We start from the raw sequence: 57,671 nt of genomic DNA on the forward strand, positions 1-57,671 counted from the left end.
TCCGCATTTTTCTGAGGATTTTTGTCATATAACCCGTTCACATCCGTAAAGATCATAAGCATATCCGCCGAAACAAGCCCGCTTACTAAAGCTGACAGCATATCATTATCGCCGAACGTCAGCTCCTCTAAAGAGATGGAATCATTTTCATTAATAATTGGAAGAGCGGAGCGGTTTAATAATTCTCCTAACGTAGCGTAAGCATTACTATATTGTTCTTTTCTAGAAAAATCACTCCTCGTCAGCAAAAGTTGCGCAGTAACGATGCCATATTTACGGAATTCCTCCGTATACGCCTGCATTAACAAACTTTGTCCGACAGCTGCTGCAGCCTGTTTCCCTTTAATCGTTACAGGTCTGCTAGGATATCCTAGCGCTGAAAAACCTGCAGCGACGGCTCCAGATGTAATTAACACAACCTCGTGCCCATCTTCTTTCAACCGAGCCAATGCGGCAACGTGATCTGAAAGCTGTTCTGTAGAGATGCCTCCGTGACTATCTGCCAAGGAACTACTCCCAATCTTTACAACAACTCGTTGTTTTTTCACTTTTTTATCCCCCAAGTCTAAAATCAAAGTTTTTTATAAATTACACTTCATTCACTTTGTAACTATATCTATTCTCATCAATGCTGCAATGAGGTATTTAAGAGCAAAATAAAAATGACCGCTTCGCCCTTAATAAAATAAAAAGGACGAAACGGTCATTGTTCCGCGGTACCACCTTAATTGATATACATAGATATCCACTTGGTGCCTATAACGCAGGCGAACGCCTAAACTTTCATTTAAGACTCAGGGATAGGTTCGATATATTCTATACGAGGAATCTTTCAGCCGGTGAATTCCACTCTCTTTCGCAAGAAGACATATGTACTAATTCCCTTCAACGATTTTCAATCTAATTTTTTTATATTATGCGATATAGTTCGATTCGGTGTCAAGAGGTATTTTTAAAAATAAATAGAGCCGCAAGTTATTTGTATGAAATTATCGCCCTACTGAATGAAAATACAAAATGATATAAGTTTAACTCATATTCATAAACATAAAACCTTTCATTATAGTGTATATATTTACATAATGTCGAATATAATTAATTTTTATCTTTTAGTGTTGCAAAAAGGAATATATTCTCTTAGAATGTTTCTTTATATTGCACAGGGATGTTATTCTTATTCTAAGAAAATAATATCAAACCGATATAATTGATTATAAAAGGAGCAAGATTGAGTTATTATGGATAAACAAATTGGATTCATCGGTTGCGGAAATATGGGAATGGCTATGATTGGCGGAATGATAAACAAAAATATAGTGTCTTCAAATCAAATTATTTGTTCAGATTTAAACACTGCTAATTTAAAAAATGCTAGTGAAAAATATGGACTAACTACAACTACCGACAACAATGAAGTAGCTAAAAATGCTGATATTTTAATTTTATCAATCAAACCAGACCTATACGCGTCAATAATTAATGAAATAAAAGAAGTAATCAAAAACGATGCTATCATCGTAACGATCGCTGCTGGGAAAAGTATTGAAAGTACTGAAAATGCCTTTAATAAAAAAGTAAAGGTTGTAAGAGTAATGCCTAATACTCCTGCTCTTGTTGGAGAGGGAATGTCTGCATTATGCCCTAATGAAATGGTGACAGAAAAAGATTTAGAAGATGTACTAAACATTTTCAATAGTTTTGGTCAAACAGAGATCGTAAGTGAAAAATTAATGGATGTTGTAACATCTGTAAGTGGTTCTTCACCAGCTTATGTATATATGATTATAGAAGCGATGGCAGATGCTGCTGTACTAGATGGTATGCCAAGAAATCAAGCATATAAATTCGCTGCTCAAGCTGTGTTAGGCTCTGCAAAAATGGTACTAGAAACAGGAATACATCCAGGTGAATTGAAAGATATGGTTTGTTCTCCTGGCGGAACGACAATAGAAGCTGTAGCAACATTAGAGGAAAAAGGACTGAGAACAGCGATTATTTCAGCTATGCAGCGTTGTACGCAAAAATCTGTTGAACTATCTGGTCAAACTAAAAAGTAAAACTGTAAAAGAGATCGCGTTAGCTATGAATTCATATGAATTTAATTAGAAATTCACTACATGATAAACGGCCAAACTCATATATACTTGAGTTTGGCCGTTTCAGCTTTAATTATATTAAAATAATTTCATTCAAATCTTCTTTACAGGTTCTGTTTTATCCCTTACCTATTCCCTACTATGATTGTGTAATTTTATTAGAAACTAATAATTTTTCAATGCATTTCGGTAACATATCTAATAGCGTTTCAAATGCGTAGTTTACATCTAGACGTTCTGTCCATTGATGTGCATCTTTTCCTACCGGCCCCATATTTAATACTGGAACATCAAACTCTTCTAATTCCTGAAGCGGAATTGAATAACCTTTATCCCATAATGGCATATTGTCTACAAGCGAACTCATTGAATCCAGTGGATACTGCAAGCCTACATAACTTAAATCTGAAATCCCCCCAAAATAATTTTGGTTTTCAAATGTAATTTTATGATTGTAGTGTGCATACTTTTCCATTTCTACAACTACCTCTTTTATTAAAGGATTGTTACGTGAACTCACAGCTGGATAGTACGGCGGAGCGAAGAAAAGTACAATCATCGGTGCCTTTTCTTTACATAAAATCGCTAATTTATCTACTAAATCAATCGTTACCGCACGATCATCTTTATCTCCTCTATTTTTTATAATATTAGATTGAATATGATTTATTTTTTCTCGTCCATGTTGCTCAATTGCATATGTGATAAGCTCTTCATAAGTTAATACATTTACTTTGAGATTAGGTGGTATAAATGGATTATATTTAGAAAAACGATATGCATGTTTTTCATACGACTCTTCTATTTTCTCTGCTACTTTCGTTACTTTTTGACGTAACAATGAAACTACATCTGTCATTGATTTTTCTAATAAAAACAAATTAAATAATGTAACTGCACGATGCGGAATTTGTACAGAATAATCCTCTTTTAAGTCCCTTTGAAGTAAGTTAGTTGGCGGAGGACTCGCTTCCCCTTCTACAATATCACAAAGGTCTGTGTTTAACTCTAATTCTGCTGTTATTAATGAAGCCATATAACTCCCATTTAACCCTGCAAAAGGTTCACCTACATGTGTCTCTTTTCCGTAGCAAAGAAAACCAGGTAACACTTTACCAATAGAGCCAGTGTAAATATACTTATTTTGGTCACCAGGATGTCTTGAAAACATAGGCTCTGAGTTTAAGACCGTTTTATAATCTAAGTTATGCTCTCTTGCTAAATCTAACAGTCTCGGAACAGCGGCCCTCATCCCTACAGAATTTACTTCTTCATCTGGTACAGCCAATAAAAGAACATTCCCATCAAATCTTTCTTCGCAAGCTTGCTCAATCATTGCCATTTGTAATGCGAGGCCGCATTTCATATCCATTGTTCCTCTACCAAACAGCCATTCTCCATGTTCTATATCTTCACGTACATGGTCTGGAAGTTCATCTTTATGAGAATAAAACATAGATGTTAACTTTTTAGGATTAAATGCATCTTCTTTCCACATTCCGTAATCTTGTACATCTACAACATCAAAGTGACTTACTAGAATTACAGTATTTTTTGTACTATCGCTTTTCTTTACTAGTGCTGTAACAAAATATCGTCCGTCCCCTGTCGGATTTTTTTGCAAATGGTGCGGGTTTTGTTTGAAATACTGTAAGTCAGATAATTGTTCCACAACAAAGTCTGGCAATATTACTTCAGCTTCTGAACCGGTAATACTAGGAATTTCAACAAGACTGCTTAATAATTGAACCAATTGTTCTTTTGATTGCCACTTTGACATATAAATCCCCCTATTTTCCGCATTATGAAAACTAATTCCAGTATATGAATAAAAAATGACGACAGCTATCAAAATTATAGTTCTGATGTACTGCCGATTTTTATTGATATTTCATGAGCCGCTTGTTTTACCTTGCTAATAAGAAAAGATAGTCGATCATCATTAATACGATGACTAATTAACCCAACACTTAATGCTCCTACTACTTTATGATTAAATCCGATAATAGGTGCAGCTACTGAAGCTGTCCCTTCTGTTTTTTCACCATAACTGACAGCATATCCTTCGTTTCTTATTTGCTTTATTTGATCAAGAAGAATTTGCTTTTGTTCTGGTAAAGCAGAAAGTAGTTGCTCAACAATATATTCCGTTTCATTCTGTTTCATATTGGCAAGCATCGTTTTATTTGCAGCACCAATCGAAAGAGGAATCTGTTCCCCTAAGTTATCAATAACTCGAATTTTTAAAGGACTATCAATTCTTTCAATGATAATAGAATGTGTTCCGTTTGGAATATTCAAATAGACACTTTCTTCCACTTCAGAAGCCAAACGTTTCATCACTTCTCTTGCAACAGATCTATAGTCTACCTTCTCCAATTGACGCAACCCTATTTCCATCCACATTGGTCCAATTTTGTACTGTTTTGTCTCTGTAATTTGTGTAACTAACCCATGCTCCATTAGAGAGTTAAGTAATCTATGTACTGTACTAACCGGGAGATGTGTTCCATCAGCTATATCAGAAATAGCCCAATACTCTTTTTCATTTGTAGAATTCAATAATTTAATAATACTTATCGCTCGATCAATGGACTGTACCATAACTCGCCTCAACTTTACTCGTAATATGTTAGTACGCTTAATTAACTATCAATTTAGCAAACATTCGAAATGAAATCAATCTATTTATTTAATTTTCTAACAATAAAAACATATCACTAACAACGAATTGAAAACGCAAACAAAAAAATATTGACTTTTCTTTTTAATTATCTGAAAATTATAACAAGATTTCACATCACGGAATACATTCCATAATACGGAAAAACATCAAACATTCTTCTATCAACTACGAAAGTGAGGAAAACAATGGCGCAAGTAAGCAATACAAACAATGAATTAAAACGTACGATGAAAAGTAGACACTTATTCATGATTGCACTCGGTGGTGTGATTGGAACCGGGTTATTTAACGGATCTGGCTTTATTATAAGTCAGGCTGGACCTGGTGGATCCGTACTTGCCTTTATTGCTGGTGGATTATTAATGTATTTCGTTATGCTATGTCTTGGTGAACTTGCTGTAGCCATGCCTGTTTCAGGTTCTTTTCAGGAATATGCTACTAAATTCATCAATCCTGCAACTGGCTTTACAATCGGATGGTTGTATTGGTTAAGCTGGGCGAATACGACCGGTCTTGAATTTACAACTGCCGGTATTACAATGCAGCGCTGGTTTCCTGATATTCCTGTTTGGGTTTGGTGTTTAATATTTGGCGTTACCATCTTCACTATTAACGCATTATCTGCTCGTAGTTATGCAGAAACAGAATTTTGGTTTTCAAGTATAAAAGTATCTGCCATTATAGCTTTTATAATTCTTGGTGGCGCCGCTATGTTCGGTTTTATTGATTTAAAAGGCGATGAACCAGCTCCACTTCTTTCAAATTTCGTAAATCATGGTGGTTTATTTCCGAATGGACTTGCAGCTATTCTATTAACAATGGTTACAGTCAATTATTCCTTCCAAGGTACAGAGCTTGTCGGAATCGCAGCAGGTGAAAGTGAAGATCCAGCAAAAACTTTACCTCGCTCTATTAGAAATATTATATGGCGCACAATGTTTTTCTTCGTCTTAGCAATCTTTGTTCTTGTTGCTTTAATTCCTTGGGAAGAAGCTGGATTAACAAAGAGTCCATTCGTTGCTGTTTTTGATAATATCGGTATTCCATATGCAGCTGATATTATGAACTTTGTTATTCTTACTGCTGTTCTTTCTGTCGCAAACTCAGGACTATACGCTGCTACTCGAATGCTTTGGTCTTTATCAAAAAACGAAATGGCTCCAGCATTTTTAAAGAAATTATCATCACGTGGGATTCCTCTCAACGCTTTAATCATGACAATAGCTATTTCTGCTTTTTCTCTTTTGACAAGTGTAGTAGCTGCTGAAACTGTTTACTTGTGGCTCATTTCAATTTCCGGAGTCATTACCATTATTGTTTGGATGTCAATTTGTGTTTCTCAATTCTTTTTCCGCAAACATTATTTAGCAGACGGCGGAAAATTAGAAGACTTAAAATTTAAAACGCCACTTTATCCACTCGTACCAATTCTTGGTTTTGGATTGTATGGCATTATATTAATCAGTCTTATTTTTATCCCAGAACAACGACTTGGAATCTATTGCACTGTCCCATTTATCATCTTTTGCTACACTTACTATCACTTTAAAGTTAAGAAAAGAAATTCTACTAACACTCATAGTAAAACTAAAATTAGCGAGACTTCGTAATATTTGACTATACATAAAAGACCACACCTGGCGTTTCACTTCATGTGTGGTCTTTTTTCATTATTTTAATATGATTTCATCTGAATTTAATGAATATATCCCCTTTCCTACAAAAGTAGTAGAGTGTTCATTTAAACACTTACTACCTCAGTGGGATTTATCACATTCCAATTTCAATATAATAGTAAATAGGTATATCGGATATAGATGTACATTACTAGGCTTATACATATTTCAACTTTAGAATTATATTCACTATTCAATTGGTAGTTACCAATAAAGAAAGGAATGATCATAATAATACAGAACATATACGAAACTCATTTACATGTAAGAAATTTAGAGAAGGCAATAAATTTCTATCAAAACAAGCTAGGATTAACGTTAGCAAGAAAACTCTCCAAAAGAAGAGTGGCTTTCTTTTGGGTCGGAGAAAATAAACAACAAATGCTTGGACTATGGGAAGTACATAACATTGAAGACTTTGAGCCGAGACATTTTGCTTTTGGTGTAAATTTAGAGTTTTTAATGACTTCTAAAGCGTGGTTAGAGGAACGTGGAATAGCAGTGATAGGAAGTCAAGGAAAAGGAAATCAAGAGCCAATTGTCCAAAGGTGGATGCCTGCTGCAAGTGTATACTTTCTAGATTGTGATGGAAACAAATTAGAATTCATTTCTATGCTACATGAGAATCCAGATGAATTAGAATATGCGTCCTATTTAAGTGTATGGAATGCGGAACACCAAGAAAAATGAATGGAATTTTCGTTCAAGTCTTTTCTTATTTTTGGATATAATGTTGTACGATCCCCCCTTTTACTATGAATTTGTTAACATAATGCATTTACTGTCATCTTATATTTGTACTTACGTACGAGCAATTCCTAATCTGCTTCAATTACAATTTGAATTATGTAAATTTTCCTCTTATCTGGCATCTACTCTTTAAACACAAACTCCCCTTAAATCGAAAATGATTAAGGGGAGTTTTATATACGATGCAATTATAGTTCAGATTTCACTCGAACAGAAACATTATTTTTAATTATATTTTTGACATCTTTAAAGCTAACAAAATTGTTACTTTTCTCATCCCAAAGACGGAAACGTAGTGATTGTAAGCTTGTAGCAAGCGTAATCGTTGGTACATTTTTTAACGGAAGCGTATTATTGTGTGCCTCTTCTAGTTTATAGTTAGGTACCCTTGGGCTTAAATGGTGAACATGATGGAATCCAATATTACCAGTTAAGAATTGCAAAATTTTAGGAAGCTTATAAAAAGAACTTCCTTCCACTGCCGCTTTCACATATTCCCAATCTTTATCCTCTTCAAAATAAGAATCCTCAAATGTGTGCTGTACGTAAAACAGCCAAATCCCTACTGAACCTGCTATTAAGAATATAGTACCATGTACTAACAGAAACGATTGCCACCCAATTGCCCAGCAAAGTATAGCTACTACAGCAACAATTATAATATTCGTCAAATAAGTATTCATACGTTCTTTCTGCCTTGCACCTTTTCGGTTAAATCTATTTTTAAGCAAGAAAACATAAATCGGACCTAATCCAAACATAACGAATGGATTGCGATATAAGCGATATGCTAAACGAAGTCTAAATGGTGCAGCTACATATTCATCAACTGTAAGCGTCCAAATATCCCCTGTACCCCTCTTATCCAAATTACCACTCGTAGCGTGGTGAATAGAATGTTCATGCCCCCACTGATCAAATGGGAATAATGTTAAAACACCCATACACGTTCCAACTATTCTATTTGCACGTCGACTTTTAAAGAACGAATAATGGGTGCAATCATGAAAAATAATGAAAATTCTTGTCATAAATCCAGCGGCTAACAGTGCTGGAACTAATGTTAACCAATAAGAAACTGACAAACTTTTATAAGCAAGATACCATAAAATAATAAATGGCACGATTGTGTTGATCAGTTGCCAAACACTTTTTTTAATCGTTGATTTTTCAAAAGGAGCAACTTGTTTTTTTAAATTTTTAGTATTTTCTAAGGTCATTGTTCTAATTCCTTTCCTTTTTGTTGCTAATTCATATTATAGCACACTATTAGTATCAGGTGTTAAAAGTAGCTATAATAAATATTATATACTATGAAAATCTCTTTTTTCTTACTCATTACTTACAAATTACTTACGCCCAAAATAGCTTCTATAATTGGACAGGCGGAGTATTTTATTTATAAAAGAAACTTCGAATTTTTCCAATAAGTACATAAAAAAACAGCAAGTTTTTTCACAAGAAGAAAAAAGCTGCGATAAGTCAGTTTCACCGACTTATCGCAGCTCCTCTTCGTTTTACCTTATTTTATCGATGAAGCCACACTGCACCTGCAGACTTGTCTTCAGCTTGGCCTACCACTTCAAACTTCAGTCCTAGTTTCGGTAACTTACGTCCTGCATCAGGAATAATGCTGTTGATGTATTGCTTAGAATCATCAAATTTTGCCACTCCTGGTAATCCTTTATAATCGAAGATACCGCGAGTTGGTGAATTTACTTTCCATGCTGGTGTTTGATCAAATGAGAATGCCGCATCGGCAATTTGGTAACGCGTACTGCTCTTCACAGTAGGTTGTCCGTTTAATGTCCCTACAATTGCCTCTGGATGAGAATCTACTACTCCTAAGAACCCTTCACCTGGATGAACGCCTACCCAGTTATCTGTAAAGCTTTGATCCGCATACCATACAACCATTCCTGTATTAAATACTGGGCCACGTGCATGTTGTAACGCAGTGTCAGAACCAGCGTAATTTCTCCACTCTACATAGTAATTATGTTTTTTCTGTTCAAATCCGTTAGACACAGTAAAGCCTTTTAACGTCATTGCTGGCTGACCTTCTGCATCATCAGAGAAAACAACTTTTCCATCTACAGTTAATGCTGCATTATCTAATGCAAACCCTTTATAAGCTACTGCAATATCTGTTAAGTACTCAAATTGCAGTTTTACTTTTTTTCCTTTGAATTGGCTTAAATCGTATGATTTATCAACCCACTTACCATCAGTTGTATCCGCGCCGCCTTTTACATCTTTTTCGCCCATTCTATCAATGCGTGTCTTCGTTCCATCTTCTGCAATCGCATATACGTCAAGGAAATCATACTTCGCTTCAAGTTCGTAAAATGCCTTATAATCGAACTTAGCATCCTTTGCATTTGTTAAGTCAAATACTGGTGTCTCAAGTGTTGTATGAATGTCATTTCCTTTTGTACTGTAATAGAACTTCTTACCAAACGCTGATTCGATATTTTTTATATCTTTGTCCGGCAAGTTAACACGAACGATTCCAGGTCGTTTAGATTTTGTAGTACTTTGATCTACATATGTCGCAACACCGATTCCTTTGCTAAGTTTGTCATAATCTACTTCAAGGATATTCGCCCAGTTCCCCTTCATATTCTTTTGGAAAAATTCTTTATTTTGTGGTGAGAAACTCGTTGGCTCTGTTCCTGCAATTTTTCCAGCCCAGCTACCACCACTCATAATAGACCATGACTCAACAGGTTCACCTTGTCCTGAGTACTTTGTATCATATTCATCTGGTAAGCCTAAATCATGGCCATACTCATGTGCAAACACACCAACTGCCCCGTCTTCAGGCTCGATTGTATAATCATATGCAGCCATCTTTCCGCCCCAGTTCGAAACAGAAGATTTCGTGCCATCAATTGCATATGGTTTTGAACCTAGTTTTGAACGATGTGACCAAATCGCATCATCTTTCAATTTACCGCCGCCAGCTTCTTGACCAACGCCAGCATGTACAACCATTAAATGATCAATAATGCCATCTGGCTCATTTTTATTTCCATCACCATCTTGATCGTATTGATCAAATTGGTCATAGTCTGCTAAATTGATTCCTTTTGCTACCGCTGCTTTTAATGCTTCTTTCACAAAATCTTTTGGTCCTAAAGGCCCCTTGTTATCATGCCCAGTACCCGCATCAGCACCATAATCTGATGCTTTTCCTGGAACAGTAAGCCATTCTGTTACAGTCCCATCAACTGTGTAGCTACCACCAGATTGTTCTTCATAATATTGCTTAAATGTGTTAATCTTCGATCCATCAAATAAAGTAAATGGTTCATCACCAAATAACATTTTTTGATAATGTTCACGATTAAAGTCTTTAGAATACATGTATCCTGGCTCTTGATCAATATTGTTATGCTTAAAATCGCTAAATTCTACAAGTAAAACAAGTACTTTATCTTTTCGAACAGCTCCATTGTATTCTTCTTGCTTCGCTGATGTAGTAGGTACTTTTCCATTTAATTTCCCAGGGTTCAATGCTGCACCTTGTCCAGCTACTGGGCCTACTTCAGGCTGCTGCGCCTGTTCATTTTCCTTCATTTTTGCATCTTTTACTTTTTTCATAAAATCAGAAGCTTCTTGCGTAAGACTATCTCCTGTTAAAATTTCTTTCCCAGGGTTTTCCCCTTTCTTTTTCTCAACATATTTTTCGACAGCCTTTGACGTCTCAGCTTGCGATGCAGATTGATCAATTACCCCCCGTTGTTTTAGCGCTTCAGCCAAGCGCTCCTCCGGTATTAAGTGCTCATCTATTGGTAGAGATGATGTTGGTGTCTCAGCATGCGCTGCGTGACCTCCAAAAGCAAACGTACTACTTAGTACTGCTGCTGTTGTTAATACCGCTAATGGTTTTAATTTCTTTTTCTTTTTCAATGTATTTCCTCCCCAGTGTCTGCAAATTATCGTTTTTTGCCGATAACAACATAATATTCGTTATAATACGAATATTCAATCTTTTTCAACAAATAAAATGTTGAGAAATATTTTTTATGCAGGGTGAAATACATACGATAGAAAAACAAACTCACCTATAAATAACAGTGAACTTTTTTAGTAAAAATAAGAATTAAATATTCTCTATACTATTTAATCTATGGGTTACCATATTACTCACTAATCTCATTATTACAAGCTAATAGTGGTTCGTACATCATTATAGCGTGATTCTCTGTTACATATTGATCTTCTATTAACTGTTTCTGTAGATTATATACTTTACGTTGAATCACATTATGTCGTATATAACCGCCCCAGTATGCAGGTTGAATTGAGTGTTCTTTCTCATACACTTCATATTGATAAAGTTGCGGATAGACTGTTCTCCATTCACCAACTAAATGTTCATCTGTCATATAAAGGTGAAGTTGATACGGTTGATCCGTTTCATTTTTAATTTGTAAATCCAAATAGTTATAGGAACAAGTTGCCCCACTCCCAAACGGTTGAGTTCGCCTAGAATCAGGAAAGACATCAAAGCTATGACGATATCGTTCGGTTACTGTCAGTGGTGTATGTAGAGTCATCCAATATATTAAATTTGAAAGCTGACAAAGACCTCCTCCAATACCTGATTGAAAAGATCCGTAGTGTAATACCATACCTTCTACATACCCTTTTTTCCTCGTTGGCTTACCTATTAAACGCCAGTAAGAAAATGTTTCTCCCGGTCTAATGACGATACCATTTAGTTTTTTAACAGCAATTTTCAAATTAACAACCTTATTCTGTTGATACCACATATCTACATCTTTGAGCTTACGAAGTAATATTGTTTGGTGCTGAATTGCTGTACAAGGTAGCTTTTCTTGTTGGAACCTTTTTGCATATGTTTTTCCGTCTGCTAACCACTGAATGTGCCTCTTTGTAGAGTAATACCACTTACCTAGCATAATGCGATACTTAGACCGCTGTTTAGGACGTAAGTGCACTATATTCATTTTATTCCCTCTCTCTTTCTTCAACTAAATTCTAATATATTTCTAATTCAATAAATTACAGTTTTCTTAACTGCATAATAATTTCCGCAAAAAAATAATAAATTTACTCTAGTGGAGATTTTATTTTGATGATTGCTTTATAATTATATAAAACTGAGCTTCAATACAATAAATTGAAATAAACACATTATAAATATAACGGATAACCTTAAATAAAAAATAATGAACATTAAAGAAATTCTAAAGTATTAATATATTTTTCGTAAATATTAATTGATAACCCATTAGACTTTACTATATGTATAACTTCTTATTCTACAAAACGAAATTTTTTAATGTAAGAAAAAACTATACTTTCCCTTTAACATTTATACCAGTCTCATATGGAAAACTTTACAAAACAATCCGAACCCTTATATTTAGAATAAACACAAAAAATTGCCACCAGTTAGCTTAACTGGTTGGCAATTTTTTAACGAGAATGCTTTACAAATAGTTGAATTGCTTCTTCTGGTACATAGCACTTTCCATTACTCTCTACAATAATACTTCCTAATTCATACCCTTTACCATTGATACGAATTATATTTTTGTTACCAAATAATTGTGCTTCTACTTTATTACGTTTTACTACGAGTAACGGGTTTGCTCCTTCGGTTTTGTCGGCTGTTACAGTTGCACCGATTTTCTTAAAGGCTTGTTCACTCTCTAAAAATATTTTATTCGTTACTTCTTCTAAGTTAAAGCCCATCGCTTTCGCCATCGTCTTCGCAATGTATGTATTTTGGATTAAGCCTTCTGGTTTTTGAGGTCCATAAGAATGTAAAAATACATCCTCACCTGTATGTCCTCCTGTCGTAAAGCCGATATTTGCACGATTAGCCAATAATGTAGTAAGAATTCGTCCTACATCCATTTTCTTTTTTGCCGCTTTTAATTTTTCTTTTTCATCATGAGTTAGATTATCCAAACCGTATAGTTTAGCTACATCTTCTACATTTGATAAATCAGATTTCAGTTTATTTATAGTTCCTTCAAGTGTCATTTTCGCCTTTTTCAATGAATCAATGTATGCAGAAACCGGTGTAGTATTGTATCCTTTTGTCGTATTTCTATTCCCTATAGAGATACCGCTGTTACCATGATCAGTTAAAGCTATGAGCATCGTATCCCCATCTTTCTTTGCAAATTGTAACGCCTTTGCTACCGCTTCATCAAATGCCAATACATCACTAATCATCCCAATTGGATCATTAGCATGGGCTGCCCAATCAGGCTTACTACCTTCTATGAATAAAAAGAAGCCACCTTTATCTTTTGATAATGTTTGAATTGCTTTTTCTGTCATTTGAGAAAGTGTTGGTTGTTCTGGGTTTGTTGCTATACGATCCATATCAAACGCAAGAGCATGATGTGAGAAAGAGCCCCAAATTTTATTAGATTTGGAGTTCAATAACGCATCTTTCGTTTCAACGAAATCGTATCCTTTGTCTTGAATCACCTTCACTAAATTTTCACCATCTTTTCGGATTCCATTACTTTGCATAGGTAGCAGCGCTGCTTTTCCCCCGCCTAATACGACATCTATATTTTGATATACTTGCTGCTTCGCAATTACGTCAAATTGCTTGCGATTGACATGGTGAGCCGAGAATCCCGCCGGAGTAGCATGCTGAATTTCAGATGTAGCAACAATTCCAGTTGCACGACCAGTACGTTTTGCACCTTCTAATACGTTTGCGACCGGCCGTAACTTGTCCTCTTCTTTTATTGGCTCTAAGCTAGGCGAACTTACAATAGAAGGTAATACACCTACATATCCTGAATTTGATTTATTTCCAGTTGCTAATGCTGTTGCTGCTGGCGCTGAGTCTGTAATAGCTGATTCCGCCGAAAACGTACGAACTCCTCCTGTTACAATTTGATCTAACGTAAGCGGTGCCCCTTTATACCAGCGAGCCAATGTTGTCGCCGTTGAACTCGTTCCGTCCATAACCATCATAATTATATTTTTAGGCTGATGTTCTACTTTTTTCACCTTAGCTTTGGCCGCATGATAATTCATCATACTTTCCGTACTTAATACGCTTACTATTATAGCTGCCACTAATAGCAACTTTTTCATCTTCACACCATAATTCAACATGATTGTTCCTCCATAAACTTTGCATTCATTTAAATACACACTATTTCCTTTTCCATACCAAAACCTACATATGTTTTATTAGTTCCCAATTCTCATAAAGCTAACAATAGTTACTTTCCCTTTCTTTCCTTTATTAAATATCGGTATGTATCATCTATCTTATAAAAAAGATTTAACATCCTTTTCATTAATTACTTGTTTAACAATAAATCCTCGATCAAAAGAAATAAAAATTTATTGTTAAACAATAAATTTCGTGTTAAATTAATAAGATATTAAATAAATGAGGTGCTTTTTATGAAACAAGGATCCACACTCTTTTTAAAGACCGTTGTGATTCTGATTGGAATCCCCGTTCTTGCTATGTGCATTTTTTTAGTCCCTAAAATAGGAGCTTTCGCTGCAGAATTATATCCAGATATTGCATATATTAAATATCTTGTATTTATCAATTTATATGCAACAGCAATACCTTATTACTTCGCACTGTACCAAACATTTAAGCTTTTAAACTATATTGATAAAAATAACGCATTCTCAGAGTTATCTGTTCAAGCGTTAAAAAATATTAAGTACAGCGCATTGGCAATTAGTGTATTATATGTATTAGGTATGCCACTTTTCTATCTCGTGGCAGAGAGAGATGACGCCCCTGGCATTATTATTATCGGAATGATTATGATTTTTGCTTCAATGGTAATCGCGGTCTTTGCTGCCGTTCTCCAAAGACTATTAAAAGATGCTATAGATATAAAATCAGAAAATGATTTAACGGTCTGAGGTGAATAATATGGCAATTATTATTAATATTGATGTAATGTTAGCGAAAAGAAAAATGAGTGTAACAGAGCTTTCGGAGAAGGTTGGAATTACAATGGCTAACCTTTCTATCTTGAAAAATGGAAAAGCAAAAGCAGTCCGTTTTTCAACTTTAGAAGCAATATGTAAAGCATTAGAATGCCAACCGGGGGATATTTTAGAATATCAACCTGAAGATACCGAGTAAAAAGAGTCCTTCATACGAGAAGGACTCTTTTTATTACACATTACGGTGCAAAACTAATTTGACCAGTAAACAATAGGATAATTGCTATGATCCAAAATATAAAAAATGATGAGGACAGTATTAATGAAAGAATAGCAATTCCCTTCTTCTCTGTTCTTTTCGTCATTGTGATTATTGAAAGTATGATACCTACACCTGTCAGGGCAATTGTAATATAATCTCCAACTATATTACCTGCATTGGCTATCCTTGTTGGCGTTATAAAAACGAATAGAAAACACAAAATGCCGATGAGTAAAGATACATAGCTTATTATACTGTACTTCTTTTTAGGAACTATTTCAGTTTTCATACTAACCCCACCCCTTCTATATAGCTATGAATTCATATTAACATGAATAACCATAATTTGGTTAAAATATAAAAAAGATAAAGTAGACGCTATCACTTTATCTTTCGGTTTATTTCTATCTAACAATTAACCTGGCTACTTCCTTAATAAAGATGGACGATCATTCTTTACCCTCTAGTAATTATTATATACAGAAAATAAAGTGAAACTTTAATCAGTGGAGGTTTTGTTCACCCTTCACTGATTATTAGTTGAACCAATCAGGCTACCCGTTAATGCGGAATAAAATGAAAGAGTTCTAAAAAATAAAGACTGTACCTTTAAAATGAAAGATTCAGTCTTTATTAATAACTTTTTTTATAAAGAAAACTCTCTATCACTCACTATCTTAAAAAACTCCGAGTAATGTGATAAAGAATAATCCGCTACATCACAATCACCTTGAAACATACATGTTGAAATACCTAATTCTTTTGCAGGTAATAAATCTAATTCTCTATCTCCAATAGCTAAATCAATATTATGTTTTTTATGTAAATGATTATAAGCTAAAGAGTTGGGCTTTCGTGGAAAGCCATCGTCAATTGTAACCATATCTACAAAGTACTTTTCCCAGCCGTAATATTTAAAAATGTCCATAACCCCTGCCCTATGTTTATGGGTCATAATCACATTTTTATCTGCAAATTTCAAAACCTCTTCGACACCTGCAAAAGGTTTCATATCTTTTGGCGTGAATTTCCCCTTCAAAACTTTAATCTTTTCTTCCTGCTCACATGAAATATTATAATACTGAATTGCATGAGAGTATGATATTTTTAAGTTTTTGTATATTTCTTGTTTTTCTACTGAATCACCTAATATTTCAGAAAGCATCATTGTATATGCAGGATACGTATCAAATAACGTCCCATCAAAATCCCATAAAATATTCATTCTATTCACCTTCTATTTTCAAATCATTCAATGACTAAATCCGCCCTATCCCTCGGCAATTCCGTTTTTAAGTAATAATCCTCTGCTTTCCAATACCTATTTTCAAACTTTGAAAGGTTTTTCTGCGTTTTTTCACTCTCACGTAGAAACCTTGTCTCTCTTGGACAGTCCAAATAGACCATATAATGAAAAAAATCTCTCCATTCTTTTCGCTGCAGAAAAACTCCTTCAATAACAATTACGCCTACAATAGGAATCTGTACTTTTTCCATTTCACATATATCTGTTTCTTCATGAAAGAAAGGTAATTTCAATTTTGTTTCATGTTGTAGCTTTTGAAAAAATTTCCGCCTTAGCCATTCAATGTCCCATTGTAAATAATAATACTCATACCATTCTTCATATCCAGTATGATATCGTTTATTACGCTCCACTATATGATCATCAATATGGAAAATACGAAACGGAATGCCTTCTTGTTTCATATTTTCTTTTAAATTGGCTACGAATGTTGTTTTTCCAGATCGACTTAAACCATCTATACCTAAAATGAATCTATTTTCCCTATGCTTCTTCATAATCGTTATAAGTTCGTTTGTACTCATTACTTCTTCCACTCTTCTTTTAATAAAGAATATAAAATGGTATCATGAGCAACTCCATTTTGAATCATATGTTTTCGAAGTAATCCTTCTTCTTGAAATCCTGCTTTTATTAATAATTTTTGAGAAGCTTTATTTTCTACATATACAACCGCTGCGATTCTTATTAGTTGCAGTATTTCAAATCCGTAAGCTAAAATTGCTTGTAATGCTTCCAATGCATATCCTTGTCCCCAATATGTATCATCTAATTCATAACCAATTTCAGCTCGTTTATGATGATTATTAATTAAATGAAATCCGCACGTTCCGATTAATTGGCCCGTCCCTTTTTTCTCGATTCCCCAGCGAAATACACTGCCCTCTTCATAACGATTTTTGAACGTTTGAATCATTGTTTTCGCTTGCTCAATATTTTGGAAAGAATCCATTCCGAAATAACGTATAACTGATTCTTTCGAAAAATATTGGAACATCGTTTCTGCATCTAATAGTGTAAGTTCTCTTAAGAATAAACGTTCTGTTTCTAGTTTCGGAAATCCCATTTCTCTTTCTCCCTCTATTCTAATGAACTGCAAATTTCAATATAATTTCCATCTGGATCAGCAATGTAGGCAATTGTTTGTCCCCACGGTTTTACAATTGGCTCCACTAAAATTTTAATACCTTGCTCTCTAAATTGCTCAATCGTTTCTTGTACATTCTCAACAACGAATCCTAACTCGAAATGAGAAGACTGTAATTCACCTTCTGTAAGCGGTAGTCCTGTTAATTCTTTCACATCTTGCCGCGTATTCATCGCTAAAATGGTAGTTCCAGTATTAAATTCAATATATGTTCCGTGCTCTGCTTTTATAGGTAACTGTAAAATATCTTTATAGAACTTTAAACATTCCTCAAACTTTTCTACATATAAAATGATGTACTTCATTTTCAAATTCATTTTACATCCCCCTTTGTATCTATCCCTAAAATTTCGACAAAAGTCTCATAAAAACCTTGTTCCTTCTAGTAATGAGCAAAAAAAATGAGGCCGATTTCTCGGCCCCCCAGCTTATTGGCATAAAACAGGAGATTTGGTTTGGACATAACCAGTTCGTACTTTTATTATATTTTATTTTTTCTGAATTTTAAATACATTAAACGCCTATTTATATTGAGAAAGTTTTTTGCTTGCATAAAATTAAAGATTTTAAGAAATGATACAAATGGAGGTGTATACATATGGAACCAATGCTATGTCCAAGTTGTAAAACGAACCGTACTCGCTTTAATATTCTTGAGCAACAAGTAAAACCAGTCAAAATAAATCCACAAACTGGTCAAGTGGAAGAAGAATACACAAATGAAACGATGAATGCTTTTCATATGGCCTATCAAGGACCTACATACCGTGTCCAATGTGCTGTATGCGGACTTGTTGAAAACCCTGAACAATTTATTAAACCTGCGCAAAATCAGTCTTTCTAATAAAAACATGATTATCCCTTGTAGAAATAGATTTTTCTATAAGGGATTTTTTCGTTTAATACGTTAATTAAAAATGTATTTCTTCCTTATTATATATTAAAACCCACACCCTTTTGGTAATATTTACATAAGGGGGGGATAACAAATGATTTTAAATAAAAAGATAATGCTTCCATCAACATTTCTACTAGTAACTTGCCACATAGTCATCTTTTACTTTTGGATCTTCGATTTTGAAAAAATAACGACTCCTTACGGTCTAACAATATGGATTGTTTCTACTATTTGTGGTCTTTTACTTTATTACCATTTTAAAAATCAAAAATCTAATAAAGTGATATTTATTGCTAATTCTTTATTATTAATTATTTCTTCTTCATTTATGATTTTTTTAGGTATTGTTACTGGTATTATTCTTTGTAACTGTTAGTTCTATGAATTAAATATATATTTTTATTATATAAAAAATAGTTAACAAAATAGAATTACATAAAAATTAAAGATGAAGATAATGATGTCATATTCATCATTATCTTCTTATAGAGTCTAATCTTTATTATAATATTTCACTTTTCAATTTCTTGATTTTCCAAAAAATTCTCATGAAGAAATAAGCATACATACAACCTACAAGCCCTGTCATAACTTTCGCCCAAATTGGCACTCTTGATTCTGTTGAACTTAAAAATACGCTATACATTGAGGGTAATATAGTTATTGAAATTAATGCGAAAAATTGTAATAATTCCTTCATTTTTTGCACCTTCGTGTCCTTCTCTGAATATATGTCAGGTAACTCAATTCCCTTCTCTACTTCCTTACAAAAATAATTCCATCTTGTAAAACTTGTGACACGTTTCCAACCAGACATTTCATATATTTCAAAGTACTCCTGTTGTTTTTCTTTTGAATCCCAATAAACCAATCTAAAATCTGCTTTATATATTACATCTTTCGGTTCTGTTTTCTTAAACGTATACAACAAATTATACCTTTGTAACGCCCAACCTTTTTGATGCATTTTCCGTAAAAAAGCTTCTTCTTTTTCTAAACTCCATGCCATGAAAAATTTAAATACCTTCTTTGTCTCCATCTCTCATTCACTCCCCTAATATACTATTCCCATTCCTTACAGATCTCTGTAACCTGTTATACTCGAGCTCTAACACTTCTCTCCCAAACGGCGTTAACTCATAGCACTTCTTTCTGTCTGTAGAGGCAACTTCAACAATTAACTTCTCTTTTAGTAATTTCGTCGTATTTCCATATAAAGTACCAGGGCCGAGCTTTACTTCCCCATTTGTCATCTCTTCTACCATTTGCATAATTCCGTAGCCATGCAACGGCTTCACGAGTGACAATAATATGTAATATGTCGCCTCAGTTAACGGAATATATTTTTGCGCCTTCGCATTCATTATAACTACCTCCGATACATCGATATATGATATATCGACTCACGATACATCGTATATCGATATTGTATAATTATATTCCAAAATATGCAAGAGTAATTTAATAATTAAATATCCATTTCTTTGAATTAAAAAATCATACCGATTTTCTGAATAATTTGTTAAAATATAGAAATATTAGCTCTTTTATAATGAAAGGAATGGTACATATGATAAATAAATTGAAAGAAAACATCGGATCTGTGTTTGTTGGTAAAGAAAATGTTATTGATCTACTGCTCGTTTCACTTCTTGCTGATGGACATGTACTACTCGAAGACGTGCCTGGTACTGGGAAAACGTTACTGGCGAAAACCATTTCAAAAAGTATTGGTGGTAGTTTTTCTCGCGTTCAATTTACCCCTGATGTACTTCCAAGTGATGTAACAGGTATTGAATACTTCAACCCAAAAACAAGCGAATTCGAATTAAGAATTGGACCAGTTATGACAAACATTTTGCTAGCAGATGAAATTAACCGTGCAATGCCGAGAACGCAGTCGAGTTTGTTAGAAGCGATGGAAGAACGACAAGTGACGCTGGAGAAGCAGTCAACTCCTCTTCCGAAACCGTTCTTTGTTATTGCGACGCAAAACCCAATTGAATCACAAGGGACTTTCCCTCTTCCAGATGCACAGCTTGATCGCTTTTTAATGACGATTTCAATCGGTCATCCAACTCCTAAAGATGAGTTACAAATGATGCGACGTTTTCGGAACGATTTACCATTAGAAAGTGTCACATCTGTCATCTCATTAGAAGATATTTTAGAAGCTCAAAAACGAGTAAAAGAAATATTTGTTTCGGAACCGTTAGAACATTACATTATTAAACTTGCTCATGCTACAAGAAATCATGATTATATCGCTAACGGTGTAAGCCCTCGTGCCACATTAGCTTTAGTACGTGCTGTTCAAGCTTTAGCCTTTTTACGCGGGAGAGAATATTGCACACCAGAAGATATACAATTGTTAGTTCCTTCTGTTTGGAATCACCGTATCGTCTTATCAATGGAAGGTGCCCTGCGTACGACAAAGAATGATATTATGCAAAGTATTTTAAAAGAAGTTGACGTACCTGTGGAGATTGAACAAGCATGAATGGACAGCGTGTTGTAACTGTGCCTTTATTTTTTCAACTCCATATTATTCAACTAACCGTTCCAATCGCATTACTTTTCACATTCTTTTTCCCGCAACGAATGCTTATGTTTCTCTTTTTCTTCTATTATTTATTTGCGATTTTTATTTATAAATATGTCGCTTTCATAGAGAAGAAGTTTCAAATCATAAATGAGAAACAAACTACACGGATTTTTCCTGAGGAATCTGGACAGTTTTTTATTCATTTAAAAAATGGAGCCAGCATACCAATCGTTAATGGTGTTTGTTACTTTCATTTAAATTCGTCCCTTATACCGCATAAAGAGCAAGGCATTGAACAAATATCAAAAACGTTATTCTCTTTCCCATTTTCACAACCTGCACATTCGGCACAAAAATGGGGGTTAACATTAACCGCCACGAAGCGTGGTGTGTTTCAAATTGAACAATTTGAATGTGTATTAAAAGATCCATTTCATCTATTAACTGTACATTTACCTGTTTTTGATAAATTAAGGACTGAAATTATTGTGTATCCTTCTCCTAAAGAAGTAGCAGGTTTGCAAGAACTTCAGCAACTTTTGAATGGATCTTATCGAACGAATTTTTCTTTTTACAATGATGAAACATCTATTATCGGTGTAAAGCGATATGAGCGTGAGTCTTTCCGCTCTATTCATTGGAAGGCATCTGCTAAAATGCAACAATTACAGGCGAAGCAATATGAACCTGTAAAAAATTATAGTTGGACGATTTGTCTTTCTTTAGCTGCCGATCGTGGATTTGGTTGGAAAGATAATGTAGAAGAACTTATTTCATATGCAACATACATTTTCCAGTATGCAACGAAGCACCACCTTCCGTTTGAATTGTTTATTAGTGTATTAGCAGAAGGCGGTGCATTACATGTACCGTTAAATGAAGGACAAACACAATATGCAAAAGCTTTAGAAGAATTAGCCCGTATTTCAGATGATAGTACGTTACTTCCGAAACAAGGATTCCTTCATTATGTAAAGAGAAAGAGAGAACGATCGTCTACAATGATATACATTGGTTTACAAAGAAATGAACTCCCTCTTCTCTCGCAGCCAACGTTTCTCATTACTAGTGAAGGGATGGTGGAACCAGTTGAAAACTTGGCTATATCACATTCATGATTTCATTCTGCTCCTTCTGCTTTCATTATTAACAGAAAGAGATGAACTAATTAGTATTGCAATATTTTTAACAACAGGCTATATTGGAGTATTTCTTATTCATAAATTTATGCAGAAAAAAACAACAGGATTTGTAATACTTTTAGTTCTTCAAATCGTTCTTTTCTCTTTATTTTTACCTTTTTCTCTATTTGGCACAATCATATTACCACTATTTTTCTTTATCGTACATGTGGTCGGACCTGGATATCCAGTTCAAAAATCTTTAGGTGGTATTGTATGGTTTGTCGTTTCAGCTATATTTTATGCACCCTTTCCACCGTTGTGGAAACTATTAATGTTAGCCTTGCATCTTATGATTACATTTTGGTTAACCGGGGCAAATCGCAAACAACAACTATTACGTTTTTCTTCTATCATTACGATTGGCTTAATGAGTATATTAATTGTTCATGTATTTCCTTTCATTCGACTTATTTTTGGTCTTATAACGGAAGTAGTCGCATTAGGCGTCGGCTATGCTTTAATGCCATTAATTAAAGCAGCGGAATTAAAAGATACTGAAGATGTTTGGGCAAATAAAGGACATCTCTTAAAACCAAAAATTGAAGACGGAAAAAAAATTCCTGATTTTGATCCAATACTCATAAATAGCACTACAATAATAGTCTGTACAGCTATCGCTATTTACGTCGTTTGGAAAATAGTAAAAAAACGAAAACATTTAAGTTTACCAAATATGCCCGCCTTCGAATCTACTATCATTACTGATAAAGAAGGAATGAGCCAAAATCGTTTTAAACGAAATAAACCGCCACATAACGAAATTCGGAAGGAAATTTTCAAGCTAGAGAGTAAGTTAACCCCTCCTTTAAATAGAAAACGGGGAGAAACTGTTGAGGCTTGGCTAGAAAGAATAAACGATGAAGAAGATGTAAATATTCAAAGTGATATTATTATAGATGCTTATAATACGGTGCGTTATTCAAATAGTGCAAACACTGTACTTCTACATGAATTTAAGGAAGAGATTCATAAGCTTTATGCATATCAAAAAAGTTTGAAGAAACGAAAGAAATAACGTAACAAAAAGACTCCTATATTCATAGGAGTCTTTTTGTACTTCTACGTTGCTTTTTAAATGGAAGCATTCTTCCCTGCTTCAATTTCTAATGACTCTTCATGCCACCAAAGTGTTTCTTCAGGGTCTTCTTTAGCGATTTGGTGTGCTTCTTTTTTCGTTTCTACTGTAGGATATGAACCTTTTAGCGCACGCCCTGAAGTTGTAACGAATAGTACACTAAATACAACTAATCCAATAATACTTACACCTGCTAAATAAAATGCCGGTGCGAGCGGGTTACCAGTTGCATGAACTAAGTATGAACATACAAGCGGTGTTGTTCCACCGAATATCGATACAGAAATATTAAATGAGATCGAAAGTGCTCGATAACGTACATCAGTGAAAAAGAGTGATGGTAATAATGAAGGTAATGTTCCTTCATATACACTTAAGAAGAAACCTAGTACGAAAATACCTGCAAATATAGCTGCAATATGTCCGTTACCTATTAGTAAAAATGCTGGAATTGCAAATACAGTTAAACCAAGTAAACCAATTTGCACAACGCGTTTATTACCAATTTTATCACTTAATTTACCGAAATATAGTGCTAGTGGAATCATAAGTGCCATCGTAATAGAAATAATTAATAAACCTGTTGTTTCTTCGACTTTAAGTACTTGAGTTAGATAAGAAGGAATATACGAAAGAATCATATAATTTGTAATATTAAAGAAGGCGACAATTACTGTGCTTAATAAGAAGTCTTTTTTGTGATATTTAATAATATCCATGAATGAAAATTGTTCATTGTCTTCAGATTCCTCTTGTGCTTTTTCCATCTCTTCAAAGATTGGAGATTCATCTAGATGACGGCGTAAGTATAAACCGACCAAACCAATTGGTGCAGCTATTAAGAACGGAATACGCCATCCCCAGCTGAGCATTTGCTCATCTGTTAACAATAACGTCAAAATGGTAACAATTACCGATGCAGCAATGTAACCTGAGAGTGTTCCAATTTCAAGACCACTACCGAGTATACCACGCTTTTTATCTGGAGAAGATTCTGCGATATAAACCATTGCTCCTGAATATTCGCCGCCTGTAGAGAAGCCTTGAATCATTCGGGCAACTAAAAGTAGTATTGGTGCCCATACACCAATTTGTTCATAGGTTGGTAGTAATGCGATGAATAATGTAGAAAGTGCCATTAAAATAATAGTAGTACTTAACACGATTTTTCGGCCGTACTTATCTCCTATTCTACCAAAGAATACACCTCCGATTGGTCGAACGAGAAAGGCTGCTGCAAATGTACCGAATGTAAGTACAAGTTGCAATCCACTATTATCAACACCAGAGAAGAATAATTGACTTAAAATTACCGCTAAATACGCGTATAATCCGAAGTCAAACCACTCCATTGCGTTCCCTATACCAGTAGCAATTACTGCTTTCCTGGCTTGTTTAGGATTAACAATATTAACGTCTTGAGGTTCAAAATTTAAATCATTATTTTGTTGCATATAATAAAACAGCTCCTTATTTAATTTAACTTCTTTAAGCACACCTTCTCTTATTGAATAAAATTAATTCGAAGCACTTAAGGAAAAGCAACGTCTCCTTATCTGTTATTATTATTTCACATAATTAATTATTTGTCCAATTAAATGCTCTTTTTATATAAAATTAAACCCTGTTTAACTTGTTATAAAATGACGTTTAGCTTATATAATACATACCTTTACACTACAAATGAAACTTTAATTTATTTATATTTATAACGTTTCTATAATTGCTTCCTTTAACCTGGAAATCAGTAACTTTTACTAAAGATTTGCATATATTTAAAAAGTGAACTCATTAGCTCGAATTTTGTCTTATTACATTCAACTATAGTATTATTATAGATTTAAAGGAGGCTATTTTATGTTGGAAATAATACTTTTACTTGCTACTGTTTCTTTTCTCTTAATTATTTCTGGATTTTTCATTACCTTAAAGCAATATAAAGAAATAAAAAATATAAAGACTATATTAACTACCAAAAAAGAAAATGAGAAAACTCCATCCGAAAACTCAATCCCTATGCAATTAGACCTTAGCGTTCTCAATAATTTACTCGCTTCTGGAATAAATAAAGGTTCGAATTCAAGTAATGAAAATTTTAAATCTGATAAAACTAAATAGTCGTTACGTATATAATAAAATATATATCTCCTATTTTATCTAACCTTATTAATAACTACCTCTGATTAAAAAGGAGACTACTTATGTGTAAAAATCCGATTTCTATTATTATTCGTATACAGCATAACATAAGAGTTTTACCTGAAATTTTGAAAGCCTGTGAACAACTACAGCCTTTAGAAATCATCCTTACTATTAACGGATGTATCGATGATTCCATTGATACTGCACAATCTTACAATTGTAAAATTATCACATTAGAAGAACCGACAGAATTAAATAATTGTTATGTAATTGGTGCCAAAAAAGCAAAGGGTAAGTACCTCTTATTTTTAGATGCAAATTACATTATTCACCCTTCCTTACTTATACCATTTCTTCAACCATTACTAGACGAATCAGCTGACGTAGTATTAAACAATTTAGATGATTTTTTTTATCAAAAGCAAAAGCCCACTATAGAAATGATTTGGCAGCAAGTTACGAATCATTTTTTTCATCGTCCAGATTTACATGTTAACTCATTATTATTTCCTCCCTATGCAATAACAAAAGAAACTCTTGAAGCAATTACTCCAGAAAGTTTATTAAATCCGATACTGGCACAAATGAAAATTATTAAAAATAAATTTCGCATTAGCAATCATTTTAAAATTTCTATACCGCAAATTCCCTCCTTCCCCTCAAAACAACTCATTCGTTATCACCTAGAAGCAATTGAAAATTGGGTAAATATATCACAAAATTCAAGAGGAAACTATACTGATAATAATCGAAGGCGAGATATTATTTTAGAACTTCAAAACGGCGAACAAAGAGCTATACCTAAAATAATTACAGGTAAAAAGTTTTATTCAAATACTTATGGAAATAAACAATTATCCATCATTATCCCTGTTCAAAATGAAGAAAAAACGATAGAATCTATCATTTTTGAGGTGCAGAAATTAAAACCTTTAGAAATCATCATTATTGTTAATGGATCAACAGATAAAACAGAGGAATTGGCGAAGAATTGCGGTGCAACAGTTATTACTTACAAAGAAGCACTCGGCATTGATACCGGACGTGCCGTTGGTGCATATTTTGCAAAAGGTGATATATTATTATTTATTGATGGTGATTTCTTAATTCCTAGTTCTGATTTATTACCATTTGTACAATCTGTTCAAAATGGAACCGATTTAGCTTTAAATAAATTAGAGCACTACTACATGTATCGTGTTCCTTATACTATCGTAACTGCATGTAAGCATGTTGTTAATTTAGCATGTAATCGAAAAGATTTAGGTATGGGCTCCACAACTGCTGTCCCTCATGCTTTTAGTCGAAAATGCATTGATACAATTGGGTTTGATTCTCTTCTTTCACCAACCTTAAGTCAAGTTAAAACAATTTTAGCAGGATTGCATGTACAAAATGTTCATTCTATCGACGTTGACAAGATAAATCGAGTTCGACCAGAAAAACACTTCTCGCAGGAAGGCTACCTTTCATTAGCAACGCAACAAATCATTGGTGATCATATAGAAGCAATTTCTTACCTCATTGAACAAAAAAGAAACACTGAATACTTTTAATTGTATATTCTTACCACCAAATAATATATGAATTCATTTTAAATATATAGCAAAATAAAAAAAGATGGTTGTAACCATCTTTTTTATTTTTACATTAGATCAAAAGAAAAGTAGCAGGCAGGCTTTTCATTTCTGTATCTTTCTTAAGAAGTTTGAAAATAGAGGCTTGTTAATGAAGAGTCAACACTTAAATCATCTTTTAGTGCAATTGAGAAACATGCAACTAATGGTAAAGTAATAACAATTGATCCACTAGGACTAATTACAATAGTAGGACTTGTCCCACATGTGCCTCCACAATCGACTACTGCATCAATTCCACTACCAGGGGTAATTGTAATTTTAAGACACACATCTAAACAAACATTATTCGTAGTACATGCCATAACTCTCCCTCCTTTCTTTTAACAATATATGCAGTTAATTAAATTTGGACACGACTCTCTTACTAAGTCTTATAAATTAGATGTTATTTTATTATTAACTGCATAGAAAATTAACGTTTTATTAAACTATCTAAATCAACTAAAAAACTCAAATCATCCTTTACTGAAATAGAAACACATGCAATAAACGGTATTACATTAAAATTAGATAAACATTCATCATTGCACCTTACGAATATTTCTGCCCCACCATTTGGATTGACTTTAGTTTCTAAAGAAATATGAAAACAACTTTTATTGATGCAAGACAAGATATTCCCTCCTTTCTTATATCTAATATCAATTTATCCAAAAATAAAAATACCGTTACAACTTTATTTACTCTTTATCTTCCATACTTAAAATAAAAAAGATAAAAGCTTCTTCATATATATAAAGAAGCCTTTACCTTTTAGTTACTTGTTCATTTACTATCAGTCAGTGAAACATGCTCTTCACTTGTACCTGAGCTAAAAATAATAAAAATTTTTGATTTTAGTTTCATTGCAATACTAAATATCGTCAAGTTGCATAAATGAAATGTTTAAGTTACTCATTCAATAGACAAATTTACCTTTTAAAATAAATCTTTAAAATCCTTATTCTTCAATAAATATGAAAGTCCTTCTAAATGATCCCCAGTAATTCTCAATACAGCTGGTGGATGTCCTATCGTCGCAAAATGCTCTTGTGGCCGAATACGATTTGGTTTCATTACATCTACAAAATGGACACATTCGACTTTATACCCTTCTAATATTGCCTTTACTTGTGCAACACACGCTGTGTGAAGAGTGTCCCAGCCAATTCCCTCTAAACATTTTCTACTAATAGCATGGGGAACAGCAATTGTAGATCCTACCCCTAAATCTTTACGGTTACAAGCAATATTCAACATATATTTATATAAACTTACAATATATAGAGGAAATCTAAGATTTAAATTTAAATCATTTAAAACCATATCAACACCATCCGCAACAGCTTGCGTTAACGGATGAAGATCTTTTGCTGGAATAGCAAAATCAGCATCAATAAAGAGAAGTATATCTCCTGTCGCTTCTTGTGCACCAATTGCCCGTCCTACATCATGCCCTAATCTTTCTTCATAAACAATTACTGTTGCCCCTAATTGCTTAGCAATTGCTTCTGTTTGATCTGTTGACCCATTAATGACAACAATTATTTCTTTCGGTTCAATTTTTCTTGCCTCAAGAATAACTTCTTTAATCGTTGATTCTTCATTTTGTGCTGGTATAATAATTGATAACTGTTTTCCATTATAAATAGAGGAATTCATTCCCCATCCTTTATGGAAACGTGAATAATTCTTTTGGTTTTTTAACTGCTCTATAATTTCTCTTTTTCTTCCTCCATCTGTATAATTACCTCTATCATCTTTTCGTTGTAACCAACTCTCCAAAGCTTTTATATTTTCTTTAATCTCATATACTTCTAATTTAGTTAATCCATTTTTATAGAAAGAGGTTTTGTTTGCAGGCATATTATTCAAGGAGGTGTTAGTGATGGCTGACGAGGATTGTAGTCGCCACCCTTTCTCAATAAGAGTTACTTGGGACAGAATAGGGTTCTGCAAGAGATCATATCCAATGTCTTCAATTGCTTTTTTAGTAATAGCATATGGCATAGATAACATCGAATCATATTTTAAATCCATACGCCCCAATACATCGTTTACTATTTTTCTATACACCATAGCAATGCTTGGCCATTCTACTCTCATCTTTTCAAAACAAACCGAGTCTATATTATTTAAAATTACATCCTGTTCCTTTTTTAGTAGCGGTTCTATAAATCGTTCTAATTCTACCGAAAAAATAACATCTTCTCCATTTAAAAATAAGACTACATCACCATTGGCGACTTTTGCCCCATGAACTGGTGCTTTCCATTTACTTTTCTCCTCAATCACAACAACGTTACTTTCAACAAATGTTGGTATAGATTGTATCGCACTCATTCTATCATCAGCTACAATAATAATTTCTAGTGGTTTTATATGCTGCACTTTATTTAAAATTTGATTCAATTTTGATTTTTCTTCTCCTAAAACTATAACGACTGATAGGTCCACTTCTTTTTGTTCTTCTTTTACAGTCTGATTAGGTTTTACTTTTTTTATATATTCAATTGTTTCACTCTTCCCTACAGCTGCATGCCCTGCTTTTTTATCAAAATATAAGTCAATTATAATTTGATTTACTTCCGTGTCTTTATCAAGTTGCTCTAATTCGGAAATAAATGGTAGCAAATGATTTTGCACATCAAATTCACACGCGAAATTTTGCAAAAAATAAATATTCGGTACATATTTAATGTGATTAAAAAATTTCACAACATTAATTCTTTCGCCAAATTTCTCTTCAACTTCTTCTCTTGATAAATTTGGATAAGACAAATCGAAAACTAGATTTATTGGTACAGGTATCCATTTTAATAAATTTGTTTGAGGATTATTAATGAAAGCTGTGGAGCCCTTAACGAATCCAGCTAAAATTAAAGACATAAATCCTCCCCCAGAACTGCCATAAAACAACACATTTTTCGAATCAACTTTTAACTTTACAAATACTATTTCTAAAATATTTGCTATATCTTGTAAATAAAATCTATTTAACTCTCCCTGTCCCCAACCTAAAGATAATTTTCCAAGATATAACGTAGGGTCATTATAATATATAACAGTATCTTCAAATTCATCCATCCAAGAATGTCGATGAAAAATAGGTGGACCAATTGGCTGTTCTTGAAACCCACCTGCTCCGGATCCAAAAACAATAGTGTTAGAAGCATCGGGCTTAATACGAATTAAAAATTCATACGTTACTTTATCCCAATCAACCTTGAGTATAAATGGTTCTGTAATTTGAAAATCCATTTGCCATAATTGTTCATATGAAATGTTAATTATTTTATACTGGTCTAACAGTTTAATCACCCTTTCCATCCATTTCGAGTTGTTCTATCAAGTAAGAGAGAGCTTCAACGTGATCACCAATTATTCTTAATACTGCCGGAGGATGCCCATTGTGACTTACATTCTCCATTAAACGAATTCTATTCGGTTTTACAACATCAACGTAATGTACACATTCTACTCTATACCCTTGTAATATTGCTTTTACTTGTGCAAGACTAGGGCATAGTAAGCTTTCCCAGCCTATTGCATCTAAACATGATCTACTCATAGCATGTGGAATTGCTACTAATGAGCCATTGCTTAATTCTGGACGATTATATGCTAAATTAAGCATATATTTTACGACGTCTACAACATAAAACGGAGGGTGTAACATCGGATTCAAATCATTTAATGCTATGTCTACACCAGCTGAAACTGCTTTTGTAAAATGATGCAAATTACTTCCTGAAACACTAAAATCACCATCAATAAATAAAAGAATATCTCCTGTAGCTTCAAGTGCTCCAATAGCACGTCCAACATTATGACCAAGTCGTTCGTTATATTCAATAATAGTAACACCAAGTCTTTTAGCAATATTAGCCGTTTGATCTGTCGAACCATTTACAACGACGATGATTTCTAGTGGTTCTATTTTTCTCGCCTCAAGTATTACTTGTTCTATAGTCTCTTCTTCATTTTGTACTGGTATAATGACAGAAAGTTGCTTCCCATCATAAATTGAAGAATGCATTCCCCACCCTTGATGATAGGAAGGGTATCGCTTACATTCACCTAGTTTTTGAACAATATCTCTTCTTTTTCCTGCATCAGTAAACCCTACTCTTCTTCCTTTTTTCTCTATCCATTTAGCTATACCGCGTAAATATCTTTCTACTTTCTCTTTTTCATTTTTGGATAACTCTTTTTTTATTAAATATCCTCCTTCCTCTATAGTCTCATCTTTAGATAACGTATTGATTGCATATTGATCGTTAATCCGCCACCCTTGATTCACAATCTTCATATGAGATAGAACGATATCTTCCATATAATTAAAGCCGATATTTTCCACTACTTCCTTCGTAAGCGCATATGGTAACGAAAGTATTGAATTGCTTTTTAAATCTGGTCGACTTAAAATTTCATTTAACATTTTTCTCCATACAATATCCATATTTGGACATTTACCTATTTCTATCAATTTATCTATTTTATTTAAAACTACATCGGCTTGATTTGTAACAATTGGCTCAATAAATCTCTGCATTTCATTTGTGGATAATGAAAAATTGCCATCTAAAAATAATAAAACTTCTCCTTTTGCTGCCTTTATACAAGCTCCATATCCATCATAATGCTTATTATATTTGTCCATAAAAACAATATGACATTTATGTTTCTTTGCTATTTCATACAAATTACTTCTATCGTTAGGAACTAAAATTATAATTTCAAGAGGATTTAGCTTCCATATAGATTGAATTGACTCTTCTAATATTTGCTCTCTTTCACTGTACAAAATAATAACCGTTAACGATTTCATTACACGCCCCCTTTACACATCATGTGACATAAAATATTAAGTATTACCATTTCCTATGAATTTGCTACTTTATTAACATATTCAAAAGTGAATTATACTGTGTGAAAACAAACGTCTATTTTTAAAAATATAAGTTCTGCACTTACCTCCTTTCTCTTATCATTGTTTGTTATAACTCTCACCATAAAAAACAAAAAAAGTCCTAATTTCTTTAGGACTTTTTTAAATAAATTTATCAATATTATTAATTTTATATACTACCTTTTTCCATGTTATACCGCGATCTTTTGTAGTAAATATTTCTTTTTTATTACACGCCCAACCTTTACGCCGATTAAAAAAATGCAAACAAAATACATTTTTTAACAATGGATTACTTGATACTTTAATCCATTTTGCTCCTTTTTTTATTATTTGATACACACTTCCATTTTCACTATTTATAACCCAGCCATAATAGGAACTAAAAAACGAAACAGCCACTTTACTAGTATTTATTGTTTTATTTGAAATATGCCACGAATTCCCATTATCAAATGAGTAATTCATTAAAAATACATCATCATTCTTTTTAGTTGGTATTACTAATAAGTTATTTTTATAGATTGCTTTATAAGCCATAGCAGTCCCATTGTTAATTCCTTCAATACTTGGAATATCTTTTATAGGATTCCAACTTTCCCCACCATTTATTGTTTTAAATACCGTTGATGTTTCATAATGTTTTTGTAATGAAATAAACCCAATTAGATCGTTTATAAATGTTATCCCTGAAATACTATCACTAATACTTATATTTTTTATTACTTTCCAAACTTTCCCTTTCGTTTTCAAATAGTATAAATTATGTTCAAATTTATTTGATGCAAGCTTTCTAGATAATACAATCCATATACTATCCATATTCGTAGCATGCAATTGCACTTGAACATCAGTCGATTTCTCCCAATCTTCTTCAACCGGTAAAATAAACTCACTCCACCTTTCTCCTCTATTAACTGTATAAAATATAGCTGGCAATAAATCGTCATTCTTTTTTGTTAAACCATATGCCCAAGAGCTTCGAGCGTTTATTGGATACCCAAATAATACAATTGAATTAAGAGGATTGACAACATCCCATTCTACTCCTCTATTTTGAGTATATAAGATAGCCTGCTTTTTATTTGTATATTGAATACTAGCCCAACCATATTTATCCGTTCTCATTTGTAAAGAAGTAAATTGAATATCATTATTTTCCAATATATCACCTCATTCTTATTATTTATATATTCGTATGCTATTATTTTCAAAACGTTCTATCATTAGTTATTTAAACCACCCGCTTTATCTACTATCTTTATACTTACTTTCCCTTTTCTTCACCACTCAAATATAACGAAATTCCTTCTATTTTTCCGTTATCATATACAAACGACTGTATTTTACAAAATTCAACTATAAAAAATGCACCCAAATTGTAAACTATCCCCAACAATTAGAGTCCACTTTATATAAAATATAGCTTTAATTTTTAAGCACTTACTACAGCAGCAACTTTATCTAAACAAATAATAAACTGATTCATAAATGCGTCAATTTCCTCTTTCGTAATAATATACGGCGGAAGTAATCGAATAATATTCCCTTGTGTTACATCGACTAACATTCCTTTATTCATTAGCTCAACCTGTAATTTCTTCACATTTTCATTCGTATCATTCAGACTAATTCCAAACATCATGCCAGCATGACGCACTTCCTGTATATAATAAGAATTTTCTTTCTGAATGTCTTGCAGTTTGTCATTCAAATATAGTGACGTTTCATAAGCTTCTTGCATTAACCCATCATCAAGTAATGTATTTAATACCGTTAAACCTAAAGCTGTTCCCATTGATGAATGAGCAAACGTTGTCCCGTGATCTCCTGGTGAAAATACATCACATAACTTTTCACCTACAATAATTCCTCCTAGCGGTATCCCGCCTCCTGCTCCTTTACCAATTTGAATAATGTCCGGTGTGATATTAAAATTTTGATAAGCAAATAGTTTTCCCGTTCGACCCATACCACTTTGAACTTCATCAACGACAAGAAGTACATTATATTTTTCACATAAATTTTGAACACCATGCAAATATTTACTTGATAAAGGATAAATTCCCCCACTTCCTAAAACAGGCTCTAGCATAATCGCAATTGGTTTTTCTTTAATAATGGTCTCCTCTAATTGGTCTATATTCTCACGCTCTACTTCGTATACAGGAATAGATGTTTTAGGGAAATTTTGATATACCTTTTCTTGTCTCGTAAAATGTAGTGCCCCTAACGTCCTCCCGTGAAAACTATCTTTTAACACAACTACTCCGTCACGCTCTTCATTCGCAATAGATCTATATTTATCAATTAATTTTAATGTCGTTTCTGTCGCTTCCGTACCAGAGTTTGTAAAAAAGACTTTTCCGCTTTTTAAAGTACACTCTACTAATTTCTTTGCATACTCAATTGCAACTGGGTTTAAGAAATGAAACGGTAAATGCAACGATTTCACAACTTGCTCCATTGTCGTTTGTACAATTTTAGGATGATTGTATCCTAGTACATTTACTCCTACGCCAGAAAATAAATCTAAATACTCTTTACCATCTACATCATATAGTTTACATCCTTCTCCTCTTTCCATTGCAACCTCTGTCCGACAATATGTAGACATCATATATTCTTTATCTAATTGAAACCAATCCGACATGTTAAATTCCTCCTAGTTATTTTTCCTTTTTTAACGTTTATTCTCTATATAATCGTTTATAAATTAAGTTTTAAGATTGAAATTTTAATAGTGGTTTTCTTCCACATTTTTTATTAAAACGTGTGCTTTCTCTTCCCGATATTCATTTTTCCATAATTTCTTCTATTTCAACAGGTCCACTACATATGTGTTTTTTTCATCTAGCGGTATGTTACTGCTTTGAACTTTGTATGTCATACATAATCGAGACTATAAAATCATATTTAGTAACAATCGACGAAAAAATTTGGAGGCTATATCGATGAATGAAAAATATGATAAACATAGGAAAGAATTATTAGAAGAAGACTTTAATAAACATCGAGAACTTACTGAACCAGCTAAATTTCACTCTCAAACAGTTGGTTCACGTGGACCTGTACTAGAGCAAGATAGTGTACTGCATGAGTCATTACAACAATTTATTCATGAAAAAATTTTAGAAAGACCTGTTCATGTAAAAGGATTTGGTGCGTTCGGTTATTTTCAAACGATATATTCGATGTCTGAACATACTAAATTAAGTTTTTTACAAAATTCTAATGAGAAAGTTCCTGTTATGGTTCGATTTTCGTTAGCTGTTAGTACGAAAGGAACACCGGATACTGCTAGAAATGTACGCGGTTTTTCCACAAAATTTTATTCAAAAGAAGGCATTTTTGACCTTTTATGTAATCACATTCCTGTTTTTTCTGTCCGTGATCCAATGCGTTTCCCTGAAACGATTCAAGCATTATTGCCTTCACCTAAAAATAACTTAATAGACCCTAATAGATTTTGGAGTTTTGTCGCTAAAGCACCTGAATCTATTCATTTTGTTGTCCGTTTATACTCTAATAATGGTACGGCCAAAAGTCTTCGCCACATTCCAGGACATAGTGTTAATACATATGTATGGAGAAATGCGGAAGGTAATCGAAAGTATGTAAAGTATCATTGGTACCCATTTGAAGGTGTACAGTACATTACTAGTAAAGAAGCAATTAAATTAGCTGCTGAAAATCCTGATTATAGCGGGAAAGATTTATATGATGCTATTAAAAATGGTAAACCAGTGGAGTATGGTTTATACGTCCAGCTCATGGATCCGAAAGATGAAGCGCACCTTTCTTATGATCCTTTAGATGACACAAAAGTATGGGATGAACAGACGTATCCTCTCATACCAGTCGGGAAAATGGTATTAAATAAAAATCCTGAAAATTTTATGGAACAAGTAGAAAAGGTCGCATTCTCTCCTTCTAATTTACTGGATGGTGCAGAACTATCAGATGATAAAATGCTGCAAGGGCGCGCTAACATTTACAGTGATTCACAAAGAAGAAGAATTGGTCCAGAATTTCGCAAATTAACGATTAACCAGCAGCAAGATTGGACACCTGCTAATCAAATTACAACCGGTGAAGGAAGGTACGTTGAAGGTAAACTTGAAAGAACTTCTATAATGAAACAGGATGACTTTACGCAGGCTGGTGAATTTTATACGAAGTTACAGCCAATAGAAAAAGAACATCTCGCTGAAAACTTAGCTAGTGATTTGAAAGTTATATCCGATGATATTAGGGATATCGTTTTGGGGTATTTCAATCAAGTATCAACTGATTTGAAAACAAGCATTGAGACAAAAATGAAAGAGCATTAAGAAGATTAAAACATGCTTTACGAATGAGAATTCAAATCTATATTAATTATTTTCTTGTCAAAATCCAATGAGGGTTATTTAATTTGAAAATATAAAGCCAACATATCCCTGTTCTATAATTAGAACAGGGATATGTTGGCTTAGTTTAATGTTTAACATTACATACTTTATTTCGCTAAAAAATGCGATAAGTAGCCTTTCAAAACAAACTATAGTAAACTATTTTACTTGTACCGTATAATTCCCTGTTCCACCACCATACTTATATACACTTAAGTAATATTTCCCTGGCTTTGCATTATAATTTCCAAGCAATTTGTTTCCATCACGTTTTGTTGCATAAGCTACATAATTATTTAAATCTGATTCAGAATATAATACCCAGTTCAGTCCAAGATTTTGTTCGTTCGTAACAGAAATTTGTAAATCTTTTTGATCCTTTACATCAATAACAAATTTATCCCCCTGATCTTGATCGCTCAAGGTTCCTCTTAACAAAATATTCAAAGATAGTGGGTTTGCTGTTTCAAATGAATTATTTGGTTCTTTTTCTACAGCCTTACCTTCTTCCGTATTCACTCCGCTAAACACAACATCATATTCAAATTGCCCAGCATTATTTACACGGTAATTTACAAAATAAGCAGTCAATGTTTTATATCCAGTCCACTCTTTTCCTGAAAGACGTTTCAACATATCATTTGTTGCTTCATTCATCACTTTCCAGTCCTCAACTTCTCCTTTAGCCACACTTCCTGTATATGTTCCCTGTAGTGTAAATGTATTAAAGAATTGTGATTTATTCTTTGTTACTTTCACATCTTTTAATTTCGCTTCATTCGTAATATCTGAAGTAACGTCCGAAAGCGATTTTGGATCATGTTGAGTTAAATATTCATCTGATACTTGTGGGATCGTATACTTATCGCGATTATCAATAAGCATTTGCATATAAGATTGATATTCTTCATTTAACTTATTATCTTTGCTTAATGTAGCACGGTATGCATCGTAACTTGAAACATCATTTGCGCGAATTAAATCATGTACTTTATCGAACATTTCTGGGCGCTTATTATACATATATGATTGCAGCGCAAACGAATAATTATAAAAATCCCACGTTCCATATTTCGCATTTAATGTTTGTGATGCTGTATAACGTTTTGCAGGATCATTAGATAACCCGCCAATTATACTTTTTCGCGGTACTACACTATCTAATCGAGTTGCACCTGCAAAGAACTCTGCATTCCCTTCTTCAAACCATGTTAAACGTTCATTTTGATACATTTCCCCTTGGCCCCATAATCCCTGAACTTCGTACCTTCCCTGTAAGTAGTGCGTAAATTCATGGCGGAACAATTCTTCCAGACTATAAATACTTTGCTCTGGTGTACGTTCATATGTAAAGAAAGTTCCTGTCCCTTCAATATAAATCCCACCATTATTCGTTTCATATCCGTACAGTTGACGATTAAATTGATACTCATCTGGGCTATTATAAATAACCATCGTTAACACATCATCAGCATGTCCACTTTCAAGTGGTTTATCGCTACCAACTGTACGATAAAATTGAGAACGCACCTCTTTTGCCGCCCAGTATAGACGTTTAATTTTCTCTTCGCTAACTTTATCCCCAGCTTTAAAGACAATTGCTCCATCATCAAACGTATACGTTTTCGGTAAATATTTCTTTTTACCTTCTTCTCGAATTTGATCTAAATTTACAGTTTTTCCATTCGCATCTATTCCTCCATAATTTGTAGTAATTTGTTCTGCCGCAACAAAGTATTGCTCTCCTAAATATGGGTAAACTCGCATTGCATCTGTAACAACTTGTTGTCCTTTTGTCGGCGTGCTATGAAGCTTGCCCAATCGGCCAGCATAATAAATTCCATTATTAATTAACCATCCGTTTTTATTTGTTACTGTACCAAGTAGTGCAAAACGATTTACTTCATTAATAAAGTTATCGATATTCCGAAACCACATCGTATCTTTTGGCTCTTTTCCAGTCGTGTACATATCCGTCTGAATATCAAAGTCAATTCCCTTCATCAACTCATATATAGCGTCTCCTTTTGTTCGGTCTTCAATGAAAGTTGCAAGATTATCGTTATATTGTTTAAAAATTTCACCTGCATATAAAACCGTTTCAACATCTGCTGATGCATTTCCAATTAATTTTCCATATGATGCAATTATTTTATTTTGTTCTGATGTACCAAGTTTGAAATTTGGATTTTTTGCAATTGTTTTTAAAGCTGGTAAACACTTATCATGGTAGCTACGCTCATTTAGTTTGCTTAATTCATCATGGTAAAAACCTAAATAAAATGCTGCACGTAGAGCTTCTACTAATGTTTCAATCCCTTTTGAATCATCTTTCGTATAAGCTTGTCCTTGTTCTGCTAGTTTATTAATAATTGCTTGCATTCGGCTATCATCTTGATAGAATTTAAGACTATCACTATTAAACTGAAATAATTCCGGAATTTGATACCATTTAATTGTCACAAGAAGATCAGTTAATTGTTTATTATTTAATTGATTTAACTCAGCCATTGAATACTTTTTTTCTTCAGCTAACGGTTTAATATTATCGGTTGGTGCTAGTGGACGCTGTGATAAATCCGCTAATTTTAACCGTTTTGTAAAAGATGCATTTTCTTGTACTTTTGAAGGGTGCGCCAATTCATCAACAGATTTCTGTATTCCTACCGGCTCCATTTGTAATACGTTCTTCACATTTTGCTCTTTTGTCTCTGCTTGAATTTGCAAACCATTACATGTTATTGTCACTAATCCAACACCAAGAATCCACTTAGAAATTTTCGAATATTTAACCATCCCATTGCCCCCTAATAACTTAAAAGAAAATTCAGAATTTTAAAATCAAAAACCCCACTTATTTGTATGTATTTACAGTTCCGCTATAAATACAACTATGATTAATAATGCAATAGTAGCTTGTTTTATACTATTACGAGTACAGATTCCTTACATACAATCTCCCTTCCTTACATGTAATACAAGCAAAAACCGTGCCAATCATATTTCTTATGAATAGCCAACATTCTTTTATAAATACTGTAGAATAAAATATACATAGGTGATTCGGCAATGTATAAATCATTTGACACAAAATCTAATGTTTATGAAGAACAAATTCATTGAATATTATAAGTTCATTAGCCAGTAAATAATCCCCAATTATTAAATCTCTCAAAAAAAGGTAAACAAACATATTCCATAAAGCTAATATGTTCGTTTACCTTTTTCTATTTCACATCAACAGCAAAATATCGTTGAATAAAAACAGTATGAATAAGTATTTTGTTATTCATTTCTCTTTTTCATATAATCTTTTTCACATTGCAACAGCTTGAATTTCACTTTTTTCCCTTTCTTCTTTTTCGTTTTTATAACGAGCCATTCCCCTTTTTCAACGTCTAGTTTTAGGCGTTTCATTACATTGATATTATCTTTTTCTTTATAAAGTAAAAATGCTTCTTGTGCCCTCACAAATAAGCTGGGCTGTTCGCTAAATCCACCACTATCATAAATTTTAGTTAGCGAATTATAATAAGAATCATTTTCCTTTCCACCATACATCAAATGAGCAGCCTCCAGATCTCTTTTACTTACTTCCCAAAAACTATGTTCATCAATATTTAAATTAAATGTGGATTTAATGTCCTGTATTATATTCTTCACATGCTTTTCATCTCTAACTTTTCTTTCTTCGAGACAATCCGAAGATAATTCTGGTGCATCTGATTGGGAATGTACAACGTGTTGTATCGATACACACAGAATAAATACGCTTAAAATGTAAAATATTTTTTTCATATTTACATATCACCTCAAATGATTTAGATACTATATCATTTGAGGCTTACAATATTCTTATGCTATAAAATTTTTATAGGATCTTTCCTTTTAATATTGCTTTATCAAATTCACGGGCGGGGCAACTACCTTACTACTTTTCACATCATATAATCCTATAGGTGTTACTCGTATAAAAGGCAAGTGCGTCGCAGAAAAGAATAAAATTGTAAATGCTGGATCATCATACGCGTAGCCACGCTCTTGTAGTAATTTCACCATCTGTTTCTCTTCCTGTATTAATTCACTCATTTTTAAATTAGACATACTCCCGAGCAATGGTAATGCTATTTCGTGTAACACTTCATTGTTTTCTGCTACGACCATTCCACCACCGAGCTCTTTTACTCTACGAAAAGCTGTAAGCATATCTTCTTTACTTTTTCCAATGAGAATCATATCACCTGTGCCGGAATAAGAACTAGCAAGACCACCTAATTCTTTCGCAAAACCTTTTACAACTGTATTTACTCGCCAAGTACCATCACGAGCAATCATCATGAGGAAGCATTCATCATGATCTGTGGATAATTCATCACAGTCTATATTGATTTCACTAGTATATGGTTTTGTAATAACGTTATTTAATAAGTGTATCCCCGTTTTATTAGAGAAAATCATATCCTCTTTTTCTATTGACCAATCTAATGATAATGGAGTTACTTTATATTTACTCCAGTCTATATGTAATGCTTCATGCGTATTTACACCGTCACGCTTCACCCATTTCCCCTTTGCAAGGACACTAATTGGTACTGGGTTTTCTTTACTTTCTAAAATATTGATATTAGCAATTCTACCTGTCGCAATCGAACCATGTACATGTTCCATATTATAATAGCGAGCAATATTATAACTTGCCATATGGTATGCATCTATTACTGGCACTCCTTGTTTTATCGCGGTAGAAATCATTACGTTTGTCATTCCATTTTCATAAAACGAAGGATGTGAGCCGTCTGTTGTAAAAAAGAATCTATCAAACTGCTTTACGCCTAGTTCCAACAATTCTTTCAGTAAAACTTCTAAATCTGGGCGGATTGAAGAATTTCTTAGGGAAACAGTGTAACCTTGCATAAGACGAGTGAAAACTTCCTGCCCTGTCATCGCTTCATGATCACAATCTGTACCTAACAGTTTTAACTTCGCTAAAGTCGTTTCAGATGCACCCGGAAAATGTCCTTCTACTTTCTTTTGCAATCGCTTCGTTTCCTGCACCCAAGTTAACATTTCATCATCGCCATGTAATAGTTTTGGCCATGCTGTTAGCTCGCCGCCTTGAAGAACCGCTTCATGCTGCAGCCACTCTATTATTTCTTCACGATTAAACAAAGATTCTCCGTTTTGCAATTCAGTCTGTCCATCAAAACGGCACCACCAATACATACTTGCTGGAATCTTTTTGAATTCATCTAATAAACGAAATGCTTCTTCACGCTTTAATGTGAAAAATAAAGTTAAATTATCATTAATAAAAGTTGTTGTCCCAAACTGCATCGCATAATTCGCTAACGTCTCTGGGTTATACAACTGATACGGATGTGCATGCGGTTCTATGTAACCGGGTACGACATACTTTCCTTCGCAATCAACAACTTCACACTCCATTAATTGCTCTGGCAGCTGCTCCCCTACGTATACAATTCGATCATTATATATCCAAATGTTCGCTGTCATCCACTCGCGCATATAGGAATTTAAATATGTTGCATTCTTTAATAATATGTGTGGACTTCTCTTACCATCTAGTACTTCAACATGTTCTCGTAATTGTTTATTACTCCATTTATAATGATTTTCCTCCATTGTATTCAACTCCAAATCAACTCATAATTATTTTGATTAAAACGAGAAATATTTAACTAACTAAAGTATTTTCCATTCATAACTCCCCAATTGGCGCCCTTATATCCTTCATTATATGGAACAATTTCAAAAATAACAATTTTCAGAACTATATACATACCTCTTTTATCCAAAATAAAAAGAATGTCATGTAACTGACATCCTTTTTTATTTTGTCGTAAGCATTAAGATTGATTTTCACTTTGGAATACACTTGATGTCATATCATAAATGCAACTACTGTCCATAGTTGCGAACTTAAAAAAGCACCTCTTTTAAATACAACTATAACAAAATTCTATTCATTTTCTTTTCATCTATTTATTAAATTCAATTTGCATCATTTTATTAAACTGCGGAACAATATCGACCCCACCTATAGAGTTGAGACTGATAGCCAATGTATGTTTGCCTCCAATTACTCCCCCAGCAAAAGTTGTAAATCCAGGAATTCCTCCTCCATGCCCCCAAACTGAAACACCGTTTGGAAGTTTAGTCTCATAGATTCCAAGACCGTATGCGTCACCAACGCCTTTTCCTTCTATAGGAACTGTAGTAAGCATTTCTTTTAGCTCGCGTTCTTTCAGTAACTTACCACCGAGTAAAGATGAAAAGAACTTATTTAAATCATCCGCATTAGAAATCATATCTCCAGCTGCATTAGCTAAACTCGGATTATAATACGTAATGTCTTTCAACTCGCCTGTTCCTTCCATTTTCACATATCCACGAGCATGATTCTTTCCTGGGATGACGGGTGAATTTCCTGGTAAAAACGTATTTGATAGGTCCAAAGGTTCAATAATTCGCTTTTCGATTTCTTCCGCATAACTATTTCCAGTTATTTTTTCAATAAGCATTCCTAGTATTACGTATCCTGTGTTTGAATACGACCAGCTTTTACCTGGCGAAAAATCCGGAGGCAGCGCAAGTCCTATTTTCACTATTTCTTCTGCTGTATACGTTTTTTTCGAATTCATTATGTCAGCATCTTTTGACTTTAAATATTCAGCTATACCACTCGTATGATTCAAAAGTTGGCGTATCGTAATTTGATTACCATCATACCCATTTCCTTGCACGAGACCTGGTAGCCACTTTTCAATTGGATCGTCAAGTTGTAAGCGATTTTCTCCTACTAATTGAAGCACAGTCGTCGCAGTAAACGTCTTCGTCACACTACCAATCCGAAAGCGATAATCCGAATTCACCGGTTTCTTTGTACTTAAGTCCGCCACGCCAGCAGTAAAACTACTAGTTTTTCCGTTGTTAGACGCCTTAGCTAATATTCCTACAGCACCAAGCTGTACTGTTTCCTGCATTACTTGTTTCCAGCCATTACGATTCTTTTGATCATGTACTTGTGACGAACTAGAAATATTTTGAGTTGACTCTGCAGTCACAGTAAAACCAGGTGTGAATAGAACAGTACCCGCTAATAAAACTGCAAAACTTGCTAACTTAATTGAATTACATTTTTTCATAAGGCTTTCTCTCCTCCATTAATATCGAATTGATTCAAGCTATACTTTCATCCTATATGATAAATCTCTCTTTTTTCTTATCCATTCCTTACGAAATACTTACGTTTAAATTTAAATACGGTAAACTGAGGAAGAGTTATGCATGCAAATAAAAAGAGAACATGTTTTCATTTTTTATGTAAACATGTTCTCTTAAACATTTAAAATTCTATATCAACTTTTCATCCTATTCTTTACACAACTAATTTATATTCCTTTTTACCAGCCCGCACTAGCATTCATACCATTTCCAATAATAGAAAGTAATAGCGGCCATAATACTGGTCCCAATGTAAGAAATACATTTAGAAGTATGAGCATTCTATATCCAACGGTGAAATTGTGATTTTTACGATTAACAAATACTAAACTGATTAATGATATTATAGTTGTTAAAAATAATACTAACATTAGCAACCAATACCACACCATTAAACTAAGACTCCACGGTGTTAATAGCTCATGTATGATACAAAATGAGATTCCTAATACAGCAAAACTAAAACTAGTCACCGATGTTTTTATAAGCCATTTATTTATTTTTTTATCGTATGTATTTTTACAATATAAATCTATTAAAGTATATAAAGATAAATATGCCATTAATACACCTATCCAAGACAATAACCAGTCTCCGTCTCCTTTGAATAATACGTACAGTAACCAACACATACCTACTGCTGAAAAAACAAAGGAAATAAGTATGCTTTTTAATACCGATTTCATTACATTTTCACATCCTTAAAAAATCAAAAATTAATTATAATTTATAAAAATTAAGTATAGGTTAACATGTAATGAAGTATAAGTAAATAAAGTTAATTTTGTTTACCTATTTGAAGACGCTTTCATATAAGAAAATAATTCATGTTAATCAAATTTCCGTATAAAAATAGAAAAGGTGGATATTTATGTATCCACCTTCCCGTCTCCCTCTACCCACTTCATTATTTCTTCCACATCTAAATCCGTATACGTCTTTTCACCATAACGAACAGACTCATATAACGAGATAATATTCCTTGTTCTACAAATTCTTTTTAACCATTGTTGTATCGTTTCATAGGACCTTCTCTGTTCATGAAATGGTAATGTTCTTTCCCATTCAACTAACGTTTTTCTTATCTTATCTGTCGGTAACGGCTGTTCTAACTGATGAATGACTTTTTCATTCTTTATGCTTCTTATCGCAGTTTGCTTTGTGATCGATTCTTTCTCCTGTACTATTTCTGTTTTCGTCAATTTTTTCCTAATATACTTGTAGATGGCATATATAATTAATATTGCGATTATCACATAAAAAACTATAGTAATCCATACATTTGAAAGAACAGAAAGCACGTCACTCCATAGACTTTCTCTTTCGAAAGGTTGAAATTTTTTACCCGTTTTCGTTCTTATACCCGTATCTTTTACTTCTTCATATTCATCTTCATCTATTTTGGAATCATCAAAATTTTCACCTATACTAGTAAAGTCATAATTTCTTTCCGATATTGTCTTAGTCTTACTGAAAAAACGCTCTTTTACTATGTCTTGTACATACACAATACCTTGTGATAACGTTATCGCACTAATCGCAAAGAAAAGTATGATTAAAGTTCTCACACTCCATAACTTCACTTTCATATGTCGCTTTTTATTCACCATGACATAAGCCCCTTCTTATTCTTTCATTACAATCCATTTATTCGTTCTACTGTATTTCTTTGGTGAAGTACCAATAATTAAAGGAACCGCATCCAGTTCCTTTCGACGAAAGCCTGCTGTGTAAAAGTAAGAAGAAGATATAGGCGTATCTTGGTCTGATATCGAGGCAAGTATCCTTAATACATTTTGCAAATGTTTCCGATTATCCCCATTTTTTATATGTAGCAAACCGTTATCTTTTACACTATTGATCCATACTTCAAACGAACAGTTTTGCATAAGAAGTTGTTTGCATATACCTGCTGTTAATTCAATTAGTTCCTCTATATCATTTCGCAAAGAAACACCACTTTTATTTTGCAAGTTGAGATAAATCGCGTATTTATCACATTGTGTTCGCTCATACTTTTTCGCAATTATTGTCCCTGTTTTCGCTGTTGCACTCCAGTGGATGGAACGAAAATCTTCATTTTCATAAGACTTTACTCCCATTACTTTCGTTTCATCATATAAGGGTGAAGACATCGCTTTTCGAAATCCTCGTGACCATTCTTGTAATTCAGGAACTTGTATTTTCGGAACAGCTGGTAAAACTAAATAAGAGGGCGTATCAACTTGTTTATATGTTATATGGTTCGTTATAAATCCAAAGAGATCAGTAATAACAATTTCAACTTCTTCCCATTTCGCGATGCCTCTTTTTAACGCTACAGCTTGCAAATCAAATGAAACTGACTCCCTTCCTTTTAAATTAAAATTCATATAATAATTTGAACCTGTACTATGATTTTTGTTTATTTCATCATGATTCCAAGTTAGCTTATTTTCACATTTAAATCGAAATACGATATTAAGAATAGGAAATATCGACTTGTTTGAAATTTTCATTTTGCACATATTCGTTTCACCTATAAAAACATTCGAATTCCCTTGACTGTATTCCCATTCAACACGAGATACTTTACGTATATATACATGCATAGCACCTATTAAAATTACATATAAAAATACGAGAGATAAAAACAGTAGATTACTTGAAAATACACTTAAAATAACGGCTACAACTGACATAACCCCTATTACGAAAGGCTCCGCTAAAGGTGTATACACAAGCTGTTGATTCATCGTATATTCTCCACTGGCACACTAATCGTATGAAGAATTTCTTTCATAATTTGTTCTTTCGTCGTTTTCATCTCTCCCTCAATCGTTAACGTTAAACGATGAGCACAAACTGATGCAGCGAGCGTCTTAATATCATCTGGCGTACAGTAATCTCTTTCATTTAATATTGCCCGTGCTTGAATCGCTCTCATAAATGCCAACGTTCCCCGAGGGCTTACACCAATTTCAATTAACTCATGGTTACGAGTTGCTTCAATAATTTCAAGAAGATAATCTTGCACATCATTCCCTACTAACACTTCTCTTGCACGCTTTTGCATCGTAATAATTTCTTCACTTGAAATAATAGAGTGTAATGTTTCTAACGGATCATTCATTTGAAACCGATTCATCATTTCCTTTTCAGCTTCTCTCGTAGGATAACCTTGGCGAATCGTAAGTAAAAATCGGTCTAATTGAGCATCTGGTAAAGGAAATGTGCCCGCTGATTCGAGTGGATTTTGCGTTGCTATAACTAAAAAAGGTTCTGGTAATGAATGTGTCTGTTTCGCAATTGTAACAGTACGCTCTTCCATAACCTCAAGTAACGAAGATTGTGTTCTCGGTACAGCTCGATTAATTTCATCCACTAATACGATATTTGCAAAAATGGGTCCTAACCTCGTTTTAAAATCCGATTCCTTCACATCAAAATATTCAAGGCCAATAACATCTCCAGGCAAAGTATCCGCTGTAAATTGTATTCTTTGAAATTTGGCGTCCACACTTTTAGCCAAACTTTTCGCTAATGTTGTTTTTCCTGTCCCAGGTACATCCTCTAATAAAATGTGTCCTCTTGCTATAAGAGCTATAGCTGCCAGTTCAATCGATTCGTCTTTTCCTATAATAACCTTCGAAATATTATTAGTAATTTTCTTTAATGTACTCATATATTATCTACCACCTTTTAATTATCTAAAAATTAAGAATATACTTTTTTCCAAATTATAACATGTAATTCGAAGATGAAATAGAGTGAAAATGAATCTTTTATTTTTTCTTCATTGCACGCAAAAAAGCACCTATTGTCGTATATTGACAATGAGGTGCTTAACTCAATCCAACAGCCTTCTTTCCCTCTAATTTTTAGTAACAATACATCCTTTTTACTCCCACGCATACATTGTTTTCAATTAACTAGTAAAATGCATTCTAATATTACATATAATAAAAACCATTTCGATTTGTTCGTTATAGAACTTCCTCTACATCGACACTCTCAATCTTCACTTCATACATATTTGGGATGCTTGCTTCTTTTGGTACCCATGCATAATAATTTTGATCATTTTCTAATATAAATTGAACTAACTTTGTTTCTGAAACATTCCAGAAATTTTTAAGATTATCAATGTAGTCTTCTAAATCGTCTTTATAGTCCAGTTGTAATATATAATCTCTTACCGTCAGGGCAAACACAATTAAACTTCCTAATAGATTTTTTTGCTCATTTTCTTCTTCATACTCTTGTGGTAAGAACCACACTTGACCTATTCCTATCGTTTTTTTGTATTTTTCATAAAAACTACTATCATCCATATTCTCATAATCATGTATTAATTCATTGACCAATGAATGCCATTTTGGCGGAATAATATTTTCCAATGCAGGATTATGTTCAATTCCTTCTACTATATCCTCGATTTCTTCTGTCTCATCTTCATAGTGATATTCACTTAGGTCTATATGCTTGAATTTCATTTCATTTTTATAATGTGCCAAATCATATGGATAATGATTATTATCTTTTAAACTTGTATCATCAAGTCCGAGTATCTTTACTATTGCAGCTGTCTCAAAGCTCCAGTACCCCACATATCCAGGTTCTTTGTACGCATTTTTCCATTCATAATCATAATGGCCTTTAAACCATTCTTTCTCCATGTACGTTTGTAATCTTTTAGATGCTTCTTTTTTATCTGTTTGTACAAGTTCTATAATCTCTCTCGTTTTTGCATATGGATTTTCTTTATAATATCTGTTCGTCATGTTTGTGTATCCGATATCACTAGCGCATAAGAGGAAATCAATTACTGCGTCGTTCATATTTTCCTTCTCAACTAGTTTAGCTAAACTTACAAGATTCTTTTTCTCCGTCTCTAATAAAATCCCTAGAGATATCATCCAAATTAGATTTAAATATCCAACTTCTTTTTTTCCTATATGCTTCAAATTAATAAGAGCTTTGTCAAAATCTCCTTCTATTGTATGGATAGCTTCTCCTAGGGAATATTTTGCATTAACATTATCCAAATCGTATATAAAATTTGACTGATAGAATTCTTCTATGATACTTATATTATCATTAGGATACCTTTGAATACCTTTTTTTCATCTTCTTCTAAACTTTTAATTTCAACTCTATTTTCTTGAATAAACTCTTTATTATATTCTATTACTTCTCTACATTTTTTTTCTATACATAAATGATCTCTCATACCTTTCAATTCCTCCTGGCTTCTAAACTTATGGCCATTCTCCAATAATGTCTCCCTTTGCATCTATTCTATAAGTTTTAACGTTCCCAGTACTATCAACTTTTGATAGTACTCTTTCCACTTCACCTTTTTTCAATGCATTCGTAATTTTTATTGATAATTTCATATCTCCATCAACAGCCTTCAATATCCTACTTTTTCGCGTCTTCGCACCATTCAACCAATCATTTGACATTTGTCGTCCATCTTTAGTTTTTCCTAATTGTGAACTACCAAATTTAGCTTCATCTATAACGTATTTGATCTTTGATTCTGCATTTGTATTTTCGTATAATCCATCAATTCCTTTTACTATTTTATCATTTATGCCTGATGGTGCACTTTTTCCGACTGGCTTTAAATCAAATCCAGCTTCTTTTAAACTTTGATTATTCAATAAATTGTCACTAGATTTTATTTCACCATAATTACCTTTTTGCTTATTTGTAGCTGTTTTTGCATCAAAATTGTCTACATTTGTATTTTTGTTACTGCTAGGTTTACCGTTAGCCGTACCCTTAATAGGTACTTTAACACAAACTTAAAAATCCACAGTGTAAAAAATTTATCACTGTGGATTTTTACATTTATTTTCCTTGATAATGCACCATATCATAAGGGTAGTATAAAGTATTTTTTAAACTTGAATCATCTAATTTTAAAATCTTTACGATTGCTCCGCTTTCGTAACTCCAATAACCATTGTAGATATCATTTTTATTTTCATGTGAATCATACCAGCCTGTATCACTATGCCCCTTATACCATTTTCCCTCTAAATATTCTTTCAATTCTTTTACTGATTCTTCTTTATTCTTTGCATTAACCACACGATAAATTGATTTATATGGGTCTGCAAAGATAAATTCCGTGTTATTCCCTTCCCAATTTTCATCTTTATAACTAAATAAAAAATCAATCAAATAATCATTCAATTTCTCTTTTTCTACCAACTTTTCTAATTCAATTATATAATCTTTTGAAACATCTAGCATTATCCCAATAGAAAGAACCCACAATAAATCTATATATCTATATTTACCACTCCATCCCTTTTTCATCGCCTCAATTATTTCGGGGTAAAAATCTCTTAGTACTTCCATAGGTCTTCCCATTGAATATAAACAATTAAATTTATCAATACAAATTGATTCAATATATCCATAAGCTCTTTTAATACTACCTAAATCATTTGGTCTTTCATTTTTTACTTTTATTGCTAATTCTTTATACTTTTCTATTCTATTATTCTGTCTATTTAAATAATCCTCGAAATAATCTTCATTTTTTAAAATATCTCTCATTTCATTCTCCTCACTCAATTATTTTCTTCCCAGAAGAATCCAAAATGCTTTTAACCACATTACCATCCTTATCAACATTAATTAGTATATTTTGTACATTTTCAGGATTCAAAAGCATTTCTTCTCGAATTTTATCTGCCATTTCTTCTCCAACAGTTGATTCCAAACGTCTAGAACCATCTATCCATGTTTCGCTCATTTGCTTTCCATCTTTTGTATTTGAAAGTTGCGCAGTATTATACTTAGCCTCCGCTATCACATACTTAGGTGGCGGAGATGAATTTTCATATACAGCATCTATTCCCTTAACAATTTTTTGATCTAATGTTATTACACGATCATCACTAATTCTGGTATATGTTTGACTTTCAAAAAAGTCATCCATCTTCATTTCACCATAATTCCCTTTACGCTTCGTTGTTTTTAAAGCTACTTCGCCACTTTCTACTGATCCTATTACCTTACGCTGTTGTGCTCTAGCTACTTCTAATGTTTGAGCTACTTTTCCAGATTCCTTAGCTATTTCACCAGTTTTACCCGTACCCTTACCACCATCTTTAGACTTCGCAAACTTATAAAAAGCTTCTAATAATTCGCCTTGAGGTATTTTGGTTACAATAGTTCCACCAACACTAGAGAATGCATAGGAAGCATCTCTCTTAAATGATTGTAACATTTCAAGCGTTGGCTTCAATTCTTTTGCTAGTGTTACTGCATTAGCAAATGTACTTACTCCACTTTATGCTTTTGCTCCTTTTGCGATATGTCCTACTTTATTTAGTACCTTATCGCCTAATATTGTGGTAGCTATTTGCGTTAATCTCAGGAGTAATATAATATTTGTTTTAAAATGGTAGAAAAAGAAATCAACACTTATGAATTGTAGTTTCATTTAATAGATAACTATTATTCTGTAAGTTTTGTCGCTATATTTGAATATCAATTTACTATTATAAGTTTTGATTTACATGTGAAATCTTCAAAAAGTAAAACCTTTTAGTTTACTAAAAAACCTTGAAAGGCATTTAGCCAGTCAAGGTTTTTAACTTACTTTAAAAAATCTAATATTGAATTTACACTTTCTTCAAAACGACTTGGGTTTCTTTCTTTAATACTAGTTAATTGAGAAACAACATATTTCTGAATATCATTGTTTAATGTAGGGATGATTTTTTTATAAATATTCCTCGATGGTTCATGATTCAATATTCTTTTGTGAAGTATCTTTAACCATTCCTTAGCATGAGGAATCATCTTAGGAATAGAATTAGCTAACACTTTCAGCGAAACTTCAGAACTAACAATCTTGTCATACGACTCTATAGCATGAATTAAACCAAACATTACTTCATCATTTTCAGTTAAATCATCAAAGCCTTGACACAATACTTCTATATGGTTAACATCCTCCATTTCTAAAATATTCCCAATAGATTTTTCAAATTTTTCTACTTCATTCTCATCTCTTAATAAACGATTATTCTTTAATTCGGTAAGTTCGACTAAAATGTCCAACTTTCCCCACCTCCTATTGTCTGTCAAAAATATTTGGGTACTTTGTTTTATTTAATTTTATTACTTCCAATAGTCCTGAACGTATCTCAGGAGTGTAAAGTCCTTCTTTTATATAAATATTCCTTGCATCAATTATATCACGAGCTAAAGCGTCACGTGGTTCAAGGTTAAGATAGGCATCTAATTTCTTACCAGTCATTCCGTATGTTTCAGTTTGACGGTGCCTGCCCCCTTTCCCTGGATGAGGGTGCTCCATATTCATACTTACTCCATCATTTTTATGTACCTCTGCTTTTGTTTTCATATATTTTGCAGACGGCATATGGTGAGGAGTTATATTGTCTCCACGTGTTCCTGCATCAATTAATTCTTCATATGTTCCAACTTTCCCTTCACCTGGTAGTAAAGGATTATCTATCCCCTTAGTAACCCCCGCACTCCCAGCCGTTGCTTTCTTCACATCTCCAACCTTTTTTAAATCATGAAGTTTATCAACTATTTTTACACCCTTCCCATATGGGGACATCATTCCAACTGCTAGGAGTTTTTCACCATAGGTAGCTTCTGAGTCAAAGAGTGTGAAAAGATCACCAAAGAGAAAATCGAATCCAAACTTCGCCACACCGATTAAAAAAGGATCGAGTATTGGCCTTCTACCACCGACTGGCTGGCCAAAAATGTTATGCTCCATTTCATAATCATCGGTTTCAACTTGGAAATCCTCACCTATATTCCCTTTTATTGTACCATTTTTAATTCCTTCAAGATATTTTTGTGTCGCTTGTATCTCTTCTTTTGTAAATCTATTGTTGATAGATATATTTTCGCTACTTATTCCTTCCGTTTCGTTATACACATTGTGCTCTAAGTCTACGCTTTTTCCAATACCATTGTCAGATTTCCGTATTTTCTCTTCTATAGTTATTTGAATTTGTTTTGCCCATTCCATATTTAACCTTTCACTATGAAACGTACCACTCACAGGACTAAATCCTTTCCCGCTTTGCACTTCAGAGAGTCCGGCTGTGATGCTAGCTGCTAATTGGAGGGCGGTGCTGTAGTTGTTGCTGGATGAATGATTGAATTCATATAAATGCTCTAGTTTTTCTTCCAGTTTTTTTCTCATTGCTCTTAATACCGTTACAATTGCGTCTACTCCAGGCATCGGTGTAAGTACTTCGATTGCTTCTATACTTGTAATCGATTGATTAATTCCCCTTATTTGTTCTCTTATTTCTTGTTCAATCACATCTGTCGAAGCAACTTTCGCTTGGAACTCATTTGGAAATGCTTCGTTTTGGCGAATTAATTCTTCACATAAGCATATAATTCCTTGCGCTAATGGCCGAAATGTTTGGACAAGGTAGGATTTTGCACTACTGTATGTTTGTCCTTGTAATACTGTGTCTATCGCAAAGGCATCAATAGATTGAATGACTTGTTCCATACTTTGAATCGTAGCATTACATATAGCGTTCATACTTTGAGTTTGACTTTGTACTTCTCCCAAATACATGTTTAAACTCATGTATTTGCCTCCCTTTGTAGTTGCTGCTGTTCATAGGAAAGGTCGTTTTCTTTCTCACTGAGATGCCGTTTTTCTTTAAGCAACGTCTCTTTTTCATTTTCTAATTCGAATGTAAGTTTTCTTTCATACTGTCCGATTTCTTGCCGCATATTCGTAAAAAGGTGAAACACTTCTTTGTCGCCGTGCCAAGTTTCTAGTATTCGGTTAAATAAACGATTACTTCTATTTTTCCATACATGAAAACTAACCTCAGCTCGTTCTTGATTTTGCAGCGCAATTCGGTTTTCATTTTGTTCTTCAAATATATTTCGTAATTTTTGATTACATTGACTGATTCTCTTTTCAATTTCTTGACTCATCTTTTCTCCCTACCTTTTCCCCTTTACGTAGGTTGTTACATTATTGAAAAGTCTTTTGAAGTCCTGTATCCATTTTCTCAAATTCATTTGCTACGGAATGGATATTATCAATCGTTTGTTGAAAAGCAGCGCAAAACTGTTTCGTGATTTGTAAATTTTGTTGATTTGCTTCTTGTGCTTGGAAGTTCACAGATAGTGTCGTACGCGTTGCCTTATTTATAGAGCGACTAGTAGCACTTTGCATCCTATCTGAAGCATTTCTCATTTTCGTTGCAAGTTGCGTTGCCGTATGCAAATTACTTTGAAATTCTCCCATTACTTACTCCCCTCTACCTTTTATTTACAAGAAAATTATAACACGGAAAAATATCCCAATAAACCAAATGTTCGAATTTAACATACAATTCACCACAGTTACTGAGGATACGAGCAACACTTATCAATCAACATAACTGAGTCCAAAATGGATTCTACTTATACAAAAAAGATGACTTCAGCCATATGCTAAAGTCATCTTTTTCTACCTTATTATTTTACTAACTCTCCATTATAAGCTTTTATATCAAGAGGAGCAGTTAAAAACTGTGCTGCTTTACTAACGAAAGATGTGAAGTGTTCACTCGTATTATGACTCGCAACTGCTGCTTCATCTTTCCATACTTCTACCATCGTATAAACACTTTCTTTTTCTGTATCTTTATATAAGTCATAAGATACATTTCCACTTTCTTCTCTTGAACCGTGAATGAGTGGCTGAATTTCTTCTAAAAATGCTTGTTGTTTTGCTGGGTCTACTTGAAATATTGCGTGAATAATAATCATGGCGCTTCCCCTCTCATCTTTCACTTATTGAAGTTCTTTCATAAAATTATTTCCACTCTGCAACTTTTTCAATTGGAAGACGTACTGATTGGTAACCACTGTCTGCAGCTTTCCCGATTGAAATTAACATAACTGGTACGTAGCGTTCTTTATCTAGTCCAAATGCTTCTGCGATTTGGTCTTTTTCAAATCCACCAATTGGACAAGTGTCATAACCGTGCGCACGAGCTGCTAGCATAAATTGCATTGCTACAAGACCACCGTCAATTAATACCGTATCTTTCATTACTTCTGGTGTAACCATTGAGAAGTAAGCTGAAAGTTTTTTCATTTGGTCTTCTTTTACTTCTGCTGGCATTAAGCCACGCTCTACTGCTGTACCGTAAATTTCCTCTGCGTTATCAAAATTGTTTAAATCACCAAATAAAGCGATCATTGCTGAAGATGTTTCTACTTGAGATTGATTGAATTTCGCAAGTGGCGCAAGTGTTGCTTTCGCTTCGTCACTTTCAATCACTACGAATCTCCATGGTTGCATGTTTACTGAAGATGGTGCAAGTGTTGCTTCTGTAAGAATTTCTGTCATTTCTTCTTTGCTAATTTTCACTGAAGGGTCGTACTTACGAATTGAACGACGTCCTGTTAAAATTTCGTTAAAATCATTTGTTTTTACTGAGTTAGTCATAGTTGTATTCTCCCTTTTTTATAATTCTTTTATATTTTCTTGAATGTGATTTAACATATTTAAAAGATTATCGCGTTCTTCCTCACTTAATCCTTTAAATGCAGATGCTGCAAAACGTTCTTTTTCTTCTTGAAACGCCTGAATTTTATTTCGCCCCTCTTCAGTAAGAGAAACTAACGTAATTCTGTTATCATCTGGATTTTTACGTCTTACAATCATTTCATTGGCCTCAAGCTGCTTTAAATGCCTTGTTATCGCAGCATTATCAATATTCACTTCTTGCTGAAGTGCTTTTTGACTAATTTCACCTACTTCAAATAATTGAAGTATAAGCTCTAATCGAGACTGGCTCATACCCGTACACCCTTCAAATTTCGAACTTACTTCTTTATTTAGAAAGTGTAATTTATATAAAATAATCGCTTCTTTTGAGCATGAACTTGTCAAATTAACCCTCCTTTACAATCAAAATAAAAACATTTGATGTATCAATAGTTGATATGTCAATTAATATAATCTATATCGATTTAGAATGCAAGCATTTTGTTTTCATTTTATTTTTTCCAAATTAAGGCGCTTTGTAGCGTTACAAATAATGTTAATTGCACTATAATAGTAATAATTTAAATGACTGGAGAGTGATTGATAATGCGGCAATACACAAATAGAAATGAGGAAATGAAAATGGAAAATGAAATGAGGATATTCACAAATGACAACAATAAATATAGGGATTGTCGCGCACGTAGACGCTGGCAAGACGAGTTTGACTGAGCGTATTCTTTATGAAACGAATGTGATTAAAGAAATTGGCCGAGTAGATAGTGGTAATACACAAACTGACTCAATGGAATTAGAAAGACAACGCGGCATTACGATTAAAGCATCTGTCGTTTCTTTCTTTATTGATGATGTAAAAGTAAATGTCATTGATACACCTGGACACGCTGATTTTATCGCTGAAGTGGAGCGATCATTCCGCGTTCTAGACGGTGCGATTTTAGTTATCTCTGCCGTTGAAGGTGTGCAAGCACAAACAAAAATTTTAATGCGAACATTACAGAAACTAAACATACCGACTATTTTATTCGTTAATAAAATTGATCGTAGTGGCGCAAACACTGAAAAAGTTATGAAACAAATAAAAGAGGTTCTTTCAAATGAAGCATTCCCCTTCTACTCTGTTCTAAACGAAGGAACGAAAGAAGCCCGGATCATTGAATACAAATCATATGACGATTGTATGGAACTGTTAGCACCATTTAATGAATCGTTACTTGAATCATATGTAAATAACGAAATAATACCGGACGCACTATTAAGAGAAAAACTAGAACAGCAAATACAGCAAGCAAATGTGTATCCAATCTTTTTCGGTTCAGCAATGACAGGTATAGGAGTAACTGAAATACTTGAAAAACTTCCGGCCCTAATGCCAGCTCTTACATCGGCACAAGAGGAACCATTATCTGGTGTTGTTTTTAAAATTGAACGTGAACCTTCTGGAGAAAAGGTTGCGTATATAAGAGTTTTTTCAGGTAGCTTACATGTTAGAAAATATGTTGATATACAGCGCGATGAGTCTCTACCACATAAGGAAAAGATAAAAAAAATGTGCATATTTCATAATGGAGATGCCGTTCAAACTGCTACCGTTCCTAGCGGTGAGTTTTGTAAAGTGTGGGGGCTGAATGATATTAAAATTGGTGATATTATCGGTGAACGTACGGATTATATAAAAGATATTCACTTTGCCGAACCACAAATGGAAGCAGCCATCAATGCAGTACCAAAAGAACGAATTCATGATTTATACGCTGCACTTATGGAACTATGTGAAGAAGATCCGCTCATTAAAGTGTGGAAAGATGATATTCATAATGAACTTTATATTCGCCTTTTCGGTGAAGTACAAAAAGAGGTTATCGAAACAACACTTTATGATAAATATAACTTACAGGTTACTTTCTCAAATACGCGAGTTGTATGTATTGAAAAGCCAATTGGCATTGGGAATTCCGTTGAAGTCATGGGTGAAAAAGCGAATCCATTTTACGCAACAATTGGTTTTAAAATTGAACGTGGTGAACTTAACTCTGGCATAACGTATAAATTAGGTGTTGAGCTTGGTTCATTGCCTTTAGCATTTCATAAAGCAATTGAAGATACTGTATTTCAAACGTTAAAACAAGGTTTATACGGATGGGAAGTTACGGACATTTCTGTCACGTTAACGCATACAGGTTATGCTAGTCCTGTTACAACAGCGAGTGACTTTAGAAATTTGACACCGATCGTATTAATGGATGCTTTAAAGCAAGCTGAAACATATGTATAT

At 33.5% G+C, this 57,671-nt stretch carries 51 protein-coding genes, 3 pseudogenes and 1 other annotated feature (2 of these 55 running past the window's edge); of the genes and pseudogenes, 14 read left to right on the forward strand and 40 right to left on the reverse strand.

Annotation, left to right across the window (positions count from 1 at the left end; all coding sequences use genetic code 11):
* Positions 1 to 548: the 5' end (the start) of a glutamate 5-kinase gene (proB, locus tag ACTFR3_RS02410; RefSeq protein ID WP_000744803.1), read on the reverse strand. 556 nt of this gene lie to the left of the window's left edge; only the first 548 of its 1,104 coding nucleotides appear in the window; the start codon lies at positions 546 to 548; its stop codon lies beyond the left edge, outside the window.
* 139 nt (positions 549 to 687) lie between these two features.
* Positions 688 to 898 (reverse strand) — a binding site (T-box leader).
* Positions 899 to 1,238: 340 nt separating this feature from the next.
* Here proB and proC point away from each other — a divergent pair.
* Entirely contained in the window at positions 1,239 to 2,057 is an 819-nt protein-coding gene (gene proC / locus ACTFR3_RS02415) for a pyrroline-5-carboxylate reductase (protein WP_000360725.1), read from the forward strand.
* 178 nt (positions 2,058 to 2,235) lie between these two features.
* Here proC and ACTFR3_RS02420 read toward each other — a convergent pair whose 3' ends face one another.
* Together ACTFR3_RS02420 and ACTFR3_RS02425 are read right to left on the reverse strand one after the other, a co-directional pair.
* Positions 2,236 to 3,876, reverse strand: coding sequence for a M20/M25/M40 family metallo-hydrolase (locus ACTFR3_RS02420; protein WP_070180244.1), 1,641 nt, complete (start codon positions 3,874 to 3,876; stop codon positions 2,236 to 2,238).
* 74 nt (positions 3,877 to 3,950) lie between these two features.
* A complete protein-coding gene (locus ACTFR3_RS02425; RefSeq protein ID WP_103622471.1) occupies positions 3,951 to 4,700 on the reverse strand; it encodes an IclR family transcriptional regulator in 750 nt (249 codons plus the stop codon).
* Between the two features lie 267 nt (positions 4,701 to 4,967).
* Between ACTFR3_RS02425 and ACTFR3_RS02430 the strand changes: the two genes are divergently transcribed.
* Complete coding sequence (locus ACTFR3_RS02430) at positions 4,968 to 6,392, forward strand: amino acid permease (RefSeq protein ID WP_017673824.1); 1,425 nt, start codon at positions 4,968 to 4,970, stop codon at positions 6,390 to 6,392.
* Positions 6,393 to 6,689: 297 nt separating this feature from the next.
* On the forward strand, positions 6,690 to 7,148 hold the full coding sequence (locus ACTFR3_RS02435) for a VOC family protein (RefSeq protein WP_025687456.1): 459 nt from the start codon (positions 6,690 to 6,692) through the stop codon (positions 7,146 to 7,148).
* A gap of 248 nt (positions 7,149 to 7,396) precedes the next feature.
* Here ACTFR3_RS02435 and ACTFR3_RS02440 read toward each other — a convergent pair whose 3' ends face one another.
* The 4 genes from ACTFR3_RS02440 to ACTFR3_RS02455 form a co-directional block, all read right to left on the reverse strand.
* Complete coding sequence (locus tag ACTFR3_RS02440; RefSeq protein ID WP_000171504.1) at positions 7,397 to 8,428, reverse strand: fatty acid desaturase; 1,032 nt, start codon at positions 8,426 to 8,428, stop codon at positions 7,397 to 7,399.
* A gap of 307 nt (positions 8,429 to 8,735) precedes the next feature.
* The gene (locus ACTFR3_RS02445) at positions 8,736 to 11,123 is read right to left on the reverse strand and encodes an immune inhibitor A domain-containing protein (protein WP_000727440.1); all 2,388 of its coding nucleotides are present in this window, start codon (positions 11,121 to 11,123) and stop codon (positions 8,736 to 8,738) included.
* A gap of 233 nt (positions 11,124 to 11,356) precedes the next feature.
* Complete coding sequence (locus ACTFR3_RS02450) at positions 11,357 to 12,187, reverse strand: VanW family protein (protein ID WP_001028236.1); 831 nt, start codon at positions 12,185 to 12,187, stop codon at positions 11,357 to 11,359.
* Between the two features lie 472 nt (positions 12,188 to 12,659).
* Complete coding sequence (locus tag ACTFR3_RS02455; RefSeq protein WP_440044124.1) at positions 12,660 to 14,333, reverse strand: alkaline phosphatase; 1,674 nt, start codon at positions 14,331 to 14,333, stop codon at positions 12,660 to 12,662.
* Positions 14,334 to 14,630: 297 nt separating this feature from the next.
* Here ACTFR3_RS02455 and ACTFR3_RS02460 point away from each other — a divergent pair, with 297 nt between their 5' ends.
* Complete coding sequence (locus ACTFR3_RS02460) at positions 14,631 to 15,113, forward strand: DUF2975 domain-containing protein (protein ID WP_000809113.1); 483 nt, start codon at positions 14,631 to 14,633, stop codon at positions 15,111 to 15,113.
* 10 nt (positions 15,114 to 15,123) lie between these two features.
* On the forward strand, positions 15,124 to 15,339 hold the full coding sequence (locus ACTFR3_RS02465; protein ID WP_000974619.1) for a helix-turn-helix domain-containing protein: 216 nt from the start codon (positions 15,124 to 15,126) through the stop codon (positions 15,337 to 15,339).
* 40 nt (positions 15,340 to 15,379) lie between these two features.
* On the opposite strand, the gene ACTFR3_RS02470 is transcribed toward ACTFR3_RS02465, so the two are convergent.
* From ACTFR3_RS02470 to ACTFR3_RS02490, 5 genes are all read right to left on the reverse strand, one after another.
* Positions 15,380 to 15,691, reverse strand: a complete 312-nt coding sequence (locus ACTFR3_RS02470) for a hypothetical protein (RefSeq protein WP_000845558.1) — start codon at positions 15,689 to 15,691, stop codon at positions 15,380 to 15,382.
* A gap of 357 nt (positions 15,692 to 16,048) precedes the next feature.
* Positions 16,049 to 16,627, reverse strand: a complete 579-nt coding sequence (locus tag ACTFR3_RS02475) for an HAD-IA family hydrolase (protein WP_078421366.1) — start codon at positions 16,625 to 16,627, stop codon at positions 16,049 to 16,051.
* Between the two features lie 23 nt (positions 16,628 to 16,650).
* A complete protein-coding gene (locus tag ACTFR3_RS02480; RefSeq protein ID WP_000106114.1) occupies positions 16,651 to 17,232 on the reverse strand; it encodes a kinase in 582 nt (193 codons plus the stop codon).
* Complete coding sequence (locus ACTFR3_RS02485) at positions 17,232 to 17,774, reverse strand: GNAT family N-acetyltransferase (RefSeq protein WP_000506638.1); 543 nt, start codon at positions 17,772 to 17,774, stop codon at positions 17,232 to 17,234. The genes ACTFR3_RS02480 and ACTFR3_RS02485 overlap by 1 nt, the downstream gene beginning before the upstream one ends.
* Positions 17,775 to 17,788: 14 nt before the next feature.
* Positions 17,789 to 18,172, reverse strand: a complete 384-nt coding sequence (locus ACTFR3_RS02490) for a glyoxalase/bleomycin resistance/dioxygenase family protein (RefSeq protein WP_001049849.1) — start codon at positions 18,170 to 18,172, stop codon at positions 17,789 to 17,791.
* A 281-nt stretch (positions 18,173 to 18,453) separates the two neighbouring features.
* On the opposite strand from ACTFR3_RS02490, the gene ACTFR3_RS02495 reads away from it, so the two are divergent.
* Together ACTFR3_RS02495 and ACTFR3_RS02500 are read left to right on the forward strand one after the other, a co-directional pair.
* Positions 18,454 to 18,699, forward strand: coding sequence for a hypothetical protein (locus ACTFR3_RS02495; protein WP_000433602.1), 246 nt, complete (start codon positions 18,454 to 18,456; stop codon positions 18,697 to 18,699).
* A gap of 145 nt (positions 18,700 to 18,844) precedes the next feature.
* Positions 18,845 to 19,142, forward strand: a pseudogene (locus ACTFR3_RS02500) (hypothetical protein).
* 113 nt (positions 19,143 to 19,255) lie between these two features.
* Here the strand turns inward: ACTFR3_RS02500 and ACTFR3_RS02505 are convergent.
* Both ACTFR3_RS02505 and ACTFR3_RS02510 read right to left on the reverse strand, forming a co-directional pair.
* Positions 19,256 to 19,792, reverse strand: a complete 537-nt coding sequence (locus tag ACTFR3_RS02505) for a DUF2812 domain-containing protein (RefSeq protein WP_075719993.1) — start codon at positions 19,790 to 19,792, stop codon at positions 19,256 to 19,258.
* Positions 19,793 to 19,799: 7 nt separating this feature from the next.
* Complete coding sequence (locus tag ACTFR3_RS02510; RefSeq protein WP_000991882.1) at positions 19,800 to 20,117, reverse strand: PadR family transcriptional regulator; 318 nt, start codon at positions 20,115 to 20,117, stop codon at positions 19,800 to 19,802.
* Between the two features lie 206 nt (positions 20,118 to 20,323).
* Between ACTFR3_RS02510 and ACTFR3_RS02515 the strand changes: the two genes are divergently transcribed.
* The 3 genes from ACTFR3_RS02515 to ACTFR3_RS02525 are packed head-to-tail and all read left to right on the forward strand — an operon-like array spanning position 20,324 to position 23,497.
* On the forward strand, positions 20,324 to 21,253 hold the full coding sequence (locus tag ACTFR3_RS02515; protein ID WP_000608784.1) for an AAA family ATPase: 930 nt from the start codon (positions 20,324 to 20,326) through the stop codon (positions 21,251 to 21,253).
* Positions 21,250 to 22,416 (forward strand): DUF58 domain-containing protein, encoded by a 1,167-nt coding sequence (locus tag ACTFR3_RS02520; RefSeq protein WP_088339138.1) that lies wholly within the window; start codon positions 21,250 to 21,252, stop codon positions 22,414 to 22,416. The genes ACTFR3_RS02515 and ACTFR3_RS02520 overlap by 4 nt, the downstream gene beginning before the upstream one ends.
* Positions 22,388 to 23,497 (forward strand): DUF4018 domain-containing protein, encoded by a 1,110-nt coding sequence (locus tag ACTFR3_RS02525; protein WP_440044125.1) that lies wholly within the window; start codon positions 22,388 to 22,390, stop codon positions 23,495 to 23,497. The genes ACTFR3_RS02520 and ACTFR3_RS02525 overlap by 29 nt, the downstream gene beginning before the upstream one ends.
* 56 nt (positions 23,498 to 23,553) lie before the next feature.
* On the opposite strand, the gene ACTFR3_RS02530 is transcribed toward ACTFR3_RS02525, so the two are convergent.
* Positions 23,554 to 25,011 carry an MFS transporter gene (locus ACTFR3_RS02530; RefSeq protein WP_001186926.1) on the reverse strand — a complete coding sequence of 486 codons (1,458 nt, stop codon included), beginning with the start codon at positions 25,009 to 25,011 and terminating at the stop codon, positions 23,554 to 23,556.
* Positions 25,012 to 25,414: 403 nt separating this feature from the next.
* Here ACTFR3_RS02530 and ACTFR3_RS02535 point away from each other — a divergent pair, with 403 nt between their 5' ends.
* Positions 25,415 to 25,675, forward strand: coding sequence for a hypothetical protein (locus ACTFR3_RS02535; protein ID WP_063536685.1), 261 nt, complete (start codon positions 25,415 to 25,417; stop codon positions 25,673 to 25,675).
* A gap of 83 nt (positions 25,676 to 25,758) precedes the next feature.
* A complete protein-coding gene (locus ACTFR3_RS02540; RefSeq protein ID WP_440041584.1) occupies positions 25,759 to 27,255 on the forward strand; it encodes a glycosyltransferase family 2 protein in 1,497 nt (498 codons plus the stop codon).
* Positions 27,256 to 27,398: 143 nt separating this feature from the next.
* On the opposite strand, the gene ACTFR3_RS02545 is transcribed toward ACTFR3_RS02540, so the two are convergent.
* The 6 genes from ACTFR3_RS02545 to ACTFR3_RS02570 all read right to left on the reverse strand — a co-directional run bounded on the left by ACTFR3_RS02545 (position 27,399) and on the right by ACTFR3_RS02570 (position 34,883).
* Positions 27,399 to 27,641 carry a hypothetical protein gene (locus ACTFR3_RS02545; RefSeq protein WP_000752474.1) on the reverse strand — a complete coding sequence of 81 codons (243 nt, stop codon included), beginning with the start codon at positions 27,639 to 27,641 and terminating at the stop codon, positions 27,399 to 27,401.
* A gap of 110 nt (positions 27,642 to 27,751) precedes the next feature.
* Positions 27,752 to 27,952 (reverse strand): hypothetical protein, encoded by a 201-nt coding sequence (locus tag ACTFR3_RS02550; RefSeq protein ID WP_001277646.1) that lies wholly within the window; start codon positions 27,950 to 27,952, stop codon positions 27,752 to 27,754.
* 305 nt (positions 27,953 to 28,257) lie between these two features.
* Positions 28,258 to 30,579 carry a glycosyltransferase gene (locus ACTFR3_RS02555; RefSeq protein WP_440044247.1) on the reverse strand — a complete coding sequence of 774 codons (2,322 nt, stop codon included), beginning with the start codon at positions 30,577 to 30,579 and terminating at the stop codon, positions 28,258 to 28,260.
* 52 nt (positions 30,580 to 30,631) lie between these two features.
* Positions 30,632 to 32,149 (reverse strand): glycosyltransferase family 2 protein, encoded by a 1,518-nt coding sequence (locus ACTFR3_RS02560; protein ID WP_000839308.1) that lies wholly within the window; start codon positions 32,147 to 32,149, stop codon positions 30,632 to 30,634.
* 222 nt (positions 32,150 to 32,371) lie between these two features.
* Positions 32,372 to 33,394, reverse strand: a complete 1,023-nt coding sequence (locus tag ACTFR3_RS02565) for a hypothetical protein (protein WP_440044126.1) — start codon at positions 33,392 to 33,394, stop codon at positions 32,372 to 32,374.
* Between the two features lie 271 nt (positions 33,395 to 33,665).
* A complete protein-coding gene (locus tag ACTFR3_RS02570) occupies positions 33,666 to 34,883 on the reverse strand; it encodes an aspartate aminotransferase family protein (RefSeq protein WP_001286474.1) in 1,218 nt (405 codons plus the stop codon).
* A gap of 301 nt (positions 34,884 to 35,184) precedes the next feature.
* On the opposite strand from ACTFR3_RS02570, the gene ACTFR3_RS02575 reads away from it, so the two are divergent.
* A complete protein-coding gene (locus ACTFR3_RS02575) occupies positions 35,185 to 36,564 on the forward strand; it encodes a catalase (protein WP_440041581.1) in 1,380 nt (459 codons plus the stop codon).
* Positions 36,565 to 36,783: 219 nt separating this feature from the next.
* On the opposite strand, the gene colA is transcribed toward ACTFR3_RS02575, so the two are convergent.
* The 19 genes and pseudogenes from colA to ACTFR3_RS02670 all read right to left on the reverse strand — a co-directional run bounded on the left by colA (position 36,784) and on the right by ACTFR3_RS02670 (position 55,780).
* A complete protein-coding gene (gene colA, locus ACTFR3_RS02580) occupies positions 36,784 to 39,420 on the reverse strand; it encodes a collagenase ColA (protein WP_440044127.1) in 2,637 nt (878 codons plus the stop codon).
* A 489-nt stretch (positions 39,421 to 39,909) separates the two neighbouring features.
* On the reverse strand, positions 39,910 to 40,422 hold the full coding sequence (locus tag ACTFR3_RS02585; protein ID WP_000719372.1) for a hypothetical protein: 513 nt from the start codon (positions 40,420 to 40,422) through the stop codon (positions 39,910 to 39,912).
* A gap of 90 nt (positions 40,423 to 40,512) precedes the next feature.
* Entirely contained in the window at positions 40,513 to 42,267 is a 1,755-nt protein-coding gene (locus ACTFR3_RS02590; protein ID WP_440044128.1) for an adenine deaminase, read from the reverse strand.
* A 356-nt stretch (positions 42,268 to 42,623) separates the two neighbouring features.
* Entirely contained in the window at positions 42,624 to 43,790 is a 1,167-nt protein-coding gene (locus ACTFR3_RS02595; RefSeq protein ID WP_078421529.1) for a serine hydrolase domain-containing protein, read from the reverse strand.
* A gap of 258 nt (positions 43,791 to 44,048) precedes the next feature.
* Positions 44,049 to 44,555, reverse strand: coding sequence for a DUF3902 family protein (locus ACTFR3_RS02600; RefSeq protein ID WP_000843839.1), 507 nt, complete (start codon positions 44,553 to 44,555; stop codon positions 44,049 to 44,051).
* Between the two features lie 183 nt (positions 44,556 to 44,738).
* Complete coding sequence (locus ACTFR3_RS02605) at positions 44,739 to 45,479, reverse strand: signal peptidase II (protein WP_119683599.1); 741 nt, start codon at positions 45,477 to 45,479, stop codon at positions 44,739 to 44,741.
* Positions 45,480 to 45,494: 15 nt separating this feature from the next.
* A complete protein-coding gene (locus ACTFR3_RS02610) occupies positions 45,495 to 46,604 on the reverse strand; it encodes a DUF58 domain-containing protein (RefSeq protein ID WP_440044130.1) in 1,110 nt (369 codons plus the stop codon).
* Complete coding sequence (locus ACTFR3_RS02615) at positions 46,601 to 47,533, reverse strand: AAA family ATPase (protein ID WP_440044132.1); 933 nt, start codon at positions 47,531 to 47,533, stop codon at positions 46,601 to 46,603. The genes ACTFR3_RS02610 and ACTFR3_RS02615 overlap by 4 nt, the downstream gene beginning before the upstream one ends.
* A gap of 301 nt (positions 47,534 to 47,834) precedes the next feature.
* Positions 47,835 to 49,081 (reverse strand): annotated as a pseudogene (locus ACTFR3_RS02620) (PoNi-like cognate immunity protein).
* Positions 49,082 to 49,109: 28 nt separating this feature from the next.
* Positions 49,110 to 49,517, reverse strand: a complete 408-nt coding sequence (locus tag ACTFR3_RS02625) for a hypothetical protein (protein ID WP_440044133.1) — start codon at positions 49,515 to 49,517, stop codon at positions 49,110 to 49,112.
* Between the two features lie 190 nt (positions 49,518 to 49,707).
* Positions 49,708 to 50,424, reverse strand: coding sequence for a PoNe immunity protein domain-containing protein (locus tag ACTFR3_RS02630; protein WP_440041572.1), 717 nt, complete (start codon positions 50,422 to 50,424; stop codon positions 49,708 to 49,710).
* A 10-nt stretch (positions 50,425 to 50,434) separates the two neighbouring features.
* Positions 50,435 to 51,100 carry a hypothetical protein gene (locus ACTFR3_RS02635; RefSeq protein ID WP_440044134.1) on the reverse strand — a complete coding sequence of 222 codons (666 nt, stop codon included), beginning with the start codon at positions 51,098 to 51,100 and terminating at the stop codon, positions 50,435 to 50,437.
* A 371-nt stretch (positions 51,101 to 51,471) separates the two neighbouring features.
* Positions 51,472 to 51,939: an Imm30 family immunity protein gene (locus ACTFR3_RS02640; RefSeq protein WP_043936975.1), complete on the reverse strand. Its 468-nt coding sequence runs from the start codon at positions 51,937 to 51,939 to the stop codon at positions 51,472 to 51,474.
* A 13-nt stretch (positions 51,940 to 51,952) separates the two neighbouring features.
* Entirely contained in the window at positions 51,953 to 53,467 is a 1,515-nt protein-coding gene (locus ACTFR3_RS02645) for a T7SS effector LXG polymorphic toxin (RefSeq protein ID WP_440044135.1), read from the reverse strand.
* Positions 53,464 to 53,826, reverse strand: coding sequence for a DUF3958 family protein (locus ACTFR3_RS02650; RefSeq protein ID WP_440044137.1), 363 nt, complete (start codon positions 53,824 to 53,826; stop codon positions 53,464 to 53,466). The genes ACTFR3_RS02645 and ACTFR3_RS02650 overlap by 4 nt, the downstream gene beginning before the upstream one ends.
* A 40-nt stretch (positions 53,827 to 53,866) precedes the next feature.
* Positions 53,867 to 54,142, reverse strand: a complete 276-nt coding sequence (locus tag ACTFR3_RS02655) for a TIGR04197 family type VII secretion effector (RefSeq protein ID WP_439962465.1) — start codon at positions 54,140 to 54,142, stop codon at positions 53,867 to 53,869.
* Between the two features lie 212 nt (positions 54,143 to 54,354).
* Positions 54,355 to 54,648 (reverse strand): putative quinol monooxygenase, encoded by a 294-nt coding sequence (locus ACTFR3_RS02660; RefSeq protein ID WP_000583804.1) that lies wholly within the window; start codon positions 54,646 to 54,648, stop codon positions 54,355 to 54,357.
* A 46-nt stretch (positions 54,649 to 54,694) separates the two neighbouring features.
* Positions 54,695 to 55,333 carry a nitroreductase family protein gene (locus tag ACTFR3_RS02665; RefSeq protein ID WP_000185391.1) on the reverse strand — a complete coding sequence of 213 codons (639 nt, stop codon included), beginning with the start codon at positions 55,331 to 55,333 and terminating at the stop codon, positions 54,695 to 54,697.
* Between the two features lie 18 nt (positions 55,334 to 55,351).
* Positions 55,352 to 55,780: a MarR family winged helix-turn-helix transcriptional regulator gene (locus ACTFR3_RS02670; RefSeq protein WP_000204162.1), complete on the reverse strand. Its 429-nt coding sequence runs from the start codon at positions 55,778 to 55,780 to the stop codon at positions 55,352 to 55,354.
* A 265-nt stretch (positions 55,781 to 56,045) separates the two neighbouring features.
* On the opposite strand from ACTFR3_RS02670, the pseudogene ACTFR3_RS02675 reads away from it, so the two are divergent.
* A pseudogene (locus ACTFR3_RS02675) lies at positions 56,046 to 57,671 on the forward strand (GTP-binding protein) (it continues 319 nt past the right edge of the window).

This window comes from Bacillus cereus group sp. MYBK14-1, assembly GCF_051916885.1.
Taxonomy (GTDB): Bacteria; Bacillota; Bacilli; order Bacillales; family Bacillaceae_G; genus Bacillus_A; species Bacillus_A cereus.

Excerpts from the sequence above, each read along its gene's own strand:
- proC (WP_000360725.1), top strand. The coding sequence starts at position 1,239 with ATGGATAAACAAATTGGATTCATCGGTTGCGGAAATATGGGAATGGCT.
- ACTFR3_RS02420 (WP_070180244.1), bottom strand. The coding sequence starts at position 3,876 with ATGTCAAAGTGGCAATCAAAAGAACAATTGGTTCAATTATTAAGCAGT.
- ACTFR3_RS02425 (WP_103622471.1), bottom strand. The coding sequence starts at position 4,700 with ATGGTACAGTCCATTGATCGAGCGATAAGTATTATTAAATTATTGAAT.
- ACTFR3_RS02430 (WP_017673824.1), top strand. The coding sequence starts at position 4,968 with ATGGCGCAAGTAAGCAATACAAACAATGAATTAAAACGTACGATGAAA.
- ACTFR3_RS02440 (WP_000171504.1), bottom strand. The coding sequence starts at position 8,428 with ATGACCTTAGAAAATACTAAAAATTTAAAAAAACAAGTTGCTCCTTTT.
- ACTFR3_RS02450 (WP_001028236.1), bottom strand. The coding sequence starts at position 12,187 with ATGAATATAGTGCACTTACGTCCTAAACAGCGGTCTAAGTATCGCATT.
- ACTFR3_RS02455 (WP_440044124.1), bottom strand. The coding sequence starts at position 14,333 with ATGTTGAATTATGGTGTGAAGATGAAAAAGTTGCTATTAGTGGCAGCT.
- ACTFR3_RS02460 (WP_000809113.1), top strand. The coding sequence starts at position 14,631 with ATGAAACAAGGATCCACACTCTTTTTAAAGACCGTTGTGATTCTGATT.
- ACTFR3_RS02465 (WP_000974619.1), top strand. The coding sequence starts at position 15,124 with ATGGCAATTATTATTAATATTGATGTAATGTTAGCGAAAAGAAAAATG.
- ACTFR3_RS02470 (WP_000845558.1), bottom strand. The coding sequence starts at position 15,691 with ATGAAAACTGAAATAGTTCCTAAAAAGAAGTACAGTATAATAAGCTAT.
- ACTFR3_RS02475 (WP_078421366.1), bottom strand. The coding sequence starts at position 16,627 with ATGAATATTTTATGGGATTTTGATGGGACGTTATTTGATACGTATCCT.
- ACTFR3_RS02480 (WP_000106114.1), bottom strand. The coding sequence starts at position 17,232 with ATGAGTACAAACGAACTTATAACGATTATGAAGAAGCATAGGGAAAAT.
- ACTFR3_RS02485 (WP_000506638.1), bottom strand. The coding sequence starts at position 17,774 with ATGGGATTTCCGAAACTAGAAACAGAACGTTTATTCTTAAGAGAACTT.
- ACTFR3_RS02490 (WP_001049849.1), bottom strand. The coding sequence starts at position 18,172 with ATGAATTTGAAAATGAAGTACATCATTTTATATGTAGAAAAGTTTGAG.
- ACTFR3_RS02495 (WP_000433602.1), top strand. The coding sequence starts at position 18,454 with ATGGAACCAATGCTATGTCCAAGTTGTAAAACGAACCGTACTCGCTTT.
- ACTFR3_RS02505 (WP_075719993.1), bottom strand. The coding sequence starts at position 19,792 with ATGGAGACAAAGAAGGTATTTAAATTTTTCATGGCATGGAGTTTAGAA.
- ACTFR3_RS02510 (WP_000991882.1), bottom strand. The coding sequence starts at position 20,117 with ATGAATGCGAAGGCGCAAAAATATATTCCGTTAACTGAGGCGACATAT.
- ACTFR3_RS02515 (WP_000608784.1), top strand. The coding sequence starts at position 20,324 with ATGATAAATAAATTGAAAGAAAACATCGGATCTGTGTTTGTTGGTAAA.
- ACTFR3_RS02520 (WP_088339138.1), top strand. The coding sequence starts at position 21,250 with ATGAATGGACAGCGTGTTGTAACTGTGCCTTTATTTTTTCAACTCCAT.
- ACTFR3_RS02530 (WP_001186926.1), bottom strand. The coding sequence starts at position 25,011 with ATGCAACAAAATAATGATTTAAATTTTGAACCTCAAGACGTTAATATT.
- ACTFR3_RS02535 (WP_063536685.1), top strand. The coding sequence starts at position 25,415 with ATGTTGGAAATAATACTTTTACTTGCTACTGTTTCTTTTCTCTTAATT.
- ACTFR3_RS02540 (WP_440041584.1), top strand. The coding sequence starts at position 25,759 with ATGTGTAAAAATCCGATTTCTATTATTATTCGTATACAGCATAACATA.
- ACTFR3_RS02545 (WP_000752474.1), bottom strand. The coding sequence starts at position 27,641 with ATGGCATGTACTACGAATAATGTTTGTTTAGATGTGTGTCTTAAAATT.
- ACTFR3_RS02555 (WP_440044247.1), bottom strand. The coding sequence starts at position 30,579 with ATGGATTTTCAAATTACAGAACCATTTATACTCAAGGTTGATTGGGAT.
- ACTFR3_RS02560 (WP_000839308.1), bottom strand. The coding sequence starts at position 32,149 with ATGAAATCGTTAACGGTTATTATTTTGTACAGTGAAAGAGAGCAAATA.
- ACTFR3_RS02570 (WP_001286474.1), bottom strand. The coding sequence starts at position 34,883 with ATGTCGGATTGGTTTCAATTAGATAAAGAATATATGATGTCTACATAT.
- ACTFR3_RS02575 (WP_440041581.1), top strand. The coding sequence starts at position 35,185 with ATGAATGAAAAATATGATAAACATAGGAAAGAATTATTAGAAGAAGAC.
- colA (WP_440044127.1), bottom strand. The coding sequence starts at position 39,420 with ATGGTTAAATATTCGAAAATTTCTAAGTGGATTCTTGGTGTTGGATTA.
- ACTFR3_RS02585 (WP_000719372.1), bottom strand. The coding sequence starts at position 40,422 with ATGAAAAAAATATTTTACATTTTAAGCGTATTTATTCTGTGTGTATCG.
- ACTFR3_RS02590 (WP_440044128.1), bottom strand. The coding sequence starts at position 42,267 with ATGGAGGAAAATCATTATAAATGGAGTAATAAACAATTACGAGAACAT.
- ACTFR3_RS02595 (WP_078421529.1), bottom strand. The coding sequence starts at position 43,790 with ATGAAAAAATGTAATTCAATTAAGTTAGCAAGTTTTGCAGTTTTATTA.
- ACTFR3_RS02600 (WP_000843839.1), bottom strand. The coding sequence starts at position 44,555 with ATGAAATCGGTATTAAAAAGCATACTTATTTCCTTTGTTTTTTCAGCA.
- ACTFR3_RS02605 (WP_119683599.1), bottom strand. The coding sequence starts at position 45,479 with ATGGTGAATAAAAAGCGACATATGAAAGTGAAGTTATGGAGTGTGAGA.
- ACTFR3_RS02610 (WP_440044130.1), bottom strand. The coding sequence starts at position 46,604 with ATGAATCAACAGCTTGTGTATACACCTTTAGCGGAGCCTTTCGTAATA.
- ACTFR3_RS02615 (WP_440044132.1), bottom strand. The coding sequence starts at position 47,533 with ATGAGTACATTAAAGAAAATTACTAATAATATTTCGAAGGTTATTATA.
- ACTFR3_RS02630 (WP_440041572.1), bottom strand. The coding sequence starts at position 50,424 with ATGAGAGATATTTTAAAAAATGAAGATTATTTCGAGGATTATTTAAAT.
- ACTFR3_RS02635 (WP_440044134.1), bottom strand. The coding sequence starts at position 51,100 with ATGTTACAATCATTTAAGAGAGATGCTTCCTATGCATTCTCTAGTGTT.
- ACTFR3_RS02645 (WP_440044135.1), bottom strand. The coding sequence starts at position 53,467 with ATGAGTTTAAACATGTATTTGGGAGAAGTACAAAGTCAAACTCAAAGT.
- ACTFR3_RS02650 (WP_440044137.1), bottom strand. The coding sequence starts at position 53,826 with ATGAGTCAAGAAATTGAAAAGAGAATCAGTCAATGTAATCAAAAATTA.
- ACTFR3_RS02655 (WP_439962465.1), bottom strand. The coding sequence starts at position 54,142 with ATGGGAGAATTTCAAAGTAATTTGCATACGGCAACGCAACTTGCAACG.
- ACTFR3_RS02660 (WP_000583804.1), bottom strand. The coding sequence starts at position 54,648 with ATGATTATTATTCACGCAATATTTCAAGTAGACCCAGCAAAACAACAA.
- ACTFR3_RS02665 (WP_000185391.1), bottom strand. The coding sequence starts at position 55,333 with ATGACTAACTCAGTAAAAACAAATGATTTTAACGAAATTTTAACAGGA.